We start from the raw sequence: 57255 nt of genomic DNA, 5'->3' as shown, positions 1-57255 counted from the left end.
TTCTGATCGACGAAAACCAGGGCCTGATGCCACTCGGTGAACCGTTGCAGGGATATGACACGGCTCTGTGGCTTCTGACCCGCCCGGATTGCCGGGCCTTGCGTTCGGTGGTGACCTTGTTCGATGAGTTGGGGCGCAATCTGCGGTGGCGCTGACTTTTAACGCGCGGGCTGTGCATGACTCAATGGATGACAATCCCCCAACGGTTATAGTGCCTTGAGCACCAGCCCTGGCAGAGAACATCACGATGACGAAGTCTTCCCAAACCACTCCCTCCGCACCCGTTGACCACTTGCGTTTTCATCGTCCTCACGCTCATCTGGCGCCGACTTTTGGCAATGACCGCTTTGCGCTGAGGGCGGAGGCGTTCGCGCGTTTTTTCGGGACGCCGATGTTCCTCGGTGCGCAGACTTTGATCGTGCTGCTATGGGTCAGCCTGAACCTGATGGGGGTCTTTCACTTCGATGCTTACCCGTTCATCTTGCTGAATCTGGCGTTCAGCCTGCAGTCGGCCTATGCCGCCCCGCTGATTTTGCTGGCGCAAACCCGGCAGGCCGCTCGGGACAAGGCCCAGGCGGAAGCCGATGCGCAACATCGCGAAGCCTTGGCCGTCGCCAACAGCGAGCGCCAGGCCCAGGCCGCGCAGAACACGGCGCAGTTGCTCCAATTGTTGGAGCAGAACACCCGCCTGACGGAAATGACCAAGGCGTTGACCGAGCGTATCGACAGCTTGACCACCGAAATGCACCAGAAGGTCGTGCACAACCCATCGATGCGGTAGTCCCTCATCCAGCGGGATGCGCCAGCCAATCAGGCCTGGTAACGACTCAGGAACATGTCGAGGGCCGATTCGATCACCCGGGCCTGCTCCTCCTGGGTCAGGCTCGGTTGCCCCATGGAAACCTGCGGCCAGAAGGCGAACGTCTTGAGTAGCCCATGCATTTGCTGGGCGGCAAATGCCGGCTCCACGGGCTTCAACCGAGCATCGGCCTGGGCCTGGCGAATCCAGGCCGTCAGGCCTTCTTCACGCTGGCCCATGCGCGACACCATGTCCTGGGCCCGTTCCGGGGAATGAATCGTTGCGGCGATGGCGATGCGCGCCAGGTCGAGGAAATTCTCGTCCGCCAGCAGGCGCAGTTTGGCTTGCAGCAACGTTTGAAGCTGCTCCCGCAGCGGCGTTTGCGAGCTGTAGGGCATGTCCTGTTCTGCGGTGATGCTGTTCCATAACCGATTCAGAATTTCGGCAAACAGCTCTTCCTTGCTGGGGAAATGGTTGTACACCGTGCGCTTCGATACGCCGGCAGTCGCCGCGATCTTGTCCATGCTGGTGATCTCGAAACCGCTGCTACGGAATTCAGCAATCGCGGCCTGGAGGATGGCTTCGCGTTTTCGCTCGGTAAGGCGCTGCGGTACGGTCATGGGCATTCGTCGGTTGAGAGGAGAGAACTTACACTCGGCAGTTTACTTGCTCCCGGCATTCATGCAATCTAGAAACTACACCGAGTGGTGTAGTTTCTGTGTCAAACGGCTGAGCGTGCATGCAACGGCCATCCAGCGTCCCACAACGGCGAAGCGCAATTGCGACGACGTCCTTGGAGTTATCGCACCATGACCATTCCCTCTTTTCCGACCGATAGCCCGGCTGCCCAACATTTATCCAAGCACGAACAGGGCAAGTATCGCAATCACGCCCTCACTCCGCGGCAAGGGTTCGGCACGACCCTGCGCATCATCTGGAACATGACCTTCCACAAGCCGCGCGCTACTCGGCCGGCGGGCGCCATCGAGGTTCAACCGCTGACGCGCGCCGCGTTGCTGGCCGCGCCCAATCACAGCGTCTTTCGTCTCGGCCATTCCACCGTGTTGCTCAAGCTGCGGGACAAGTTCTGGCTGACCGACCCGGTGTTCTCCGAACGTGCTTCACCCGTGCAATGGGTCGGCCCCAAGCGTTTTCATCAGCCGCCCATCAGCCTGGAAGAGTTGCCGCCGATTGAAGCGGTGATCCTTTCCCACGATCATTACGACCACCTCGATCATCAGGCGATCCTCAAGCTGGCGGCCAAGACTCGCCACTTCCTGGCCCCCCTTGGCGTGGGCGATACCCTGATCAAATGGGGTGTCGATGCCAGCAAGGTGCGTCAGCTGGACTGGTGGCAAGGCACCGAGGTGGACGGCATCGAGTTCATCGCCACGCCCTCCCAGCATTTTTCCGGTCGCGGTCTGTTCGACAGCAACAGCACCTTATGGGCCTCGTGGGTGATGATCGACGGCGCCACGCGAATTTTCTTCAGTGGCGACACCGGCTACTTCGAGGGTTTCAAACGCATCGGCGAACAATACGGCCCCTTCGACCTGACGCTGATGGAAACCGGCGCCTATAACGTCGATTGGCCCCATGTGCACATGCAGCCGGAGCAGACCCTGCAGGCTCATATCGACCTGAAGGGCCGCTGGCTGCTGCCGATCCACAACGGCACGTTCGACTTGGCGATGCATGCCTGGTATGAACCTTTCGATCGCATCCTGGCCCTGGCCTGGGAGCGCAACGTTTGCATCACCACACCGCAAATGGGCGAAGCATTCACCCTGGCGCAGCCGCAACGTGGCCGCGCCTGGTGGCTGGACGTAGAACCCTCGGCGTACCCGGACCGAGCCGGTATCGCCTAGCATGTGCGCAGACGGTGTTATTCGATCATCGCGTAATCGGGCCGCCCCATCGGGTCCGGCGTCGCGCCCTTGATGTTCATGCCGCGCCCCGGTGCGAACCCGGGGAAGAACACCAGCCCCTCGGCCTCCAGGCGAAACGCCAGGGCCAGGCGGGTTACATCGAGCAACTCGCCACCGGCCTCGAAGCGGCGGATGGCCTGGACCGAGACGCCGGATTGCCGGGACAGCTCCTCGACACTCCAGCCCAGCATGGCTCGGGCCTGCGCACTGTGAGCAGGGGTGAATTGATAGACAGCGATGCGTTCCAGGGTGGTTTTGATTGCGAGAGAGGCCATGGGGTGCTCCAAAGCTGTGGGATTCAAAAAATACTGTGTTTTTGTACAGTTGTTTTGAATCCTGATCAATCTCATTTTTTGATCAATGACCGGTGGTCTTCTCCAGCCAGGCGCTCGGAGCGTGACCCAGCACCCGACGGAACATGGTGGAAAACGCAGCGGGGCTGTCGTAGCCCAGATCCAAGGCTATGCACGTCACCGAATCCCCTTCGGCCAAACGGGCCAACGCCGCCATGACACACGCCTGCTGTCGCCACTGGCTGAAACTCAGCGTGGTCTGCCGGCTGAACAGGCGATTGAAGGAGCGCAGGCTGATATGCAATTGCGCCGCCCATTGCACGGGCGAGGCATGGGTGTCGGGGTGTTTCAGGAACGCCCGGCACAGGCCGAGCAGGCGCGGGTCCTGGGGCAGTGGGAGGTGCAGTGGCAGATGGGTGCTGCGCAGCAGTTCGTGGAGCAGCAGATCGATCAGCGCGCCATCGCGTCCAGCCTCGTCGTAGTCCGGCGCAAGCGCCACGGCTTCCATCAGCAACTGGCGCATCAAGGGCGACACGCCGATGACCTGGCACCGCGTGTCCATGGTCGTAACCGCAGCCGGTTCGATGTACAGGCTACGGGTGCTCACGCCCAGCATCAGCACTTCATGGTCGACCCCCGGTGGAATCCAGACCGCCCGTTGCGGCGGCACCACCCAGTTGCCGTCCGCCGTGCCGACCTGCATCACCCCGGTGGCACCGTAGAGCAGTTGGGCCCGGCGATGATGGTGCATCGGCAACAGATGCCCGTGGGGGTAATCGGTGCCAATGGCGACGACGGCCCTGGGTGTCGCATCCAGCAAATCGATCGAAGTGTTGCGCATCGAAGGGTGACTCGCGATTGGCGTAAACGCGAACATTATTGGCCGGTTTGCTACAGCGGGCCAACCTTCGTTTACCTATCGTGGACGCCTCCCCATTCCACGGACTTCCCTAGATGTTCTACGTATTGCTCGCCTGTTTCGGCTGCTTGAGTGGCGTGACCGCCGTGCTGTTTGGGTTCGGCGGTGGTTTTGTCGTGGTGCCGTTGATCTACCGCCTGCTGATGGCTCGCCACGCAGGTGACGTTATCGGTGAGTCGGCGATGCACATCGCCGTGGCCACTTCCACCTGCGTCATGATCGTCAACGCCTTGGTTGCCACTGGAAAACATCACCGCGCCGGTCAGCTGCTTCGTCATTACTTGTGGCCGTTCGGCGCCTTCATCGCTCTGGGCGCGATCCTCGGCGCAACGGCTGCCACCTGGATGAGCGGCGAGATTATCCGCTACGCCTTCATTGCCTACTTGGGCCTGACCATTCTGGATTGCCTGTTGCGCCGAGGTTTTCTGACACGCGCCAGGGATGCCGACCCACGACCTCTGTCGGCGATGGAGACGACGTCGGGTGGTACGGCTGTCGGAATCATTGCCACGTTCCTGGGTGTCGGCGGAAGTGTCATGACCGTGCCGCTGCTGCGCCGATGTGGTTTGAACATGTCCCAGGCGACGTCCATGGCCAATCCGCTGAGCCTGCCTGTCGCTTTGGCCGGCACCGTGACCTACATGGCCTTGGCCGCTTTCACCGGAACAGACTTGGGGCCGTGGTTCGTCGGTTATGTCGACTTGCTGGCCTTCGCTGTACTCACGCTCGGGGGGCTATTGGGCATCCGCCTGGCAACGCCGTGGATCGGGCGGATACCGGATCGGCTGCATGCGCGGGTGTATGTGGGGTTGTTGATGCTGGTCATGGGGGGGATGTTGCTGGGGTAGGGGGCTATTGATCCGCCAACCCCGGCGCCTCCCGAATAATAAAATGGTCCAGGTTCTCGATATTGGCGCTGAACACCCCGAACGTCTGGTCGGGGTTTTTCTTGCTCGGCACCTGCTTGAACTCCGGCGTCACGCCATAAAAGAAGCAATACAACGACTCGTCACTGTCGATGGCGTGCTTGATTTCTTCCAGGAACGCTTTGCGCTTGCGGTAGTTGTCGATCAGCTTCTTGCTCAGGTAAACGTTGACTGAGTAAGGCTTCTTCTTTGCCTCGTCCGCTTGCTTGAACCAGACCTTTGCTTCGAAATCGATGCGAAAGCTCAGCGTGTAATCCTTGATCTCCTTGATCTTGCCCCAGTAGATCAAGCCCTTGTTGTCCTGCAAGTAGTCGATCTTCTTGAAGAACGATCCATAGGGCGCCGTGTGCTCGCCAATCTTCAGCGGCATGCGCTTGAGCAGATCCTTGTTATCGAAATTCGAGACGAAACATTCCACCGGGTGGGCGAAGACACTGGTCTTGTCCGGTGTCGAGTCCTGGGCGGAATGAGTGTCATCACCGTGGGACGATGCAGAGAGGGGGGGAGGGCGAGTCGCTTCGACATCCTTCGGCAGATCGGACGGTTTACGCACGTACTGACGCCGAGTCAGCAACAGCTCCGACGGAAAATGCTCTTCGCGGTCGTCATCCGTTTCCGCCTCGCCACTCTGCGCACCCAACCCCGGTGTTTTCGGGCTGACATAAGGACAGCCCTCGATATGCTGGGTCGTTGGTTGGTTCTTGAAATGTGGCGTGCGAATGTAATTGACGCTCTTGGCATTGAGCGTCGTCAGCCGATTCTCCTCATCAAACGCCGTCCGACAGGCATCGTTGGGGCACTGGAACTGTTCTTTCGCGGAATCGAACGCCACCGTCTCGTCGAAATTCAGATCGCGCACGTCATAGATCGACAGCTTGTCGTCGAGGCTGCGGCAATAGGCGAGGTCGAATTTCATGAAGGGCTCGGGTCCTTGAGGGGGAAAGGATATTAATTGCGGGAGGCGGGGTGGGTTGCACTGATTGTTTTCAGCTCAATGTAAAATCTGCAGCAATGCCCCAGCCATGGACAGCGCCCGAGACTTTATTGATATTCCCAGCTCGACACCAACCCTGTGGCGAGGGAGCTTGCTCCCGCTGGGCTGCGCAGCAGCCCCCAATTAAGGCAGTGAGCGGGTCGTTCCAGGGTCAAAGCACGCAGTCATAGGTGCGGATGTTCTGTCTCAGCGCCGCCAGAAACGAGAAGGCGTTTTCCACCCGCTCGCCCTGGAACCCGTGGTAATAGCTTTCCGGCGTCAGCACGGTGCCGGCGCCGCGTTTGTTGTCGGGGTGCAGGCAGTAGGGGATCGACAGAAAACCACTGTCAAAGGCACCGAGCAGGGCTTCGGACAAGTTGCTGTCGTGGGCCAGCGTGCCTTCGATCAGGCGTTTCGCGCTGCGCAGGACGCGTTCGTGTTCCTGGGAATCGAACGGAATCTGCGGTAAAACGCCGTCGGTGTTCAGGCAATAGTCGCAGTACTCCAGCGCCGCGATATTTTCCTCTACCCGGGGAATGCGCCTTGATTCCACCGGTGTCTTGATGATCACGCGCTGCACACCCGTGGCGCGGATCATCGCCAGCGCATCGCCAGTGATTCGGCAAAAACCGCCAAGCGAGCGCGGGAAGAACCCCATGAACACATAACCGACAAAGTGATAGCTGCCCGGCGCAAAATATTCGGCCGCGAGTTGTTGGAGGGCTGTCACCGCCGCACGATCCTGCACCGGCGAGGTGCCTTGAGCGTAGGAGAACGACAGCGTCTTGATGCCATGGGAGCGCAAGAACAACCCTTCAAGAATATTCAGCGCCACCAGAATCACCGGGTCGCACATCTGTCCCATCATGCAACCGGCGAAGCTTTCGATGTGACTGTTGTCGACGCCGCTGGACAGCACCTGACAGGCTTTCTCCCAGTGCCCGAACGCCTCGCGCAACGGCGTGCGACTGTACGGCAGGCAATAGGAAATCGGCCCGCCCTCGGTGGTGGGCAGACCGACTTCGACCATGCGCTCGAAAATGTGCAACGGGTCGGGTGAACCATGACGAACCTGCACTGGCAGGCGGTAGCGCGCATCGATCTGGTCGATCATGGCACGGGTTTGCGCTGGCGGATGGTTGACGATCGGATAACCGTTGAGCATCGATTCGCTGTCGATGGCCCGTTGCGCTGCTTCAAGATTGTTTACCCGGGTGAACGCATCAAGGGTGATGGTGCACACAGTGTTCGCCCGGCTCGCTGCCGTGGCTTCCAGGCCGGCTTGCATCCGGGCGGGGTCACTGAAGCCCATTCGCGGCTGGAGCACCGGGCCATGGGCGTTGAAGCGTTCAAGAACATGGGTGTTGAAATCGATCATCCTGATCTGCCTTTTTCTGCGAATCGGTAAGGGTGCAACGGGTCAGCGAGCGATCCGTTTCTCCAGGTAATGCTCTGGATACAACTGGGCAGACACCAATTCCTGAAAGGCATCGAAGCTGTTGGCCACGCTGTCGTCGAACACCTCATCGAAACCGGCGGCGCGCAGTGTGTCGCTATGGCGGGCAATGGTCCGAGGATCGTTTTCGGTGCAGATCTTGCCGCCGATATACACCCCGTCGGTGTGTTTGGTTTCGCTACGAATACGCCGCGCGAGTTCAGCGCCTTCGATGTAGCCATGGCCATTGACCGTGCTGACGACAACCATGGCGCTGGCGTGGCGGTTGAGCCGCGCGATCACTTCATCCATGGGCGTGTTCGGTCCCAGATTCTCGACGTTGTAGCCCATGTCCGTGAGCAGGAACTCCATGAACACCAGATTCCAGCTATGGGAATCCGAAGGCACGGTGGTGAGCAGAGCGGTTTTGCTGAAAGTCATCGTCAAAGTCCTTTTTAAGTTGCTGTCCTGGTTGCGTAGTACGGGAGCGCCCGCTGAAAGTTGCGAAAGTTGGTGGTCACCGAGTTGATGTAGCCCCAGGTCTCGGCGTAGTTCGTGGGAAAGGGTTTGGAACCTTCGATCCTGTCGCGTTCGCGGGCAGTGATGTAGTTCGGCCACTCTTTGGATCGTGGGCGCCGGTGATGAAAGTCGTGACACGGTGTATCGCCGACCATCACAAACACCCGGACAAACAAGTGGAACGCCAGCATCTTGATCAGCCAAACGCTGATATGGGCGAAGCGTCGAACAGTTCCCGCACCTTGGGGTATGCGCAGTTCTTCGCCGATGAATACGCCGGTGGTGCTTTCGCAAATGAAGTCGATGCCGCGCCGTTCCAGTACGTCCACGCTGGGCCAGGTGTGCTCGGCCGCCAGGCGAAATGTGGTGCTGATGTGGTAGCCGGCGAAGATCGGAATCACCCACGCCACGATGAACAGATCGAAATGGCCCAAGGCTGCCGACAGCAGTGCAAGGCCCGCCCAGAAGACCAAGGTCAGTACTGCGACGCGGCGGTTTTCAGCCGTGGCGGTGCCTTTCAATCGGCCCCAGCACGAACGCAGCACGGCCAGTGGCGACAGCGCGGTCGAGACCAGTTTGGTCCACATGCTGGCGATGCTGTCGGACGGTTTCAAACCCACCACACTTTGCAGGTAGGAGAGGGTGTCATCATCGTCGGTCAGCAGCGTTTTCGAACTGTGATGCAGCGCGTGTTCGCTCTTGTAGGTATCGAAGGGTTTGAGCATCAGGACGCCGGAAATGATCCGGCCGACGGTCATATTGGTCTCGCGCGATTCGAAGACCATGTCATGGGCGCAGTTGTGGCAGATCATCACTTGCATCTGCTTGATGCCACCGGTGGCCAGGACAAAGCCCAACAGCCACAGCGCAATGCTGGCCTGCGAATAACCGATGCCGGCCAACAGCGCGCCGCCGGCTATTAATCCCGCCGACACAACGATATGGTGGAACGGCTTCAGAGGTCGGACTTTATCGAGGTCTTCGGGCAGAGGCTTGGCTGTCAGCCAACTCAGAAACGGCTGCATGAACCCTGGAAGGGCGCGCATTGAGTTACGTATCATCCATGTTTCCTCTAGGGTTTTGCTCCATGCAAAAACTGTAACGTGGCCTCTGGATATTTCGAATAGAAATAGGTGGGGATCGATTTTCCATTTTTGGGTATGTCATCGACATGGATTGGGATGATCTGAAGGTTTTTATCTTCGTGGCTAAATCGAACAACGTGACCGAGGCCGGAATCTCGCTCAAGGTTTCGGCCTCGACGGTGTCGCGCAAGATCGCGGCGCTCGAGGAATCGCTCGGTACGGTATTGTTTTCGAAGAAGACCAACGGTTACTTCCTGACTGAAGCGGGAAGAGCGTTGCTGCCATTGGCACTGGAAACGGAGGAGCGTTTCAAACTGATCGAGCGGCAAATGTCGCAACCGGGTGATCGGATGGCGGGACAGGTGCGCATCGATTGTCCGGAACTGATGGGCACGCACTTGATCATTCCGCAACTCGCGGTATTTCATGCTCAGCACCCGGAGATCAGTTTCGACTTCATTAACTCGGCGGTCTCGTCGAAACTCACGCAGAGCCACAGCGACATCATTATCCGCTTGCGCAGACCGGAGAACGGTAACTTCACCATGCGCCGGGTCGGGACCCTGATGCAGGGGCTTTTCTGCTCCCGGGCTTATGCCGATGCCAACGGTCTGCCGACCGAACCCGCCGACCTCAAGCACCACAGCCTGATCGGCTGGACCGAAGAAATGTCGTATATGCCGCTCGCCCAATGGTTGAGCGAAATGGCCGGAGACCAGAAGCTGTGGATGCGCGTTTCAAACCTGAATGCGCAGCTCAAGGCCGTCGAAGCCGATCTGGGGATTGCCGCGCTACCCGTCTATGTCGGACATCAGTCCGGTCTGTGCCAGGTGTTGGCCAATCACCCTGCTCGCCGCTCGGAAATCTGGTTGCTGCGCAATCAGGCGACCCAGGGTGTGAGCCGCGTTGATCGAGTGGTGGAGTATCTGACGGAGCTGTTTCACGGCAAAGCGGTCGGCATGCACTGACGACCGTCTTACCGCGAGGTCATGGCACCAGAATCAATGAACCCTGGGTTTGACGGTATTGCATGACGCAGTGGGCCTGGGCAGCCAGCGCGAGGGGGAAGTGCGCTATTGCCGGCAAACGAATCGCGCCGCTGGCCACTGCTTGCAGCACCCGTTCGGCCGCGTGGGTCAATTCAGCGTCGCCGCCGATGTAGTGCTTCAACGACGGCCGCGTCACATGCAGCGAGCCCATTTGCCCGAGCCGGGACAGGTTGAAATCCGTCACGTCGCCCGAAGCATTGCCAAACAGCACGAGGTGGCCGCGCGGACGCAAACTCGCCAATGACAGCTCTACGGTATCTTTACCGATCGAGTCGAATACGACATGGGCGCCTTTGCCATCGGTCAATTCACGGATCGACCCCAGTGTGTCTGGCGCTTCGGCATTGAGGGCCGCTATGCACCCCACATCCAGAACCTGACGGCGTTTGGCTTCGGTCGAAGCGAGACCTATCACGTGTACACCGCGAGCGACCAGCCAGCTTGTGGCAATGCTGCCCACGCCGCCCGCCGCCGCGTGCCATACCACAAAGTCACCAGGCGCCAGCGGCACGCAGCGATGCGTCAGGTATTCGGCCGTCAGCCCTTTGAACATGAGGCCTGCCGCGACTTCGCTCGGCACACCATCGGGCAAGCGTATCGCCCGCGAAGCGCGAACGACCGCGTGACCGGCATAGCTGCCGGTCGAGCTGTCGACGAAGGCCACTCGATCGCCAATGGCCAGGTTTTTCACCTGCGATCCACATTCGACGACACGCCCAGCACCTTCCATGCCCAAGCCCCGGGGGAAGGCTGAACCATCGTCCAGCGCGCCGGAGCGCCGGTGCAGGTCGATGAAGTTCACGCCGGCGGCTTCGATGGCCACAGTGATTTCTTCAGGGCCGGTGGTACGCAGCGGATATTTGCGCAATTCCATGACGTTGGGTGCCCCGGGGGCGGCGAAGACAATTCCGTGGGTCTGGGTCATGGGAGCCTCCTTAAAGCGGGCCGATGCGCAGGAAAATCCATACCGCAACCGCTATCAGCATCAGGCCGAACGCAGCGTTCTGAAACATCAGCAATTTGGGGCGGGACTGGATCAGTTTCTGTACGGTCGAACCCATCGACACCCAGATGACATGGGAGAAGAAGTTCAGCGAAATCAGCGCCGCACTGAGGATCAACACGACAGTGCTGCTGGTCTCGCCGGAAGGCATGAATGTGGAAAACATCACCAGCAACATCACGATCCCTTGCACGTTGCCCAGTTGTATAACAATGCCGTCCCGAAATTGCAGGTGCATGGCCTTGTCGGTGGGCGCTTTCAGTGGACGACGCAGCATGCGCACACCCAGCCACAAGATGTAGAAACTGCCCACCACTTGCAGCGCCCATACCAGCGTCGGATTGTTCATCAGCGTGTGATAAAGGCCTAAGCCGACCAGCACGGCGATCAGGAAGTAAGTAATGTCGAGCCCAACGATAAACCGCACCGAACGACGCACACCGCTTTGCGCACCCGACGTCGCCACCATCAAGTTGCCGGGGCCCGCACTCAGGGTCAGCGGAACCATGGTCGATAGCCAAAGCAACCAATTGATGCTGAAAATTTCTTGCATGTTGTCTTCCTTAATCACAACGCGGACTTAACTCCGGCAAGTCTAATTCGCAGTTGCTTCTAAGGTTATAGCGAAGAGCGCAAGGCGGTTTCCCATAAATGGGGGAAGCGTGGTGAGGGGGAGGGCGGTCGCCGTTGCCTTTAGGTGAGCCGAGGTTTCGGGAGGGCCAAGCTGCTCGGGCGTGAGGCGTCCGGTGGCTATCGGAAATCTCCGGGGTGGGCTAGCTTAGCGAACCCTAGGGAGGTGATTATGAGTGAACGGGTGCAAGTAGATATACGCCAGGCCAAGTCCCAACTTTCCCAACTGGCTGAACGTGTATGGCGTGGCGACAAGGTGCTGATCACCAGAGCCGGCCAGCCATATCTGGAGCTGCGGCCTCATCTCGATACATCACGGGTGCGCAAGCCTGGGCGGTTGAAGGGTAGGATCCGGATGTCTGCGGAATTCAACCAGACCCTCGACGAATATTAACGATGGATTCGAGGGCGGTCCCCTGGAACCCTCGTGCTCCCTATGAGCAAATGTTGATTGCCCAGGCTCAAGAACACTGATTACTCCAAACCCGCCACCGCCCCTGTGGCGAGGGGATTTAGCGAAACGTCGCACCGCCCCGCTGGGCTGCGAAGCGGCCCCAAGACAACCGGCATCATAATGCCGGTTACGCGGTGAAACCCTTGGCTAACCGGAATTATATTGCTGAAAGCTGAGCGCCCGGTCGAACGAGAAAATCAATGAAAGAATACACCCCCGAAGGTCGCCAGGCACTGCTTGAAGATATCTCGACCCAGCACGCGACGGGAAACGAAACCCTGGGAACCGCCGTTCGCCGGCTACGACTCGAGGTCACCGGTTTGGACCAGGAAACCTTTGCACTGATGTGCAAGATGTCGACCAAAGCCCTGTACCAGATCGAGAAGGACAAGGGTAATCCGACCCTCAGCACCATTGACGCCATCATGAGGAAGTTCGGACTGCGTCTCGGGCTGACCAGAGCGCCACAAACCATTTACACGCCGCCGCTTGGGCAGGAAAAGCCTGCCTCTAATGCGCCCATTCGTGGCACTAAGCCTCGTCGCCAATAGGCGGGTCAACAGGCACTTCAGCAATGCAAGCCTGGTCGAATTCCCCCATGGTCGCCTCGTCGATAGCGCCGATTTTCAGCAGTGCTTCGGCCGAGCTGTGAATCGACTCGAAGGCCTCACTTTTGAATTCGTCAGCCATTGAATATCTCCAGTAGAAGTCGGACTGAAGCCTTGCCCCATCCCCGTGGCGAGGGAGCTTGCTCCCGCTGGGCTGCGCAGCAGCCCCAATTCCATATGACCAACAAAAAACCGCCGCCCGAACACGGACGACGGCTTCTGATTGAATCTCAAAACCCTCGCAAAACTCTCGACGCTTTCCGCCACCAGGGTTCATGCTGGCTAAACGGATCATCCACCAACACCGCCGGCATATCCCGCAAGCGAATCCATGGTTCATCCTGCCAGTGCAGCATGCAGAGCGACATCTTCGGCCAATCCAACACGCTCAACGTAGGCCGCTCCACCTTATGTGAGCAGCGCTCATCCCGCAGCGCAGGCACCACCTGATGCGTGATCCACTCACGCAGCAAGCGGTACTCGGGGCAGTAGTGATAAACCAGCAACGCATAAACACCCGACTCGCTCAGCATCAGACGCTCTTCGGTCAAGCCGTGGACATGCACGAGCATCATCCGACGCTGGTCAGGGTCAAGCTTGCGGGTCATACGCTCATCGAGGTGCTTGCTCATCAAACGCCCCAAATCGGAGGTGCTGAACCAAGCCTGGTTTTCGACCAAGAGGGCGTGAAGATGGAGGTTGTGACGGGTGAAAACCGCCGGAATGTAAGCATCAGGCATGATAGGTCTCCGAGGTATACGGAGAGCAGAGCTGCGTTCTTGTGGGCATAACCACCTCTACGTTCGAAGGTTAGCGGCGCGAGCCCGACGTAGAGGATGTAAGAAAAATCCCAACTAGCTATTTTCTCCACACAGAGTTGCAAATGTCCTTAGACAGTACGCGGTTCTATGCTCAGCGATTAGCTACTACGTTGGGCGTTTCTTAGGCACCTGCGACTAAGATAGGTAACGAGGCAGTACGGCGTCAATGCGGAACGATTCTGAGTTTTTCGTAGGGCAGAGGTAGCGTATCTGTCCTGGAGTTAAACGCGGTTTTGGTTCCGTAGAATACAAAAAACCCCGTTTTCACGGGGTTTTCAGTTAGGCGTGCAACATAGGATTCTTCTTGCGAATCAATCCCAGCTCAAAGCCCCACCCGTCTGATACTCAATCACTCGCGTCTCAAAGAAGTTCTTCTCTTTCTTCAAGTCCATGATCTCGCTCATCCAAGGGAACGGGTTAGTCGTGCCTGGATACTCTTCTTTCAGGCCAATCTGCGACAGGCGACGGTTAGCGATGAACTTCAGATAGTCCTCCATCATCGCCGCGTTCATGCCCAACACGCCGCGAGGCATGGTGTCGCGGGCGTATTCGATCTCCAGCTGCGTACCCTGCAGGATCATCTGGGTCGCTTCTTCCTTCATCTCGGCATCCCACAGGTGCGGGTTTTCGATTTTGATCTGGTTGATCACGTCGATGCCGAAGTTCAGGTGCATGGATTCGTCGCGCAGGATGTATTGGAACTGCTCGGCAACGCCGGTCATTTTGTTGCGGCGGCCCATGGAGAGGATCTGGGTGAAGCCGCAGTAGAAGAAGATGCCTTCCAGGACGCAGTAGTAGGCGATCAGGTTGCGCAGCAGCTCTTTGTCGGTGTCCGGGGTGCCGGTTTCGAACTTCGGATCGGAGATCGAACGGGTGTACTTCAGGCCCCAGGCGGCTTTTTTCGCGACCGATGGGATCTCGTGGTACATGTTGAAGATCTCGCCTTCATCCATGGCCAGCGATTCGATGCAGTACTGGTAGGCGTGGGTGTGGATCGCCTCTTCGAAGGCCTGACGCAGGATGTACTGGCGGCATTCCGGGTTGGTGATCAGGCGGTACACGGCCAGGACCAGGTTGTTGGCAACCAGGGAGTCAGCGGTGGAGAAGAAGCCCAGGTTGCGCATGACGATGCGGCGCTCGTCGTCGGTCAGGCCTTCCGGGTTTTTCCAGAGGGCGATGTCGGCGGTCATGTTAACTTCTTGCGGCATCCAGTGGTTTGCGCAGCCGTCCAGGTACTTCTGCCAGGCCCAGTCGTATTTGAAGGGGACGAGCTGGTTGAGGTCGGCGCGGCAGTTGATCATGCGCTTTTCATCGACGGCGACACGGGCGGAGGCGCCTTCGAGTTCGGCGAGGCCTTCGGCGACGTCGAGTTTGTCGAGGGCGGCCTTGGCGCGAATGATCGCGGCCGAGTCGCTGGCCGTCACGGCCCGGGCTTCGAGGGCGGCGGCACCGCCGGCGCTGTCGAGGCGGTCCATGTTGGCTTCAGAAGCGTGGCCGGCGTTGGCGCCTTTTACAGCGACTTCGCCGTCTTCTTTGTCGAATTCGTCCCAGCTCAGCATGACGTGTCGTCTCCTGCGTGAGGGCCAGATGCCCGATGAAGGCCTACTGGCCGCGGTGGATCTTGAAAAATCGTTTGTTGCAGCAGCTGACGCAGGCAATAAACAGAAAAATGTACGGGTCGTTCCGAAGCGGCGCAGAACGCCGGGAGGCATTTGGCGCTGGCGTGGGCTTCAGGCAGCCTTGATCCCCTGTAAGGGAATATTGCAGGCCCGTTTGAGGCGGCATTATAAGGACTTTTTTGCCTACGTGCTGCGGCGAAATGGCTCACAGACGGCGTCGCGAAGGGTATATCCGCGTGGGAGCGAGTATTTACAAGGCTTTGGCCGCCGAAGATTTTTTTTGCCTGGGTCGAACGGCGGTTGGTTTTGATCAAAAAACGAGCGTTTTTTACGGTTTTGCACTACATGTTGTGTTTTCGGAGGGTTTTCAGCGGTTCCAGACACAACCAGGCCCGATCGAGACCGGGCCATGGAAAATGCCAGTAATGATCAATCGGTACGGGCCGAACCGGTGCGGTCGTTGCCATCGGTTGCGACAGTGGTCGGGTCGGTGTGGTCGTGACCGTCGGTGGCGACCGTGGCAGCATCCGTGGGGTTGTAGCGGTCGATGGCGGCGGCTGAACCGGTGCGATCGAAACCGTCGGCGGCGAAGCTATTGGCGGCCAGTACGGACAGGGCCAAGGCGAAGAACAGTTTGCTTTTCATGGTGGTTGCTCCTGGTTCGTTCAAAGTCGATCAGCCGTTGGAGCAGCCGTTGCCCATGACGCTGTAGCGCAGGATATGGCGCTGGCCCTTGGAGTCGTCGTATTCCATCTTCGCCGGGACCACTTCGCAGACATTGGGGATGTCGCTCATGGAAATGACTTTGGCGATATCCAGGTGGGTGGAGTAGGTGTACTCCTCAATGGCGGGTTTTTGCTGTGCGACATCGGTCGGGACCTCGTCTGCCATCGCGGTGGCGCAAAGGCTGCCGAGGACCAGAACCCATAAAGCTTTCATCTAATTCACCTTTCTTGAGGTCGAGTGGGGTCACGCAACCTTTTTGGGGTTGCGTGTGGAACGTGTATTGGAAGTTGGATTAACGGCCTTCGTGGGGGCTGTGTTGCGTTAATCGTGTTTGCCGGTTGGCGAGATGAATTTTAGGGAGTGGGGCTGGGCGCAAAAAGCCTTGGTTTTGATAAACACTGTTGGTTGATCTGGTAATAATCGCTGCAGGTGGTGGGGTTGTCTGTGGCATCTATGTTGGAGGTGCTGCCGTCATCGCGAGCAAGCTCGGCTCCCACAGGCTCGGCTGCTACACAGGGAAAGCCTGGCGGGAGCAGGGTTGCACGTTAGTACCGACATTTTGTAGGGACTTGTTACTACCATCGTCGAATGGTTCTATAGGCCCGCCCCGGGCTACAACGGGACCATACAAAAACAACTATGTCTCCGAGGTAAGAAAGATGAGTGCGGCTTCTCTGTATCCCGTTCGCCCCGAGGTTGCGGCCAGTACGTTGACTGACGAGGCGACCTACAAGGCGATGTATCAGCAGTCGGTCGTCAACCCGGATGGCTTCTGGCGCGAGCAGGCCAAGCGCCTCGACTGGATCAAACCGTTCACCACGGTGAAGCAGACCTCCTTCGACGATCACCATGTCGATATCAAGTGGTTTGCCGACGGCACCTTGAACGTGTCCTACAACTGCCTCGACCGTCACCTGGCCGAGCGCGGCGATCAAATTGCGATTATCTGGGAGGGCGATGACCCGTCCGAGAGCCGCAACATCACCTATCGCGAACTGCACGAAGAAGTCTGCAAGTTCGCCAACGCCCTGCGTGGCCAGGACGTGCATCGCGGCGACGTGGTGACCATCTACATGCCGATGATCCCTGAGGCTGTGGTCGCGATGCTGGCCTGTACCCGGATCGGTGCGATTCACTCGGTAGTGTTCGGCGGCTTCTCCCCTGAAGCGCTGGCCGGCCGGATCATCGACTGCAAATCCAAAGTGGTGATCACCGCTGACGAAGGCGTTCGCGCTGGCAAGAAGATCCCGCTCAAGGCTAACGTCGATGACGCGCTGACCAACCCGGAAACCAGCAGCATCCAGAAAGTCATCGTGTGCAAGCGCACGGCTGGCAACATCAAGTGGAACCAGCACCGCGACATCTGGTACGAAGACCTGATGAAGGTGGCCGGCACCGTTTGCGCACCGAAGGAGATGGGCGCCGAAGAAGCGCTGTTCATCCTCTACACCTCCGGTTCCACCGGCAAGCCCAAGGGCGTGCAGCACACCACGGCCGGCTACCTGTTGTATGCAGCGCTGACCCATGAGCGCGTGTTCGACTACAAGCCAGGCGAGGTCTACTGGTGCACCGCCGACGTGGGCTGGGTCACCGGCCACAGCTATATCGTCTACGGCCCGCTGGCCAATGGTGCGACCACGCTGCTGTTCGAAGGCGTGCCGAACTACCCGGACATCACCCGGGTAGCCAAGGTCATCGACAAGCACAAGGTCAGCATCCTCTACACCGCGCCAACCGCCATCCGCGCGATGATGGCCTCGGGCACCGCCGCCGTCGAAGGCGCCGATGGCAGCAGCCTGCGCCTGTTGGGTTCGGTGGGTGAGCCGATCAACCCGGAAGCCTGGGACTGGTACTACAAGAACGTCGGCAAGGAACGTTGCCCGATCGTCGACACCTGGTGGCAGACCGAGACCGGTGGCGTGCTGATCAGCCCATTGCCAGGCGCCACGGCGTTGAAGCCGGGTTCGGCTACTCGCCCGTTCTTCGGTGTGGTGCCGGCGCTGGTGGACAACCTCGGCAACCTGATCGAAGGCGCGGCCGAAGGCAACCTGGTGATCCTCGATTCTTGGCCAGGCCAGGCGCGTACGCTGTACGGCGATCATGATCGTTTCGTCGACACCTACTTCAAGACCTTCAGCGGCATGTACTTCACCGGTGACGGCGCCCGTCGCGACGAGGACGGTTACTACTGGATCACCGGTCGAGTGGATGACGTGCTCAACGTGTCCGGCCACCGCATGGGCACGGCCGAGATCGAGAGCGCCATGGTCGCCCACCCGAAAGTCGCCGAAGCGGCGGTGGTGGGTGTGCCGCACGACATCAAGGGGCAGGGCATCTATGTCTACGTCACCCTCAATGCCGGCGAAGAAACCAGCGAGGCCCTGCGCCTGGAACTGAAGAACTGGGTGCGCAAGGAGATCGGTCCGATTGCCTCGCCGGATGTGATCCAGTGGGCACCAGGGCTGCCGAAGACCCGTTCCGGCAAGATCATGCGCCGCATCCTGCGCAAGATTGCCACGGCGGAATACGACGGGTTGGGTGATATCTCCACCCTGGCCGACCCGGGTGTGGTGGCGCACTTGATCGAGACGCACAAGACCATGAACGTTGCCTGACGTTAACCAGTAACACCGAAAAGCCCCGCCCGGTTTTGCCGAGCGGGGCTTTTTTTATGGGGCCTGCCACGTCCTGAATAAGGTTCATACCTACCTCTGGACTGGACACCCTTGTGGCGAGGGAGCTTGCTCCCGCTCGGCTGCACCTTGTAGGAGCTGTCGAGCGTAGCGAGGCTGCGATCTTGCCTCAAGCAATGGAGTCTGAAGTGAACGATCAAAAGATCGCAGCCTTCGGCAGCTCCTACCCCCAGCGGGAGCAAGCTCCCTCGCCACGGGTTCGGCGAATGAATAAATATCGGCGTTTGAAGTGGGAGGTGTCTGAACGTTACCGGTGTTTCGAAATGTGTAACCAAAGGCGCCACAACGGGGCGATGTGAAACGCGAAGCCCCGTTACAGGGCGGCTCCGGGCGTTCCGGAAAATAAGCCGACACGCTGTGCTTGCCGGATTAGAAGGGTTTGCGAATAATGGGCCCGCTATTTGCAGCATAGATCGGTTTCCCTTCTTTTGCTCTTGCATGAATTTGCGGGGCTGTCAATGTGCTCGAACCGCTTTCTCGGTGCTTCTGTAATTTGTTGTCGCATTGAAGAAATATCGGCTTCGGGCCTGTCGTTAGAATGCCGATCACTCGCTCGTCGTGGCTCGCGTTGGATAAACCGTGAGCTTCCCAGGACGCAGCACCCACGTTCGTTCCACCCATTCGCATATTGGGCTGTTGCTCACTCTGCCGTTTTTGCCCTTTACCGATGGAGTCCCAAGATGAAGAAACTTGTGCTGCTTGGCGCCCTGGCACTGTCCGTGCTGTCCCTGCCGACCTTCGCTGATGAGAAACCCCTGAAGATTGGTATCGAAGCGGCTTACCCTCCGTTCGCCTCGAAAGCCCCGGATGGCAGTATCGTTGGCTTCGACTACGACATCGGCAACGCGCTGTGCGAAGAAATGAAGGTCAAGTGCGTATGGGTCGAGCAAGAATTCGACGGCCTGATACCGGCGCTGAAGGTGCGCAAGATCGACGCGATCCTGTCGTCCATGTCCATCACTGAAGATCGCAAGAAGTCCGTTGATTTCACCAACAAGTACTACAACACCCCGGCCCGTCTGGTGATGAAGGCCGGTACCCAGGTCAGCGACAACCTGGCCGAGCTCAAGGGCAAGAACATCGGCGTGCAGCGTGGTTCGATCCACGAGCGTTTCGCCCGTGAAGTCCTGGCTCCGCTGGGTGCCGAGATCAAGCCGTACGGTTCGCAGAACGAAATCTACCTGGACGTCGCCGCCGGCCGCCTCGACGGCACCGTGGCAGACGCTACCCTGTTGGATGACGGCTTCCTCAAGACCGATGCCGGCAAGGGCTTCGCATTCGTAGGTCCAGCCTTCACCGACGAGAAATACTTCGGCGACGGCATCGGTATCGCGGTTCGCAAGGGCGATGCGCTGAAAGACAAGATCAATGGCGCGATCACCGCCCTCCGCGAGAACGGCAAGTACAAGCAAATCCAGGACAAATACTTCGCTTTCGACATCTACGGCAAGTAACGACGTCCCGCCACTCGTGCGAAATGGCGCAAGCAACAGGATCTCTGCGGTTTGCGCCATTTTTTTCATCCCACTTTCGAGGACCTGAATCATGTTGAAAGGCTACGGGGCTGTCATCCTCGATGGCGCATGGTTGACGCTTGAGCTCGCCTTGTCGTCCATGGCCCTGGCCATCGTCCTGGGTTTGATCGGCGTTGCGTTGCGCCTTTCTCCGGTGCGCTGGCTGGCGTGGCTGGGCGACCTGTATTCCACGGTCATTCGCGGCATTCCCGACCTGGTGCTGATCCTGCTGATTTTCTACGGCGGCCAGGACTTGCTCAATCGCGTGGCACCGATGCTCGGCTATGACGACTACATCGACCTGAACCCGCTGGCGGCCGGTATCGGCACCCTGGGCTTCATCTTCGGTGCGTACCTGTCGGAGACCTTTCGCGGTGCATTCATGGCGATTCCCAAGGGCCAGGCCGAGGCGGGCATGGCATATGGCATGAGCGGCTTCCAGGTGTTCTTCCGGGTGCTGGTGCCGCAGATGATTCGCCTGGCGATTCCGGGCTTCACCAACAACTGGCTGGTATTGACCAAGGCCACTGCGCTGATTTCGGTGGTGGGCCTGCAAGACATGATGTTCAAGGCCAAGCAGGCGGCGGATGCCACTCGCGAGCCTTTCACCTTCTTCCTCGCAGTGGCGGCGATGTACCTGGTGATCACCAGTGTCTCGTTGCTGGCGTTGCGTCACCTTGAGAAGCGCTACTCGGTAGGCGTAAGGGCGGCTGATCTATGATCTTCGACTACAACGTCATCTATGAAGCCTTGCCGCTGTATTTCAGTGGCTTGCTGACCACCCTCAAATTGTTGGCCCTGTCGCTGTTCTTCGGCCTGCTGGCGGCGTTGCCCCTGGGGCTGATGCGGGTGTCCAAGCAGCCGATCGTCAACATGACGGCCTGGCTCTACACCTACGTGATCCGCGGCACGCCGATGCTGGTGCAGCTGTTCCTGATCTACTACGGGCTGGCGCAGTTCGCGATCGTGCGCGAAAGCTTCCTCTGGCCATGGCTGTCCAGCGCGACGTTCTGTGCTTGCCTGGCGTTTGCCATCAACACCAGCGCCTACACCGCCGAAATCATCGCCGGCAGCCTGCGGGCCACGCCCAATGGTGAGATCGAAGCGGCCAAGGCCATGGGCATGTCGCGCTACAAGCTGTATCGCCGGATCCTGCTGCCGTCGGCCTTGCGTCGGGCGCTGCCGCAATACAGCAACGAAGTGATCATGATGTTGCAGACCACCAGCCTGGCATCCATCGTGACCCTGATCGACATCACCGGCGCGGCGCGCACGGTGAATGCGCAGTATTACTTGCCGTTCGAGGCCTACATCACGGCCGGCGCTTTCTACCTGTGCCTGACCTTCATTCTGGTGCGCCTGTTCAAACTGGCCGAGCGCCGCTGGCTGGGTTACCTGGCCCCGCGCAAGCACTGATAACGCATCGATCCGATCGACTGCTCAACGACTGACGTTTTGTGAGAACCGACCGCATGTACAAGCTTGAAGTCCAAGACCTGCATAAACGCTATGGCAGTCATGAAGTGCTCAAGGGCGTGTCCCTGAAGGCCGCCGCTGGCGATGTGATCAGCATCATCGGCTCCAGTGGCTCCGGCAAGAGTACTTTCCTGCGTTGCATCAACCTGCTCGAGCAACCCCATGCCGGCAAGATTCTGCTCAACAACGAAGAGCTGAAACTGGTCGCCGGCAAGGATGGCGCCATGAAGGCCGCAGACCCCAAGCAACTGCAGCGCATGCGTTCGCGGCTGTCGATGGTGTTCCAGCATTTCAACCTGTGGTCCCACATGACCGCGCTGGAAAACATCATGGAGGCGCCCGTGCATGTACTGGGCGTGGCCAAGGCTGAAGCGCGGGAGAAGGCCGAGCACTACCTGAACAAGGTCGGCGTGGCCCATCGCAAGGATGCCTACCCGGGCCACATGTCCGGCGGCGAGCAGCAGCGCGTGGCGATTGCCCGTGCGCTGGCGATGGAGCCTGAGGTGATGCTGTTCGACGAGCCGACCTCGGCGCTGGACCCGGAGCTGGTGGGCGACGTGCTCAAGGTGATGCAGGCCCTGGCCGTGGAAGGTCGGACCATGGTGGTGGTGACTCACGAAATGGGCTTTGCCCGCGAGGTGTCGAACCAGCTGGTGTTCCTGCACAAAGGCATCGTCGAAGAAAGCGGCAACCCACGTGAAGTGCTGGTCAATCCGCAATCGGAGCGCCTGCAACAATTTCTTTCGGGCAGCCTCAAGTAATCGCTCCCGTTACGCACCTGATTTGGGTCATGCTGCGCACCGCGCGCCAGATGGTCTAATTTGGTTGCAGCCGCTTTTGGCTTTAACACTGTTTTCGCTTCGGATCGCCCGCCATGACTGCCCATCGAATAGGTTTCCTGATTTGGCCCAGCACTAAAGCCTTGACGCTGGCGCTGGCCGAGGAGGCCTTGCGTGTCGCTCAGCGGGTGCATCCGGATGTGGTCTACGAGCTGTCGTTCCTGCAGGCCGAGCCACCGGCCGCCGGCGCCTGGCAATTGCCGGGCGAACCTTGGGCCGGCAAGCTCGAGGGGTTCCAGAAGCTGTTCCTGCTGGCCGATGAGCCGCCGACCGCACTGGCCTCGCCCCTGAGCAGCGCCCTCAAGCAACTGGTGCGTGCCGGTTGCGTGATCGGTGGTTTGTCGGCGGGTGTCTATCCCTTGGCCCAGCTGGGTTTGCTCGACGGTTACCGTGCCGCCGTGCATTGGCGCTGGCAGGACGACTTCTCCGAACGTTTCCCCAAGGTCATCGCCACCAGCCATCTGTTTGACTGGGATCGCGATCGCCTGAGCGCTTGCGGCGGCATGTCGGTGCTGGATCTGTTGCTGGCGGTCCTGGCCCGGGATCACGGTGCGGAGCTGGCCGGTGCGGTGTCGGAAGAGTTGGTGGTCGAGCGCATTCGTGAAGGCGGCGAGCGCCAGCGCATCCCGTTGCAGAACCGCCTCGGCTCCAGCCATCCAAAGCTCACCCAGGCGGTGCTGCTGATGGAAGCCAATATCGAAGAGCCGCTGACCACCGACGAAATCGCCCAGCATGTGTGTGTATCCCGCCGGCAACTGGAGCGGATCTTCAAGCAATACCTCAACCGCGTGCCCAGCCAGTATTACCTGGAACTGCGCCTGAACAAGGCCCGGCAGATGTTGATGCAGACCAGCAAATCCATCATCCAGATCGGCCTGTCCTGCGGTTTCTCCTCGGGGCCACACTTCTCCAGCGCCTACCGCAACTTCTTCGGCGCCACGCCGCGGGAAGACCGCAACCAGCGACGCAGCAGCAGCCCGTTCGAATTGTCCTCGGTGCCGTCCGAGCGGGGTTAGGCTGGCACAACTTCCCGGCAGCAAGGGAATCTGTGGGAGCAAGGCTTGCCCGCGATGCAGGCGCCACATTTGTGCAGGCTAACCGAGTCATCGTTCATCGCGAGCAAGCTTTGCTCCCACAGGTAAGTCCCTTTGCCGCAAGTGCCTGGCAAGGGAAAGCTTCTGAATCAAATCTCGAGGCGGGCGCCTCAAATCCACTGGCAACGTTTAAACTGCGCCTTTGCGACGCTATTTGTCGCATTGCCGTAAACCCGCGCAAAACGTGGGTTGGCGCTATAAGAAGTTGTCGCTTGGCGGCAAGGCCGGGCTGAAAACTGTCCTTACAATCCTTACCAAGCCCGCCAGTTCCAGGCGGGTGTTCCTCATCAGGAGACTCCGATGTCCGTTGAGCAAGCCGCGGTACAACGCGCCGATTTCGACCAGGTTATGGTTCCCAACTATGCACCTGCTGCCTTCATACCTGTGCGTGGTGCCGGTTCCCGCGTATGGGACCAATCCGGTCGTGAGTTGATCGACTTTGCTGGCGGCATTGCAGTCAACGTACTGGGCCACGCCCACCCGGCGCTGGTCGGCGCACTGACTGAACAGGCCAACAAGCTGTGGCACGTCTCCAACGTCTTCACCAATGAGCCGGCCCTGCGCCTGGCCCACAAGCTGGTCAACGCGACGTTTGCCGAGCGCGCGTTTTTCTGCAACTCCGGCGCCGAAGCCAACGAGGCCGCCTTCAAGCTGGCCCGGCGTGTTGCGTTCGATCGTTTCGGCAGCGAAAAATACGAAATCATCGCCGCGCTCAATAGCTTCCACGGTCGCACCCTGTTCACCGTCAACGTCGGCGGGCAGTCGAAGTACTCCGACGGTTTCGGGCCTAAAATCACTGGCATCACCCACGTTCCTTATAACGACCTGGCCGCGTTGAAAGCCGCTGTCTCGGACAAGACCTGCGCCGTGGTGCTGGAGCCGATCCAGGGCGAGGGCGGCGTGCTGCCGGCCGAGCAGGCCTACCTGCAAGGCGCCCGCGACCTGTGCGATGCCCACGACGCGCTGCTGGTGTTCGACGAAGTGCAGACCGGCATGGGCCGCAGCGGTCATCTGTTTGCCTACATGCATTACGGCGTGGTCCCGGACATCCTCACCAGCGCCAAGAGCCTGGGCGGTGGTTTCCCGATTGCGGCGATGCTCACCACCGAAGCCCTGGCCAAGCACCTGGTGGTCGGCACCCACGGCACCACCTATGGCGGCAACCCGCTGGCCTGCGCGGTGGCCGAAGCGGTGATCGATGTGGTCAATACGCCTGAGGTGCTCGGTGGTGTCAAAACCAAGCACGCCAAGTTCAAGGCGCGCCTGGAGCAGATCGGCGAGAAGTACGGCCTGTTCACCCAAGTGCGTGGCCTGGGCCTGCTGATCGGCTGCGTGCTGAACGATGCCTGGAAAGGCAAGGCCAAGGACATCTTCAACGCCGCCGAACAGGAAGGCCTGATGATCCTGCAAGCCGGCCCGGACGTGATTCGCTTCGCCCCGAGCCTGGTGGTGGAAGACGCCGACATCGACGCCGGCCTGGACCGCTTCGAGCGGGCCGCGGCGAAGCTGACGCAAGCCTGATCCCGAAAAACTGAACCGGCTCCATGGGGAGCCAGTTTCTTGTGGGAGCTGAGCTTGCTCGCGATGGGATCGCCTCGGTTTGACAGGTAGAGCTCATTGCCTGCATCGCGAGCAAGCTTTGCTCCCACAGGGAGTCAGTATTTTTTTCTGTGTGTCGACCTGAGGGTCGAACCCTTTATTTCAAGTTAAGGAGTGACACCATGCTGGTGATGCGCCCCGCGCAAATGGCGGATCTGGGCGAGGTACAGCGTCTGGCTGCGGACAGTCCGATCGGTGTCACTTCCTTGCCGGATGACGTGGAACGCCTGAGCGACAAGATCGCCGCAAGCGAAGCCTCGTTTGCCGCCGAAGTCAGCTTCAACGGCGAAGAGAGCTATTTCTTCGTCCTCGAAGACACCGCGACCGGCAAGCTGGCGGGCTGTTCGGCCATCGTCGCGTCGGCCGGTTATTCCGAACCGTTCTACAGCTTTCGCAACGAGACCTTCGTGCACGCCTCCCGTGAGCTGAAGATCCACAACAAGATCCACGTGCTCTCCCAATGCCACGACCTGACCGGCAACAGCCTGCTGACCAGTTTCTACGTGGTGCCGGAACTGGTGGGCTCGCCATGGTCGGAACTCAATTCACGGGGGCGGCTGTTGTTCGTCGCCAGCCATCCGGAGCGGTTCGCCGATTCGGTGGTGACCGAGATCGTCGGCTACAGCGATGAGAATGGCGACTCGCCGTTCTGGGACGCCATCGGTCGCAACTTCTTCGACCTCAACTACGCCGCCGCCGAGCGCCTGTGCGGACTGAAGAGCCGTACCTTCCTCGCCGAGCTGATGCCCCATTACCCGATCTATGTGCCGCTGTTGCCGGATGCCGCCCAGGAAGCCATGGGCCAGGTACATCCGCGGGCGCAGATCACCTTCGACATCCTGATGCGCGAGGGTTTCGAGACCGATCACTACATCGACATCTTCGACGGTGGCCCGACCCTGCATGCCCGTGTCTCGGGCATCCGCTCGATCGCCCAGAGCCGCGTGGTGCCGGTGAAGATCGGCGAACCGGTCAAGGGCGTCGGCCGGCAATACCTGGTGGCCAATGCCCAGTTGCAGGATTACCGCGCCGTGCTGCTCGAACTCGACTACGCGCCGGGCAAACCGGTGACCCTGGATATGGAAGCGGCCGAAGCCTTGGGCGTTGGCGAAGGCGCCAGCGTGCGCCTGGTGGCGGTTTAATGAGTTTCGCGGGTGGCGCAAGCGGCCCGTTTGAGGAGATAGCATGATCGTTCGTCCCGTACGCAGCAGCGATTTACCCGCTCTGATCGCCCTGGCCCGCAGCACGGGCACCGGCCTGACCACCTTGCCGGCCAATGAGGAGCGCCTGGCCCATCGGGTCGGTTGGGCCGAGAAGACCTTTCGCGGCGAAGCCGGGCGCGGTGATGCGGACTACCTGTTCGTGCTCGAAGACGATGACGGGCGCGTGGTGGGCATTTCCGCCATCGCCGGTGCCGTGGGGCTGCGTGAGCCCTGGTACAACTTTCGGGTCGGCCTGACGGTCAGCGCTTCCCAGGAATTGAACATCTATCGGGAAATCCCGACCCTGTTCCTGGCCAACGACCTGACCGGCAATTCCGAGCTGTGCTCGTTGTTCCTCCACGCCGACTACCGCAGTGGCCTCAATGGCCGGATGCTGGCCAAGGCGCGGCTGTTGTTCATCGCCGAGTTCCCGCAGTTGTTCGGCAACAAGATCATTGCCGAGATGCGCGGCATGTCCGACGACAACGGACGTTCGCCGTTCTGGGAAAGCCTGGGCCGGCATTTCTTCAAAATGGAGTTCAGCCAGGCCGACTACCTCACCGGCGTGGGCAACAAGGCGTTCATCGCTGAACTGATGCCCAAATTCCCGCTGTACACCTGTTTCCTGTCCGAAGATGCCCGGGCCGTGATTGGCCAGGTTCATCCGGACACTGAACCGGCCTTGTCGATGCTCAAGAGCGAAGGTTTCAGCTATCAGGGTTACGTCGACATCTTCGACGCCGGCCCGGCGGTGGAGTGCGAGACCGGCAAGATCCGCGCGATTCGCGACAGCCAGGCGCTGGTGCTGGCCATCGGCACGCCGGGCGATGACGCCACGCCGTTCCTCATCCATAACCGCAAGCGCGAAGACTGCCGCATCACCGCTGCACCGGCGCGCTTCGCCGCAGGCACTCTGGTGGTCGATCCGCTGACCGCCAAGCGTCTTCAACTCAATGCCGGCGATCAGGTGCGTGCCGTTGCGTTGTCCGCTGCCCGGGAGTCGAAATGATGAATTCGTTGTACATCGCAGGTAGCTGGCTGGAAGGCCAGGGCGACCTCTTTGAGTCGTTGAACCCAGTGACCCAGCAAGTGTTGTGGTCGGGCAACGGTGCCACGGCGGCGCAAGTGGAATCGGCGGTGCAGGCCGCGCGCCAGGCGTTCCCGGACTGGGCGCGGCGCTCGCTGGATGAACGCATCCAGGTGTTGGAAGCTTTTGCCGCGGCCCTGAAAAGCCACGCTGACGAACTGGCCCAGTGCATCGGTGAAGAAACCGGCAAGCCGTTGTGGGAAGCGGCGACCGAAGTCACCAGCATGGTCAATAAAGTCGCCATTTCGGTGCAGAGCTACCGTGAGCGGACCGGTGAGAAGAGCGGCCCCCTGGGCGACGCCACCGCCGTGCTGCGCCACAAACCCCACGGCGTGGTGGCGGTCTTCGGTCCCTACAACTTCCCCGGTCACTTGCCCAACGGTCATATCGTGCCCGCGCTGCTGGCCGGCAACAGCGTGTTGTTCAAGCCGAGCGAGCTGACGCCGAAAGTCGCCGAGCTGACGGTCAAGTGCTGGGTTGAGGCCGGTCTGCCGGCGGGTGTGCTGAACCTGCTGCAAGGCGCGCGGGAAACCGGTATCGCCCTGGCAGCGAACCCAGGTATCGACGGGCTGTTCTTCACCGGCTCCAGCCGCACCGGCAATCTGCTGCATCAACAATTTTCCGGGCGTCCGGACAAGATCCTCGCGCTGGAAATGGGCGGTAACAACCCGCTGGTGGTGGATGAGGTGGCGGACGTCGATGCGGCGGTCTACACCATTATCCAGTCGGCCTTCATTTCCGCCGGGCAGCGCTGCACCTGTGCGCGTCGCCTGTTGGTGCCGCAAGGCCCGTGGGGCGATGCCTTGCTGGCGCGCCTGGTGGCGGTCAGCTCGACCCTTGAAGTCGGTGCCTTCGACCAGCAACCGGCACCGTTCATGGGCTCGGTGATTTCCCTGGGGGCGGCGAAGGCGCTGATGGACGCGCAAAACCATTTGCTGGGCAAAGGCGCCGTGCCGCTGTTGGCCATGACCCAGCCGCAGCCCCAGGCGGCATTGCTGACGCCGGGTATCCTGGATGTGACTGCCGTGGCCGAGCGTCCTGATGAAGAGCTGTTCGGGCCGTTGCTGCAAGTGATCCGCTACACGGACTTCGCTGCGGCCATCACCGAGGCCAACAATACGCAGTACGGCCTGGCGGCCGGGTTGCTGTCTGATTCCCAGGCGCGTTACCAGCAATTCTGGCTGCAGAGCCGCGCCGGTATCGTCAACTGGAACAAACAGCTGACCGGCGCCGCCAGCAGTGCCCCGTTCGGCGGTGTCGGTGCCTCGGGCAACCATCGCGCCAGTGCTTATTACGCGGCCGATTATTGCGCGTACCCGGTGGCTTCCCTGGAGACCCCGAGCCTTGTCATGCCGGCTGCCCTGACCCCCGGTGTGCGCATGTCTTGAGACCGCCATCGCGGGCAAGCCTTGTCCCCACAGGGGTTATGCAAAACCTGTGAGAGCAAGCCTTGTCCCCACAGGGGTTATGCAAAACCTGTGGGAACAAGGCTTGTCCCCACAGGGGTTATGCAAAACCTGTGGGAGCAAGTCTTGTCCCCACAGGGCCTATGCAAAACCTGTGGGAGCAAGGCTTGCCCGCGATAGCCGCGACGCAGTTGTAATTGATGCCTATAAAAAACAGATTCTCGTGGAGCCTCGCTGATGAAATCCTATGAAGTCAACTTTGACGGTCTAGTGGGGCCGACCCATAACTACGGCGGGCTCTCGTACGGCAACGTCGCGTCCCAGAGCAACAGCCAGCAATCCTCCAACCCCAAGGAAGCGGCGTTGCAGGGCCTGGCGAAAATGAAAGCGCTGATGGACATGGGGTTCCAGCAAGGCGTGCTGGCGCCACAGGAGCGCCCGGACGTGGCGGCCCTGCGCCGGTTGGGCTTTGCCGGCAGCGATGCCCAGGTGATCCAGCAGGCCGCGAAGGAAGCGATGCCGCTGTTGGTCGCCAGCTGCTCGGCCTCCAGCATGTGGGTGGCCAACGCCGCCACGGTCAGCCCGAGCGCCGACACCGCCGATGGTCGCGTGCATTTCACCGCCGCCAATCTGAACTGCAAGTACCACCGTAGCATCGAGCATCCGACCACCAGTCGCGTGTTGGGGGCGATGTTTGCCGACCAGCAGCACTTCGCCCACCACGCCGCGTTGCCGGCGGTGGCGCAGTTCGGCGATGAAGGCGCGGCCAACCACACCCGTTTCTGCCGCGCCTACGGCGAAGCCGGCGTGGAGTTCTTCGTCTTCGGTCGCAGCGCCTTCGACACCCGTTATCCCGCACCGCAGAAGTACCCGGCGCGCCAGACCCTGGAAGCCTCCCAGGCCGTTGCCCGCCTGCATGGGCTGCGGGAGGAGGGCGTGGTGTACGCCCAACAGAATCCGTCGGTGATCGACCAGGGTGTGTTCCACAACGACGTGATCGCGGTGGGTAATGGCGAAGTGCTGTTCTATCACGAGGACGCGTTTCTCGAGACCGACAGGATGTTGGCCGAGTTGAGCAGCAAACTCGCCAAGGTCGGTGGGAAATTTCAGTCGGTGTGCGTGCCGCGTTCGGCGGTGACTGTCGATGACGCGGTACGTTCCTACCTGTTCAATAGCCAGCTGCTGTCGCGTCCCGACGGCTCCATGCTCTTGATCGTGCCGGAAGAATGCCGCGGCAACGAACGCGTCTGGCAATACCTGCAAGGCCTGACGGGCGCTGGCGGGGTGATTCGCGAAGTGAAGGTCTTCGACCTCAAGCAAAGCATGCAGAACGGTGGCGGCCCGGCTTGCCTGAGGTTGCGCGTGGCCCTCAATGAAACCGAGCTGGCGGCCGTCAACCCAGGGGTTATCATGACCGCGCCGCTGTACGATTCGCTGACCCAATGGGTCGAGCGGCACTACCGCGACCGCATGACCGAAAATGACCTGGCAGACCCGCAGTTGCTGCTCGAATGCCGTGCGGCATTGGATGAACTGACACAAATCCTTAAACTTGGCGCGGTTTATCCTTTCCAGATCAATTGAAAGCGCACGCGACCTGACTACAGTCAAAGCAGGGCGCGTTGCCTTATCCCCAGACGAGAACCTAAAGACATGAGCGATACCCTGCAGCTGATCCTTGAAGACACCGACGGCACCCAACTGGAAACCTCCTGCACCCGTGTCGCGGTGATGTGGCAAGGCAAGGAGTTGTGGATCCAGCAGGATGGCCGCGGTCAGTTGCTGATCGGCGTCGATGTCGAGGAAGGGGACGAGGAATACGCCAACCTGTTGTTGCGTCCATTGGCGACCAACCTGGTCAGCCTGCAACTGGAAATGGAACCGGCGGACGTCGGCGACGATGACCATGTCCATGGCCCGGATTGCGGCCACGACCACTAAGGAAACCGCGCTATGCTCGCCCTCGGCAAACTGCTTGAACTGACCCTCGCCGGCCGTGAACCGGCGGAGAAGACTCAACTGACTGTCGAAGGCGTACGGATGCGCTGGCTGAGCGAGGGCGCGCTGGAGGTTAAGCCGCCCGAAGCCCGGGATAACGGCCTGGACCTGCTGCTGTCGGCCGGTATCCACGGCAATGAAACCGCGCCGATCGAATTGCTCGACCGCCTGCTGCACGACATTGCCCGTGGCGACCTGAAACCGCGGGCACGCATTCTGTTCCTGTTCGGCAACCCCGAGGCCATCCGGCGCGGTGAGCGTTTCGTCGAGCAGGACGTCAACCGGCTGTTCAACGGTCGCCATGAGCTCAGTGGCGGTCCTGAAGCGCTGCGAGCCTGCGAGCTGGAGCGGCTGGCCGCCAGTTTCTTCAGTCGGCCGGAACGCAGCCGCTTGCATTACGACCTGCACACCGCTATCCGCGGCTCGAAGATCGAGCAGTTTGCCCTATACCCATGGAAGGAAGGCCGCGCGCATTCACGCCATGAGCTGGCACGCTTGCGTGCCGCGGGCATGGAGGCGGTGTTGCTGCAGAACAAGCCGTCCATCGTCTTCAGTGCCTACACCTACGATCAGCTCGGCGCCGAGTCCTTCACCCTGGAGCTGGGCAAGGCCCGGCCATTCGGGCAGAACGACGGCGTCAACGTCAGCCTGCTGGAAACCCGCCTGCAACAAATCATCGAAGGCAACGAGCCGGCGCTGGATGAAGGCCTCGACGGCCTCCAGCTGTTCAGCGTGGCACGGGAAATCATCAAGCACAGCGACAGTTTCCGCCTGAACCTGCCGGCGGACATCGAGAACTTCTCCGAGCTTGAAAAAGGTTATGTGCTGGCCGAGGACATCGCCCAGACCCGCTGGGTGATCGAAGAGGAGGGCGCCCGGATCATTTTCCCGAACCCCAAGGTCAAGAATGGCTTGCGGGCCGGGATCCTGATCGTGCCTGCTACGGACGAAAACCTGCTCTAAAACCCACGCCGAACCATTGTGGGAGCGAGCTTGCTCGCGATAGCGGTGTTCCAGTCAAATGTTGAAGGTGACTGACACTCCGTTATCGCGAGCAAGCTCGCTCCCACAGGTTTATTAGTGGCTTTTAGCTCGCTACCGCCCGCTGCTCACTGCGACGCAACGCCCGGGTCTTGTGCAAGGTATCGGCGCAAGTCTTCGCCGCTTCCTGGCCCTTGTGCACGAAATGCTCGAAGAAAAACTTCTGATGTTCTTCCCCTGCATGGAAATGATGCGGCGTGAGCACCACCGAGAACACCGGCACTTCGGTTTCCAGCTGCACCTGCATCAGGCCGCTGATGACCGATTGGGCGACGAACTCGTGACGGTAGATGCCCCCGTCCACCACCAGGCCGGCGGCGACGATGCCGGCGTAGCGGCCTGACTTGGCCAGCAGCTTGGCGTGCAGCGGGATTTCGAAGGCGCCGCCGACTTCAAAGAAGTCGATGTCGCTTTCCTGGTAACCCTGGGTGATCATTTCGGCGACGAAGCCTTTACGGCTCTGGTCGACGATTTCCTTGTGCCAGCAGGCCTGGATGAACGCGACGCGCTCGCCCGGATGACTTTTGCTTTTGCTGTCGATTGCAGTGGGTTGCATGTTCTGGTTCCTGTTTGTGTGAAAAACAGGGCGTCATGAATCGAAGGGGATTCGAGGGTACGCCGCGCACGGACAGTCGCAGTCGGCCCTTGGGTGCCAATCCCGTTCTCTCTTCATCCGGACTATGACCGTCGGCCCCGGGATCACACCGGGTCTGCTGACCTTGCCGCTACACCCCAAAAAGCGGTGTACCACCAAGCGCTCGCGGGCTATGCACGTTGCGTGCAATTACCGCCGGTGGGGAATTACACCCCGCCCTGAGAACGTTTTTGCCGCCATGGTTTTTGGCAGCGGAGGATTTTTAACACATAACCTACTGTGGGAGCGAGCTTGCTCGCGATGGCGCCATTGCAGCCAGCATCAAGGCAAGCTGAACCACCGCTATCGCGAGCAAGCTCGCTCCCACAGGCGTTCTGGATAATCTTCAGGCTTTCCGTCGATCAGGCTTGATTATTCTTCACCATGCCCGCAGTAATTGCCCTTCGAAAGGGAATTCCCCCACCAGCACCCGAGGCCAGATTCATGAGTGTTATCGATCTTCGCAGCGACACGGTCACCCAACCTACCGCCGGCATGCTGGATGCCATGGCCAGTGCGCCGATCGGCGATGATGTGTATGGCGAAGACCCGACCGTCAATCGCCTCGAAGCCGAACTGGCTGCGCGCCTGGGCTTTGCTGCGGCGATGTTCGTGCCCACGGGCACGATGAGCAATCTGTTGGGGTTGATGGCCCACTGCGAGCGCGGCGATGAGTACATCGTCGGTCAGCAGGCCCACACCTACAAATACGAGGGCGGCGGTGCGGCGGTGCTCGGTTCGATCCAGCCCCAGCCTCTCGAGGTGCAGGCGGACGGTTCCCTGGACCTGGCGCACGTCGCCGCGGCGATCAAGCCCGATGACTTTCACTTTGCCCGCACCCGCCTGTTGGCCCTGGAAAACACCATGCAGGGCAAGGTGCTGCCCTTGGAATACCTGGCCCGGGCCCGGCGTTTCACCCAGGAGCATGGCCTGGCCCTGCACCTGGATGGAGCGCGGCTGTACAACGCCGCGGTCAAGCTGAATGTCGATGCCCGGCAAATCACGCAACATTTCGATTCGGTGTCGGTGTGCCTGTCCAAGGGCCTGGGCGCTCCGGTGGGCTCGGTCCTGTGCGGCAGCGTTGAACTGATCGGCAAGGCCCGCCGGCTGCGCAAGATGGTCGGTGGCGGCATGCGCCAGGCCGGGATCCTCGCGGCGGCCGGGCTGTATGCCCTGGAGCATCAGGTCCAGCGCCTGGCCGATGACCACGCCAATGCCCAGCGGCTTGCCGAGGGCTTGCGTGGGGCGGGTTACGAGGTCGAGCCGGTGCAGACCAACATGGTCTACGTAGAAATGGGCGAGCGGGCCGAGGCGATCAAGGCGTTTGCCGATGAACGGGGCGTCAAGCTCAGCGCGGCGCCACGCCTGCGAATGGTGACGCACATGGACGTGAGCGCGGCGCAAATCGACCGGGTGGTCGCCACTTTCGTCGAATTTTCTCGCCAATGACCCGCTAACCGGGGCAATTGACAGTTTCTATCGTATAAACACGCTGTACCCCACGCGCAGGGCCGATATAATGCGGCCCTTTGCCGTTGCTTCGTCTGTTGACGTTTTGCACAGGCCTTTGGCCGCAGCCTCCGTGGAAGAACCTAATGAAAAGCGCAGAAATCCGTGAAGCCTTCCTTCGCTTCTTCGAAGAGCAAGGCCACACCCGAGTAGCCTCCAGCTCTTTGATTCCGGGCAACGACCCGACCCTGCTGTTCACCAACGCGGGGATGAACCAGTTCAAGGACTGCTTCCTGGGCCAGGAAAAACGTGCCTACACCCGTGCGGTAAGCAGCCAGAAGTGCGTGCGTGCCGGCGGCAAGCACAACGACCTGGAAAACGTCGGCTATACCGCACGTCACCACACGTTTTTCGAAATGCTGGGTAACTTCAGCTTCGGTGACTATTTCAAGCGTGACGCCATCACCTTCGCCTGGACCTTCCTGACGTCCGACAAGTGGCTGAACCTGCCCAAGGAAAAGCTTTGGGTAACGGTCTACGCCACCGACGACGAAGCCTATGACATCTGGACCAAAGAGGTCGGCGTCCCGGCAGAGCGCATGGTGCGCATTGGCGACAACAAAGGCGCGCCTTACGCCTCCGATAACTTCTGGACCATGGGCGACACCGGCCCATGCGGTCCTTGCACCGAGATCTTCTACGATCACGGCGCCGACATCTGGGGCGGCCCACCCGGCTCGCCGGAAGAAGACGGCGACCGCTACATCGAGATCTGGAACAACGTATTCATGCAGTTCAACCGCACCGCCGATGGCGTGTTGCATCCGCTGCCAGCGCCGTCGGTGGACACCGGCATGGGCCTGGAACGGATCAGTGCGGTGCTGCAGCACGTTCATTCCAACTACGAAATCGACCTGTTCCAGAGCCTGCTGAGCGCTTCGGCCAAGGCCATCGGTTGCACCAACGACAACCAGGCCTCGCTGAAAGTGGTCGCCGACCACATCCGTTCCTGCGGCTTCCTGATTGCCGACGGCGTGCTGCCTTCCAACGAAGGTCGTGGTTATGTACTGCGCCGGATCATCCGTCGCGCCTGCCGTCACGGTAACAAGCTGGGCGCCAAGGGCAGCTTCTTCTATCAGATCGTCGCGGCATTGGCGGCCGAGATGGGCGACGCCTTCCCGGAACTCAAGTCCCAGCAGGCGCATATCGAACGCGTACTCAAGGCTGAAGAAGAGCAATTCGCCAAGACCCTGGAGCAAGGCCTGAAGATCCTCGAGCAGGACCTGGCCGAACTCAAGGGCAATGTGGTCCCGGGCGACGTGGTGTTCAAGCTGTACGACACCTATGGCTTCCCGATGGACCTGACCGGCGACATCGCCCGCGAACGCAACCTGACCCTCGACGAGGAAGGGTTCGAGCGCGAGATGGAAGCCCAGCGGGTGCGTGCGCGTTCCGCCAGCTCCTTCGGCATGGACTACAACAGCCTGGTCAAGGTAGACGTGGCCACCGAGTTCACCGGTTATGCCGGCACCACCGGCTCGGCCAAGATCGTTGCCATCTATAAGGACGGGCAATCGGTCGACATCCTGAGCGAAGGCCAGGAAGGCGTGATCGTGCTGGACAAGACCCCGTTCTACGCCGAGTCCGGCGGCCAGATCGGCGACAGCGGTTACCTGCAGGCGGGCAGCTCGCGTTTCGACGTGCGTGACACCACCAAGACCGGCGGCGCGTTCCTGCACCACGGCGTGCTGGCGTCGGGCAGCCTGATGATCGCCGCCCCGGTGGCCGCCCATGTCGACGCCGAAGTGCGCCATGCCACGTCGCTGAACCACTCCGCCACGCACTTGCTGCACGCGGCGTTGCGCCAGGTGCTGGGCGAGCACGTCCAGCAGAAGGGCTCGTTGGTGGACAGTCAGCGCCTGCGCTTTGACTTCAGCCATTTCGAAGCCATCAAGCCTGAGCAACTCAAGGCGCTGGAAGAGATCGTCAACGCCGAGATTCGCAAGAACTCCCCGGTGGAAACCGAAGAGACCGACATCGAGACCGCCAAGCGCAAGGGCGCGATGGCGTTGTTCGGCGAGAAGTACGGCGACAGCGTGCGCGTGCTGAGCATGGGCGACTTCTCCGTTGAACTGTGCGGTGGCATCCACGCCAACCGGACCGGTGACATCGGCCTGATGAAAATCATCAGCGAAGGTGGCGTGGCATCCGGTGTGCGCCGGATCGAAGCGGTCACCGGCGCCGCGGCCCTGGCGTACCTCAACGCGGCCGAAGAACAACTCAAGGAAGCGGCTACCCTGATCAAGGGCAGTCGCGACAACCTGATCGACAAGCTGTCGGCTGTGCTGGAGCGCAACCGCCTGCTGGAAAAGCAACTCGAGCAGTTGCAGGCCAAGGCCGCCAGCGCCGCGGGCGACGATCTGTCGGCCCAGGCGGTGGACGTCAAGGGCGTGAAGGTGCTGGCCGTGCGTCTGGACGGCCAGGATGGCAAGGCGCTGCTGGCGCTGGTCGATCAACTGAAAAACAAACTCGGCCGCGCAGTGATCCTGCTCGGCAGTGTCCATGAGGAAAAGGTCGTTCTCGTCGCAGGCGTGACCAAAGACCTGACTGGCCAACTCAAGGCCGGTGATTTGATGAAGCAGGCCGCTGCGGCAGTGGGCGGCAAGGGCGGTGGTCGTCCGGACATGGCGCAAGGCGGTGGTACCGACGTCGGCGCTCTGGACGCGGCACTGGCCCAGACCGTTGCATTCGTAGAGCAGGGTATTTAAGGCAGCGTCGCCGGGCTCGTGGTCTAGTGACGAGCCTGGCCGCTGTTTGAGTGATTTATTGGGCGCCCTTCATGGGCAGAGGCGGCTTTGAAATGGCTTTGATCGTACAGAAATTTGGAGGCACCTCGGTCGGCACTGTCGAGAGAATCGAACAAGTCGCCGACAAGGTTAAGAAATTCCGTGAAGCGGGCGATGACCTGGTGGTTGTGCTGTCGGCAATGAGCGGCGAGACCAACCGTCTGATCGATCTGGCCAAGCAAATCAGCGGCGACCAGCAACCGGTTCCCCGTGAGCTGGACGTGATCGTTTCCACTGGTGAGCAGGTGACCATCGCCTTGCTGGCCATGGCGCTGATCAAGCGTGGCGTGCCGGCGGTGTCCTACACCGGCAACCAGGTGCGTATCCTGACGGACAGCGCGCACAACAAAGCGCGTATCCTGCAGATCGACGACCAGAAGATTCGCGGCGACCTGAAGGCTGGCCGTGTCGTGGTTGTCGCCGGTTTCCAGGGCGTGGACGAGCAGGGCAATATCACCACCCTCGGCCGTGGCGGTTCCGACACCACGGGCGTAGCACTGGCGGCGGCTCTCAAGGCTGACGAATGCCAGATCTACACCGATGTGGACGGTGTCTACACCACCGACCCACGGGTGGTGCCTGTGGCCCAGCGCCTGGACAAGATCACGTTCGAAGAAATGCTGGAAATGGCCAGTCTCGGCTCGAAGGTGTTGCAGATCCGGGCGGTCGAATTCGCCGGCAAGTACAACGTTCCGCTGCGCGTTCTGCACAGCTTCAAAGAGGGTCCGGGCACCCTCATTACTATTGATGAAGAGGAATCCATGGAACAGCCGATCATTTCCGGCATCGCTTTCAACCGCGATGAGGCCAAGCTGACCATCCGTGGCGTGCCAGACACCCCCGGCGTGGCGTTCAAGATTCTCGGCCCGATCAGTGCCGCGAACATCGAAGTCGACATGATCGTGCAGAACGTCTCGCACGATAACACCACTGACTTCACCTTCACCGTGCACCGCAACGACTACCAGTCTGCCGAAGCGATCCTGAAAAAGACCGCTGGCGAGATCGGTGCCCGGGAAGTGGTGGGCGATACCAAGATCGCCAAGGTCTCGATCGTGGGTGTCGGCATGCGTTCCCACGCAGGCGTGGCCAGCCGCATGTTCGAATCCCTGGCCAAGGAAAGCATCAACATCCAGATGATCTCTACTTCGGAAATCAAGGTTTCCGTGGTGATCGAAGAGAAATATCTGGAACTGGCCGTGCGCGCCCTGCACACGGCTTTCGAGCTCGACGCTGCCGCCCAGCAGGGCGAGTAAAGCGTTATCCAGAGGGCGCGGCTGGACCGCGCCCTTTGTTTTTCTGAATGGCGCGTCCCAAAACTGTTCTTTTGCCCGCGCTGGTCAATACTAGGCCTGTAGGCTTCGACCGTTTCGGTTGTAGGTCCAATGCCTTTTTTTTGCAGACTGTTGTCCCTTAAGTGAATTGCGTGAGGAGAAAGGTATGCTGATTCTGACCCGTCGGTGTGCAGAAAGCCTGATTATTGGCGATGGCGAAATCACCGTGACCGTGCTCGGCGTCAAAGGAAACCAAGTGCGTATCGGCGTCAACGCCCCGAAAGAGGTTGCTGTACACCGGGAGGAAATCTACCTGCGTATCAAGAAAGAGAAGGACGACGAACCAAGCCATTAATTTTTATCGATTTTTATGTTTGCAAACGGGGATGAAGGTGGTTAATATACGCCCCGTGTTGCGGAGAGCTGGCCGAGTGGCCGAAGGCGCTCCCCTGCTAAGGGAGTACACCTCAAAAGGGTGTCGGGGGTTCGAATCCCCCGTTCTCCGCCATTATTCGTTTAGTGCGTCAGAACCTGGCTTGATCAGTAAGTGATTGAAATTACTGAAAAAAGCGCTTTACAAAAGGAATTGACGACCTATAATGCGCGGCAACAAATGCACTCGTAGCTCAGCTGGATAGAGTACTCGGCTACGAACCGAGCGGTCACAGGTTCGAATCCTGTCGAGTGCACCATTTAAGAGTTGTTTGCAGCAATGCAAATAACTTGGCTTCAACCAGTTGTGATCTGGTATAAAACCACAACTTGCACTCGTAGCTCAGCTGGATAGAGTACTCGGCTACGAACCGAGCGGTCACAGGTTCGAATCCTGTCGAGTGCACCAAACACCAAAAAGCCCGCGTTTAACGCGGGCTTTTTGCTGTCTACGATTTGCCTTTCACGCACCCCCTTTCATCGAACACGACCTCTGCGCTGCGACCTTTCTTCGCTTTGTAGGTATACCGTGTGCTCGAATTTCGAATCTTGATTGAGTCTGGCTTGCCCAGGGCGCTCTCGACGTCCTGTTGGCTCATGCCGATGACGATTCTTCGTTCCAGGATGGCGTCGCGGCGTTGCCTGGCATCGATGAGGTTCCCGCAACGGTCCTGGAACTGGCCAACCACGGTCGGCTCCTTGCGTGTGGTTGTGTTGCCGGATGTTTGCCGATGCTCCGCTTCGGGCAGCATCGCCTCGGTCGTCGGCTCGATCGAACCTGGGCTGTAGGGATGGATCTGCTGGAGTGACAGGGCTTCACCCGGGCCACAACTCAAGGTGGTGAATGTCACGTGCCCCGCGCTGCTTTCGCAGCGATGCACGGTTTGCCCGGCGGCCCACAAAGGCAGGCAGGGCAGGCTGGCGAGCAGGAGCAAGTAGTGGCTGATAGGCATCCGGTCGTCCTCCTTGACGGTGCAGGAGAACAGGGTAGTCGCCGCATTGCTGTCGAGGCGTGTGTTTTCTTTTCCGGATAAGTCGTCGTAAAGCGGAAGGTTCAGCTTGCGTTCAGGTTTGTCTCGCAAGCGCTTGTTCTTGTCATGATTTTTTAGCGTTTTAAAGCGTCAAGCGGTGTATGATTGCGCCCGTCAGCCCCGCCGGGGCTTTGGAATATCTCCATGGACTTACCCAGTAGTTACTCAATATTTAGTTTTGCCAATCATGAATTAACTGATTGATCCTTCCGGCGTGCTCCACTGCTGGGAGTGGAGTTCGCCTATGACCCAAGTAGAAGTAAAAAAAACGCAGGAAAGCCTTCAGGATCGTCTCGCTCAAGTCGTTGAGCTGCTGCAGCGCCAGCGGGTCGTCGAAGACCTGACGCATCGCCAGGAAGGCCCGAATCATGACCGGGTCGAGAACCTGGTCCACCGGCAGAATCTCGTCGAGTTGCAACGCAAGCTCGATGACCTGCACTCCGCCGACGTCGCCTACATTCTTGAAGCCTTGCCCCTGGAAGAGCGTCTGACGGTCTGGCAGTTGGTCAAGGCTGATCGAGACGGTGACATCCTGCTCGAAGTGTCGGACTCGGTTCGCGAAACCCTGATCGCCGACATGGATGATCATGAGTTGCTGGCGGCGGCCAAGGAAATGGACGCCGACGAACTTGCCGACCTTGCGCCCGAACTGCCACGGGACGTTGTCCACGAACTGATGGAGGCCCTCGACGGCCAGCAGCGTGAGCGTGTGCGCTCGGCGTTGTCCTATGACGAGGAGCAGGTCGGTGCGTTGATGGACTTCGAGATGGTGACGATCCGCGAGGATGTCAGCCTTGAAGTGGTCTTGCGCTACCTGCGTCGTCTCAAGGAACTGCCCGGCCATACCGACAAGCTTTTCGTGGTCGACTACGACGGCGTGCTCAAGGGCGTGCTGCCCATCAAGCGTTTGCTCGTCAACGACCCGGAAAAGCAGGTGGCCGAGGTCATGGCCAGCGATCCGGTGAGCTTCCACCCGGACGAAGACGCCTACGATGCGGCCCAGGCATTCGAACGTTATGACTTGATTTCCGCACCGGTGGTCGACAAGAACGGCAAGTTGATCGGCCGTCTGACCATCGATGAAATGGTCGACTTGATTCGAGAGGAAAGCGAAAGCGAAGTCCTCAACATGGCCGGTCTGCGCGAAGAAGAAGACATCTTCGCCTCGGTCTGGAAGTCCCTGCGTAACCGCTGGGCCTGGCTGGCGATCAACCTGATCACGGCATTTGTCGCTTCCCGGGTCATCGGCCTGTTCGAAGGCTCCATCGAGAAGCTGGTGGCGCTCGCGGCGCTGATGCCTATCGTCGCCGGTATCGGTGGCAACTCCGGTAACCAGACCATCACCATGATCGTCCGTGCCATGGCGCTGGACCAGGTCAGCACCGGCAATACATCGCGATTGATGCGCAAGGAACTGGCGGTCTCCTTGATCAACGGCGTGATTTGGGGGGGGGTGATTGGTGTGGTGGCTTACCTGCTTTATGGCAGCTGGTCGCTGGGAGTGGTCATGACGGCCGCAATGACGCTCAACCTGCTGCTGGCGGCATTGATGGGGGTCTTGATCCCCATGACCCTGGCCCGCATGGGGCGCGATCCTGCCATGGGTGCCAGTGTCATGATTACTGCTGTGACCGACAGCGGCGGGTTCTTCATTTTCCTGGGGTTGGCGACGATTTTCCTGCTCTGAGTCGCTCATCAAGAAACCCGCCTGTTTGGCGTGAAACTGTTCACTTGGAAAAAACGGCGCTTCTTTCAGAAATGGGAAGCGCCGTTTTTTTGCGCTTCTTTCGATTGGTGGGCGTCGAGATCAAGCGTTCAAAGCAAGAGCAGCTGGCAGGTCCAGCCGCTATGCAACGGCGCCAGCGCTATCGCGAGCAAGCTCGCTCCCACATGGGGTTGCGGGTGATTGACCAATTGCTTCTATCGGGCCTGGGCAAACGCCAGGCACAAAAAAGCCAGCACGAGGCTGGCTTGAGTGTTTTGGCTGTGATCAGGTCGCTTCTGCGGCCATCTCTACGTCATGGGCAATCAGCGAAACAAGGGCGTTCTGCTGACGGTGGGAGAGTTGTCGGAAGCGTTGAAGCAGCTCGCGCTCATGCAAAGACAGCTCCGGGCTGTCCAGGCGCATGCTCAGCTCTTCACCCAAGGCGCCTTCCTGAATCAGACTTTGCTCCAGGCGCGCAATGATTTCAGAGTTCATGCTGCGATGATGATTACGAGCCACCTCGGCAATGCGTTCCCGCATTCCGTCTGGCAGACGTACGACGAACTTGTCAGCCGTACGGCTGGAATAAATTGCCTTTGTCATTGGGCGCATATTTATTTAACCGGTTAGTTCAGGGGAGCGGTTCTCGGGATTGGCCGCAGGATGTCGATAGGACAAGCTCCACTGCCAAATGTTCAACCTGAATTGTTAAGAGGCCCGCATCATGCCTCAAAATTGCCAGATCATTGGCGCCAATTCTGTGACAAATTCTGATCCGGGTAAAGGCGTTATGCCAGCACCTTTCATCAAAAAATGCGGACTGGTTGGAAAAAAACAACAGGTTCGCATTTGTGACCATCGGATCGTGTCGTTGTGCCATACCGTCTGGCGGATAACGGAAATGGACCAAAACGCTTGTCGTCCCTGTCTTGTATAGGATAGTGGCAAATGGCCGATTTACTAGGATAAACACGCCAGGGGCAGATGAATGGCGGCCGGGGCCAACCGCTTGGCCTTGTCAGCCTTCCGCGCGGTACCATTTGCCTACACTTAAAAAACAGCGACGACATGACAAACGCAGGGCAGGTCGTTACCATGCACGCCGTCCCGCGCACCGCGTTTCTTGTGGTCGACTCGTGTCTCAGTAGCTCAATTGGATAGAGCATCCCCCTCCTAAGGGGAAGGTTGGCAGTTCGAACCTGCCCTGGGACACCATTATAAACAGTGGGTTAGCGCACATGCCGCTGACTTCTCCTGGTTGCATTGCCCCCTCTCCAGATGAACGACCCCGGCTTGAGCGCGTCGTTCCTGCCTCGCACAGCTCCTCATTCCCCCAAGCTGTGACCAACTGCCCATTTTTACCCATTTGTATCGAGCATATTTCGATAACACGAAACTTTCTCCCCACTCTGCTATCAGACCGTCTCGGTACGTTGTAGGACTTTTCCTTCGTTTCCGATGGATTACGTACCTCGTTATTTATCTGTGTCAGTGTCAATGCCGCTTCCGGCGGGCCTGACTCACCGTGTCTTCGATTCAGGCCACAAGGATGTGACATGCAGCCAGCCGCACCCTGCCGAACGCGTAAACCGAACAGCCCTCGCCGTTGTGCTGGTGGAACCCGTTCATCCGCACAGAACGCCAAGCGTCTCGCCCTGCTGCTGATAGCGGCGTGGATGACGGGCGCGTGGAGCGCTGCGCAGGCGGCCGGACCTGAAGAAGAACTGCTGCGCCAGCAAGAGCGCGAACGGGTTTTGCGCGATCAGTTGGAGTCCCGGCCCGACGTGCGTCTGCAGGCAGCACCCGTGGGTGAAGGTGCCGAGCGCTTGCCCGCCAAGGAAAGTCCCTGCTTTGCCATCAATGACATCCGCCTGATCGGCGAGGCGTCGGAAAAATTCCAGTGGGCGTTGCGCGCCGCCAATCCCAAGGATGATCCCGCCATCGGTCGTTGCCTCGGTGGCGGCGGGATCAACCTGACGATGAAGCGCATGCAGAATGCGATCATCGAGGCCGGCTACGTCACCACTCGCGTACTCGCCGAAGCCCAGGACTTGAACAGTGGGGTGCTGGTGTTGACCCTGGTGCCAGGGCGCATTCGCGAGATTCGTTTCGAGGAGGGCACCAGCGCCCGCGCCAATGCCTGGAACGCAATGCCGGCCAGTCCTGGCGACCTGCTCAACTTGCGCGACATCGAGCAGGCGCTGGAGAACTTCAAGCGCGTGCCGACCGCTGAGGCCGACATCAAGATCGCGCCAGCCCGTGCCGCCGACGCCAGGCCCGGTGAGAGCGACGTGGTGATCGCCTGGAGCCAGCGGTTCCCCGCCCGGGTGAGCCTGTCGGTGGACAATTCCGGCAGCAAGAGCACGGGCAAATACCAGGGCAACGTATCGCTGTCCTTGGACAACCTGCTGTCACTCAACGATTTGTTCTACGCCAGCGTCAACCATGACTTGGGCGGCGGCGAGTCCGGGCACCGCGGTTCCGATGGCAGCACGCTGCATTATTCGCTGCCGTTCGGTTACTGGCAGTTGGGGTTCACCAGCAGTGAATACAACTACGAACAGTCCGTTGCCGGCGCTAACCAGTCCTATCAGTACCGAGGCGAGAGTCGTAACAACGAGGTGCGCCTGTCGCGCCTGCTGTACCGCGACGCCGTTCGCAAGACCACCGCCTGGGGCAGCCTGTGGACGCGCTCGTCGGAGAACTTCATCGACGACACCGAGGTCGGCAACCAGAAGCGCCGCATGGCTGGCTGGCAGTTGGGGTTGGACCATCGGGAGTTCATTGGCGCTTCGATTCTTGACCTGGGCGTCGCCTATCGTCGCGGCACCGGTGCCCACGACGCGCTCAGGGCACCTGAGGAAGATTTCGACGCCGGTACGTCGCGCTCGCAGATCATCACCGCCGATGCCCAATTGCAGGTGCCGTTCCAGGTCGGCGATCAGCGCCTGCGCTACATCGGTGGCTGGCGCGCGCAATGGAACCGTACGCCGTTGGTGCCCCAGGATCGCTTCTCCATCGGCGGGCGCTACAGCGTGCGCGGCTTCGATGGTGAAAACATTCTTTCCGCTGACCGTGGCTGGACCCTGCGCAACGAAATCGGCCTGTCCCTGGGCCAGACCGGCCAGGAGCTCTACACCGGCATCGACTATGGCGAAGTCAGCGGCCAGTCCAGTGAGTTCCTGATCGGCCAGCGCCTGGCGGGGGCCGTGGTGGGTATACGCGGCGGTTACAAGGGCCTGTCCTATGACTGGTCGGTAGGTACGCCGTTGAAGAAACCCGATGGTTTCGAGACGGCCAACGTGACCAGCGCGTTCACCGTCATCTGGTCATTCTGAGGTGATCCCATGCAGTTCGAGACGCTAGACATTATCGCTCCTGGCCTGATCGACGAACCCTGGAACGAAGCCGCGGTGTTCGGCTCCGCCACCTGGTTGTGGATGCATTCCAAGGCCCATCGCGATGCGCCGTTGCACACCTTGCCGACGTTGCTGTTGCCGGCGCTCAAGCATCGCCAGTTCGTGCTCGGCTCCGAACACGGCAAGCCGGTGTTCTACCTGTCCTGGCTCAACCTCGACGAGGCGGCAGAGCAACGTTACCTGCGCCAGTCGCCGCTGGCGCTGAGCCAAGAGGACTGGAACAGCGGCGAACGTCTCTGGCTCAACGACTGGGTCTCCCCCTTTGGCCACACGGCGGTATTGAGCCGCCTGTTGCAACGTCACCTTTTCATCGATCGCTGCGCCCGAGCCCTCTATCACCGAGGCGACGAGCGTGGCCTGCGGGTCAAGACATTCCAAGGGATCGGGGTCATCCCCGAACAGGCCCAGGCCTGGTTTGCCGCTCACCCGCTGGCAGTCGAAGCGTAACTCCAACCACTGGTCGTGCGGGCAGGCTCCGCAAATGGAATTGCTATGAACAAGCATCTGTACCGAATCGTTTTCAACAAGGCCCGCGGGCTGTTGATGGTCGTGGCCGAGAACGTCACCAGCCAGGTCAAGGCGCCGGGGACCCGCTCCGGGCCGACGACGGGCGCAGCGGCTTGCACGGCGACACTGGGGGCGTTGCGCTTTGCCGTGATGACAGCGATTGGCCTGGTGTCCTTGAGCGTGGCACCGACCTGGGCCGGCACCATCGTCGCCGACCCAGGTGCTCCGGCGGGCCAACGGCCGACGGTGATACAAAGCGCCAACGGTACGCCGCAGGTGAATATCCGCACGCCCAGCGCCGGCGGTGTCTCGCGCAACACCTACAACCAGTTCGACGTCGATAGCCGGGGGGTGATCCTCAACAACGGCACGGGCAACAGCCAGACGAAACTGGGCGGTTGGATCGAAGGCAACCCGATGTTGGGCAATGGCAGCGCGCGGGTCATCCTCAACGAAGTCAACTCCAGCAACCCCAGCCAATTGCGCGGTTACGTCGAAGTCGCCGGCCAGCGTGCCGAAGTGGTCATCGCCAACCCATCCGGTATCACTTGCAACGGTTGCGGCTTCATCAACGCCGACCGGGCCACCCTCAGCACCGGCCGGGCGCAGTTGGAGAACGGTCGCATCACGGGCTACACCGTGCAGGGCGGCGCGATCAACATCGAAGGCAAAGGCCTGGATGCCCGCGAGGCCGACTACACGGATCTGATTGCCCGCTCGGTGCAGGTCAACGCCGGGGTGTGGGCCAACGACTTGAAGGTCACCGCCGGACGTAATCAGGTCAATGCCGACAACACCCAGGCCACGCCGCTGCCAGGCGCCGAAGGAGAAAAACCCACCGTTGCCATCGACGTTGCCAAGCTCGGCGGCATGTATGCCGGGAAGATCATGCTGGTGGGCACGGAGTCCGGCGTGGGGGTGCGCAACGCCGGGCAGATCGGCGCCATGGCTGGTGAGGTGGTGATCAGCGCCGACGGCAAATTGCAAAACCAGGGCGCGATCAGCAGCACAACGGCAACGCAAATCACTGCCGCCAGCGTTGAAAACAGCGGCACGCTCTACGCCAAGGGCGACCTGCGGCTCGACAGCGTCGGTGATATCGACAACAGCGGCACCGTTGCCAGCCAGAACCACACCACACTCACTGCCAAGACCATTCGCAGCACCACGGCCTCGAGCCTGGCGGCGGGCGTTGGTGCGGACGGCAAGCTGGGCAAAAGTGGCAACCTTGCGCTGCGGGCCACCACGATCAAGGCGCAGGGCCAGAACCTTGCCGGTGGTGATCTCGGCGTCGGGGCCGCTGACCTGGACCTGAGCGGCAGCCAGACCCTGGGCCGCAACGTCACTCTGACGGCCAGTTCCGGCGATGCCAACCTCAGTGCTAGCCAAGTCGATGCGACCCAGGTGCTGACCGCCAAGGCGGCCAAGACCCTGCGCACCGATGGGGCTAAAGTCAGCGCTGGCAACCTGCAATTGAGCGCGCGGGATGCGTCCAATGCCGGCGGTGAACTGGTGCAGACCGGCACCGCCGATACTTCGATCACCGCCGCCGCTACGCTCGACAACAGCAGTGGGCGGATTGCCTCCAACGCCGGCAACCTGAAGCTTGGCGCCAATCGCCTCGACAACAGCGAAGGCAAGGTCGAGCACGCTGGCAAAGGTACCCTGGACATCCAGGCCAACCAGTTGACCGGCAGCAAAGGCACCCTGGCGAGCAATGGCAAGTTGAGCGTCAAGGCCAGTGAAGTGGTGGTCGATGACGGCCTGACCCAAGGCCAACAGATCACGCTCGACACCACGACCCTGTCCAACCAGCGTGGACGCATTCTCCAGACCGGCGCGCAACCGTTGCAGGTCACCGCCCGTGAACGCTTCGACAACCAGGCCGGGCAAGTCAGCGGTCCCGCAGCGGTGGTCTTGAAGGTCGGCACGTTGAACAACCAGGGCGGTAAAGTCCTCGCCACCGATAACGGTGCGTTGACCGTCACGGCCGACAAAGAGATCAATAACGGCGGCGGGACGCTGGCCGCCAGCGGTACGACTAAGGTCAGCGGCGAGGCGCTGGATAACACCCAAGGTACGGTGAGTGCCGGCGGTGAGCTGGACGCAACGTTCGACCGCTTGAACAACATCGGTGGCACGCTGGCCGCAACCCAGCGCATGCAGATCATCGCCGGGCAGTTGAATAACACCAACGGCGTGCTGGGCTCGGTGAAGTCCGGGTTGCTGGTCAGCGTCTCGGCAGATGCGCTGAACAACAGCGGCGGGCGCCTTGAAGCGCTGGGCGATATCACGCTGTCGGCCCAAGGTTTGAATAACCAGGGCGGGGTGATCAGCGGCCAGGCCTTGGACCTGAACAGCCACGGCTTGCTGATGGACAACAGCCAGGGCACGCTGAATGCCGGCGCGACCCTCGATCTGCGCAGCGGTGAGTTGCGCAACGCGGCGGGCCTGATCCAGGCCAAGGGCAAGCTGTTCATCGACACCGGCAGCCAGGCGTTGAACAACCTTCAGTCCGGCACCACCCAAGGCATCAGCGGCCAGGACGCGGTGGAAATCCACAGTGCCCATTTCAACAACAGCGCCGGTTTCCTCGGGGCCAAGGGCGCGCTGGTGCTCAAGGCCACCGACCTGACCAACGGCAGCGGCGGCCAGATCATTGGCCAGAAGAGCGTTCAGGTCGAAGGCGCCCGAGTGGATAACCGCGGCGGTCAGTTGCAGGGCCTCGGCGATGTCCAGTTGGTGCTGGGTGAGACGCTCAACAACCAGGGCGGACTGGTGCGCAGCGCGGGCACCCTGGGCGTGACTGCCGACGTGCTCGACAACAGCGCCACCCAAGGTGCCAACCAGGGGCTCGAAGGCCGCACCATGAGCCTGGCGCTCAACACTTTCGGTAACCAGGCCGGTGCCGTGCGCGCCGACCAAGGGTTGTCCATCGGTGTCAGCCAAGCGTTGGATAACCAGGGCGGCCTGATTTCCTCGGGGGCCGGCCTGACCATCACCGATCGCGATCCGACGCAACGTCGCCAGTCCGTGCACAACCTCGACGGAACCTTGCTCGCCGGCAGCCTGTTGTCCCTCAACGCCGCCTATTACGCGGGCACCGGTCGGGCCCTGAGCCTGGGCGACCTGACGTTCAGCCTGCAAAGTGGCCTGGACCTGAGTGGACAGATCCAGGCCAATAACAAGGTTGACCTGAGCACCGATGGGGCTTTCAACAACAGCGGAAAACTGCTGGCGGGCAATCTCCTGCTGGTGCACTCGCAGACGCTGGACAACGCCGCCAACGGCGAGATCAGCGCCGGTCAGGTTCGCCTGAACATCAACGACAGCCTGACCAACCGTGGCCTGATCGACGGCCAGCAAGTGCGTGTGCAAGCGCTGTCGCTGAATAACCTGGGCACCGGGCGCCTGTACGGTGATCGATTGGCGATCGCCACCTCGGCACTGAGCAACCGCGATGAAAACGGTGTCGCCGCGACCATCGCCGCCCGCGAGTCGCTGGACATTGGCACCGGCACCTTGGACAACCGCGAACAGGCGCTGATCTTCAGTGCCGGGGACCTCGCCATCGGCGGTGCGCTGAGCGCCACTGACAAGGCCCAGGACCGGGCCCAACTGCTGACCAACGCCAGCGCGACCATCGAGGCCCTCGGCAACCTGTCGCTCGATGTGCAAAGCGTGCGCAACACCAATGAACACTTCAGCACTCAACAGGTGGAAATCAGCCGCACGGCCTTGCAGGAGTTCCAGCTCAGCGGTTCGCCGAACCGCTACCAGGGCGACCAGATTGCCCTGAGTCACGATGAGGTCTATTACCTCAACACGCCTGAGGGGCGCAAAGACAACTGGAACCGCTACGACTACACCCGCGTGGTCCAGGAAACCCAGATCGCCACCTCGGCGCCGGCGCAGATCCTCTCTGGCGGGACGATGCAGATCAACGCAGGCGATGTGCTCAACGACAAGAGCCGCATCATCGCCGGTGGGTTGTTGCAGGCCAACATTGCCAGCCTGACCAACACCGAACTGACCGGCCAGCGCACCACCACCGACAGTGGCACCGCTACGAATTTCTATCGCATCCAGCGCAAGGGCCGGGACCGCCAAGGAACAGCCGTCACGGCCTACACGCCTGCCCCCTTGATTCAGGACATCACCCTGCAACCGACCGTGTTCGCCCAGAACGCCGCTGGCAACGGTACCGGCACCCAGATCAGTGCCCGCGCCACACAGGGCGTCAGCGAGCAGATAGCCGCCACAGGCACGGTCAGCGCCCCGGTCGACAGGACCTATCAAGTGGCGCCCATCGTTCAGGTCGCGGCCCAGACCACCCTGAACAGCAAGGGCGTGGCCGAGCAGATCCGCAGCGGCGGGCCATCCCTTGCATTGCCGAACAACAGCCTGTTCAGCACCAACCCCCAGAGCACCAGTAGCTACCTGATCGAAACCGATCCGCGTTTTGCCAGCTATCGCACTTGGCTGTCGTCGGACTACATGTTGCAGCGCCTGCAAGTCGACCCGGCACTGACGCAACAACGTCTGGGCGACGGTTTCTATGAGCAGAAGCTGATTCGCGAGCAAGTGGCGCAACTCACCGGCCGGCGTTTCCTCGACGGCTACGCCAATGACGAAGCGCAATACCGTGCCCTGATCGACAACGCCGTGACCGTCGCCAGCCAATGGCAACTGGTGCCCGGCGTGGCCCTGACCTCCGCGCAGATGGCCCAGTTGACCAGCGACATTGTCTGGCTGGTGCAGAAGCAGGTGACCCTGGCCAACGGCGACACCCGCAACGTGCTGGTGCCGCAAGTGTACGTACGGGTCCAGGAGGGCGACCTCAACGGCTCCGGCGCCCTGATTGCCGGGCAGCAGTTGAACCTGAACATCGCCGGCGACCTGGTCAACAGTGGCAGCCTCGCCGGGCGCAGCGTCATGGCGATCACCGCGCAAAACATCGAGAACCTCGGTGGGCGCATCCAGGCCGACAAGGCATCGCTCACCGCGCGGGAAAACCTCAACAACCTCGGCGGTCTGATCGGTGCCGTGGACAGCCTGTCGGTCAAGGCCGGGCAGGACATCAACGTCATCTCCAGCAGCCGGGACAGCAGCAGTGCCCAAGGCACCCGCACCAACCTGTCGCGGGTCGCCGGGCTGTTCGTCAGCGGCGCCCAGGGCACGATGGGCGTGAGCGCCGGCAACGACCTCAACCTCACCGGGGCCCAGGTGGTCAATGCCGGCAAGGGCGGCAGCACGTTGCTGGAGGCGGGCAAGAACATCAACCTGGCCACCGTCGGCGAAGCGCACGAGCAAGCGCTGACCTGGAACAGCAGCAACTGGCGCAAGGACGCCAGCCAGACCGAAGTCGGCTCCCTGGTTCAAGGGCAGGGCGACGTGCGCTTGAGCGCAGGCCAGGACCTCAACGCCCGCGCCGCCCGTGTCACCAGCGAGCAAGGCGCGGTATTTGCCGAGGCCAAGCGCGACGTCAACCTGACCGCCGGCCAGAACTACCAGTTCGCCGATGAAGCGCACAAGGTCAAAGGCAGCAACGGGATGTTCTCCAGCAAGACCACCACCACCCGTGACACGATCAGCCAGACCTCGGTCGAAGGCTCCACCCTGAGTGGCGAGCAGACCTATGTGCAGGCCGGTCGCGACATCAACCTCAAGGGCAGTAACGTGGTGTCCACGACCCAGACGGTTCTGGTGGCGGACAACAACGTCAACATCGAAGCCGACACTGCCAGCAGCAGCGAGCGCCACGACAAGTCCGTGAAGAAAAGCGGCCTGTTCAGCGGCGGTGGCATCGCCGTCACCCTGGGGACCCAGCAACAGAGCGTCAAGGACCTCACCACCGAACACACGGCTGCGGCCAGCACCGTCGGCTCGACCGCCGGCGATGTGTTGATCGAAGCGGGCAAGGGCTATCGCCAGGTGGGCAGCCAGGTGTCGGCGCCACAAGGCAACATCGACGTCACGGCGCAGACCATCGACGTCGTCGAGGCGCGCAACACCCGCGAACGCGAGCGTGAAACCCTGTTCAAGCAGACCGGGTTCACCCTCACCGTGACCAACCCGGTGATCAGCGCGATCCAGACGTCCCAGCAAATGAAACAGGCCTCGGAGAAAACCGACGATGGGCGTATGAAGGCTCTGGCCGCCGCCACCGCCGTGCTGGCCGCCAACAACGCGGCGACCGCCGTGGCGATGGACCCGGGTTCGGCGGGCGGGATCAACATCAGCCTGTCGCTGGGCACCAAGAAGAACGAAAGCACGACCACCTACACCAGCGACAGCGCGGCCGGCTCGACCATGACCGCCGGCAATGACATCCGCCTGCGCGCCACGGGCGCCGGGGCTGCCAGCGACATCACTGTGCAAGGCAGCGATATCAAGGCCGGACGCAACGCCAGCCTGCTGGCGGACGGTGACATCAACCTGCTCGCCGCCCGCAATACCGACAAGCAGGAAACCGACAGCAAAGGCACCAGCGCGAGCATCGGCATCGGCTTTTCCCTGGGCGGCACCCGCAACGGTTTCACCCTGGACCTGGGGGCATCCGGCAGTCGCGGCCAGGCGGATGGCGATGGACTCACCCACACCAATACCCATGTCCAGGCCGGCAACCAGTTGCTGCTGGCCTCCGGCGGCGACACCAACCTCAAAGGCGCGGTGGCCAGCGGCAAACAGGTCCTGGCCGACATCGGCGGCGACCTGAACATCGAAAGCCTGCAAGACACCAACACCTACGTGGTCGATGAGAAGAGCCTGGGCTTTGGCATCAGCCTGTGCATTCCGCCGTTCTGCTACGGCATGAGTTCGGTCAGCGGTGCCAGTGGCAGCTTCGGTGCCACGGATATCGATTCCAACTACGCCAGCGTGACCGAGCAATCGGGCATCAAGGCCGGGGACGACGGCTTCGACATTCGCGTGGGTGGCAACACCGACCTGGTTGGCGGCATCATTGCCAGCAGCGACAAAGCGGTGCAGGACGGCAAGAACCGCTTGGTCACCGCCAGCCTCACCAGCCGCGACATCAAGAACAAGGCCGAGTACGACGCCAGCACCGTCAGCGTCGGTGGCGGCTATCGCGAAGTCGGCAAGGACCAGCAGGGCAACGCCACCAGCGGCGGCACGAAAACCCCTGGCACCGACCTGCCGAAGAACGATAACGACCTCAGCGCCACCATGCCGATTGCCATCAGTGCCAGCGACGACGCCAGCAGCGTCACCCGCAGCGGCATCAGCGGCGGCACCATCGTCATCAGCAACGACGCCGAGCAACAGAAGCGCACCGGCAAGAATGGCGAGCAAACCGTCGCCAGCCTCAACCGCGATGTCTCCAGCGACCGCGACACCACCAACACGCTCAAGCCGATCTTCGACGAAGACGAAATCCGTGCCGGTTTCGAGATCGTCGGAGCGTTCGCCAACGAGGCCAGCACCTTGCTCGCCAACAAGGCCAAGGAAGTCGACCTCAAGCGCAAACAGGCCGAGGCGGCTCAGGCAGCGGCCCTGGATCCCAACGCCCAACTCACCGACACCGAACGCCTGGCGCTGCTCGGCAACGCTCAGCGCCTCAATGCCGAAGCCAGCGGCATCGCCGACAAGTGGGGCGCGGGCGGTACCTACCGGCAGATCACCACCGCCCTGGTAGGCGCGGCCAGCGGCAATATCAGTGGCGGCAACAGTGCGTTCGTCCAAGGGTTGGTGGTCAATTACGTGCAACAGCAGGGCGCCGGCTACATCGGCGACCTGGTGGCGGACGGCAAGCTCACCGAAGGCTCGCCGCTGCACGCCGCCCTGCACGGCATCGTCGCCTGCGCGGGTGCCGCCGCCAGCAGCCAGAGCTGTGGCAGCGGCGCCGCGGGCGCGGCGGCATCGAGCCTGCTCACCGGCCTGTTCTCCGAAGCCAGCCCCGATGAAAGCGAATCCCAGCGCGAAGCCAAGCGCAACCTGATTGTCAGCATCGTCACTGGGCTGGCGGCCACCAGCTCCTCGCTGGACCCGGCCACCGCCACCAGCGCGGCCGGCGCCGCCGTGGACAACAACTGGCTGGCGACCCAGCAATTGGTCCAGGCCGAGAAGGAGTACAGCGAGGCCGATGGGCTGCTGGCGAAGGCGCAAGTGATCGCCAAATGGGGGTACATCAACCAGAAGCAAGACGTACTGACCCGCTTCGGCGTGGGCAAAGGCCTGGTGCAAGCGGGCTGGAGCGACGTCGAGGGCCTGGCGCAATTCCTCCTCCATCCGGTTGACGGAATCAACGGCCTCAAAGCCCTGATCAACGACCCCGAGGCCCGCAAGCAGTTCGGCGATGGCGTGGTCAACGAACTCAACGCCAAACTCGACCGCGTGAAAGACGCTCTTGAAAACGGCGGCGACGACCGCGCCGTGCAACTGGGCCAGGATATTGGCGAGCTCGTCTGGCAGGTTGGCAGTATTGCTACGGGGGTTGGCGGGGCGGCGAAAGGTGGCGTGGCGCTGGCGAAAGCCGGAATCAAGGTGGGGGCGGAAGGGCTTGAGGCGATGGCCGGCCTGGCCAAGTTCGATAAGCTGGTGGCCCGTGGCGGGCAGTTCAACCCTAACGGTACCCCTCTGATGGATTTCCGGGCTCTTACCAACGCACAAAAGAGCATCGTGGGCGATGTCATGGGCGGCGAGCGGATCAAGTCACTGGTGCCGGGCGCCGAGAAAATTGGTCGGGCGCCGGATATTGGTCAAACCGGTATTGATGATTTGTACAAGGTCGACAAGCCGGGTGTTGATTACCTTGTCGTGGAATACAAGTTTGGCTCGTCTACGTTGAAACCGACCAAGGATGGTTTGCAGATGAGCGATAGCTGGTTACAGGGGACTGCCACAAATTATGATCGTATTTTGGAGTCGGTCAGTGGCAACCGGAAAATGGCTGACAGCATTAGGGATGCATTACAGACCGGCCGGGTTGAAAAGTGGCTGGTTCATACGGACCCCTTCGGAAACGTTACTGTAGGTGTTCTGGATAAAGGTGGGAAGTTCACGGCCGATCCGGTTGCTGCATCCAAACTGTTGGGAGGGATTAAATGATTCGAGCGCCACTGGGAGATTCCCGCTATTGGTCGGAATGGGTTGCGTATGGTGACGAACGTATTGCCAAAACGTTGGAGACCGCGCGTTCCCCTGGGGGCGATCCTGACTATGCGCCACAGTACGTCTACACCATCGCCCAGGACCACTGGCACCAGATGCTAAGTCGCTACTCTGCCGGATGTCCTGTCGCCGACCTGCCGCGTTATTTTCCTGGGCTACTGGATGCCTGGGAAGAGGCAGAACGCCTGGGCGCGCCGGTCTGGACCCCGGAGCAGCAATTCACCCGTCACAGCTGGCGCGTCAACTACGATCATTACATCGTCTGCTTCTGGCTGGTCGGCTTGGGGTTGGCTCTGGGGATACCAGATGATCAATGGCGAAGGCTGCTCACCCTTATCGGCAACGAAGGCGAGGACGTGCTGCTCGACCGGATCATCGCGAGTCGCAGTCCCGAGCGTAAAGTGGGGGCCGTTCTCCTTTACCCCAAACCCTATGGCCGATTGCTGGCGGCAGTGGATGCGCCGGTGGATACGCAAGCTTCAAAGCTGGAGGCTTTTGTCAGTCACTGGTATCAGGAAATACGCACCGGGGCGAAGTCCGGTTCCGATCCCCAGGCGGTCAGTTACAAGCATCCCTACTGGTACACCTACGGTGACGTGAACTTCGAAGGCGGCGCGTATTTCGGTCGCTGGTGCGTGGAAGCCGTGGCGGCGGTGAAGGCTTTTGGGTTGGATGATTCACAGTGCCTGGGGCTTGAACATTATCCCGGGGATTTATTGAGGCCCGACGGCCCGAGTACGTATCCGCTCAGGCAGGACGTTGAAGCGTCTACTGCGGTGGTTGTTGAGAATAAGGTTGGTTTTTGGTCGAAGTTGTTGGGGCGTCGTTAGCGTTTTTGAAAAGGGGACGGATTTATTTGATTGCTCTGTCTGTCCCCTTTCTTTTCAGAGCTACTCAAAGGAGCGTCGGCAAGTTGAGGGATGAAGATTTCCAGTATTTCATCAGCGTGATGGGAGAGGCCACATCTCATCGACAGGTGTCTGATTCCCAAATTGCGAAGTACCGTAAAGTGCTCCCTGACGCGCTGCTTGACTATTGGCAGGAGGAGGGTTGGTGTGGATATGCCAATGGTCTTTTTTGGACAGTGAACCCGGATGATTATAAACATCTGCTCGATATGTGGCTCTCGGGTACTGAGTTTCCACAGATAGATAATTACCACGTTATTGCAAGGAGCGCGTTTGGGACCCTTTATGCTTGGGGGGAGAAACACAATCAGAAAATTGTTGTTTCGTGTCCGACGGGGTCTATCGTCGCGTTGATGAGTAAGGTGAAAACACCTAATAAAGATCTGGATCTCGCCCTTCAGACATTTTTCGCTATGTCTGATAAGGAACGTTATGATCTGGAGGATCATCAAGGTGAGTTTCTATTTGAACGGGCGCTCGAGAAGTTGGGTGCACTTGATGAGAGTGAGCTTTATGGTTTTGAGCCGGCATTGTTTGTTGGGGGAGCTGCTTCGCTAGATTACTTGGTTAAAAGTAATTTAGAGGTTCATTTAACGATCCTGCGACAGATGCGGTCCTGAGTGAACATGGCAAGCGGAAGGACGTCCTACTGGTGTAGAAGGAGTATATCGAAATGGATGAAATCAACGTCCGGCTTGCTCAGCACCGTCGTTGGCTTTCCCAGTCGGAAGGCCTGATGGCTCAAGAGTTTGGCTATATTGATGAGGATCTTGCCAGCGACTCATTAAGCGGATTGAACAATGTGGCTGACTCGTTGGGGATGCTGGCGACATATTACGGCATTCGGGGCGAAGTCGCGGTCAGTGATGGAGAGGCTTCTGGTTGGGAAGACGTTTCAAGCTCGATAATGTACCGTTATTGGGCGCTGATGCTCAAAGCCAAGACTTTCTCAAAAACGAGTTTTCTTCAAGGCATCAAAACCGTCCCCAATTTGACTAACCAATTGAGCATTGCTGGATGCTTGCTAGCAGGATTGATAGTGGTTGATCGTCGAGATCTGGCCGCGTCCGTGGCCGATGTGCTGGCTGGAATGCTGACTATCAATGGCGCCGTGGATTCCAGCTATCTTGAACAGCGTCGATTCGAACCTTTCATGCTCTGGCTTTATTCAGTCTATTCGCAAGGAGAGACGCTTCCAGAGATCAAGTCGATGGATCTGGGGATTTATCAAAACGTGATAGACGAATGGACAGATGAGCAAGGGCTTGCTCATGCACTGCAAGAGCTATGTCAATATCACTTAACCCACGCTGAAGACGCCGGCGGGACCTGGGACCCTGAATTCAAATATGCGCCTTTCGATTTGTTGCCTGTGGAGGTCCACGCGATTTTCCAGGTCCGACAGCAGCTAGGTTTAACTGTTCCGGCGGTGTCGAGCCCTTTATTGTCCGCAGAGACGGCTGCGCTAGAACACCTGGTCATCATTTCTGATCAGCTTGCTGTCCAGGTGGAGACGGCCTACGAGCGTTTCTTCGGGCTTTAGACGCAGGCGCGACCCTTTTTTCAGTTAAGCAACGACACGCGGTGAGCTGAAATGAAGTATTACTTGTTGCGGGAAGATGTGCGGTTTCCTGAACGCTGGTATTTGGGAGATATAAAGCACTGCAACAACTGGCTCTTCATCGACCCCCCTTCTGAGTACATGGAGCCATGTACTTACGCCCTTGAGGTTCGTGAGGAAGGTGTGAGTCTGGATTTTTCCTTGGCTGGCTATGCCTCTGTGCCGGTCTTGAGTGAAAAAGCCAGGGATGCATTGTTGGGCGTTCCCGACGTTGATGAACCGTATATGAATGTCGTGCTCGAGCCTGTGGCGGTTGCAGGCGAGCAAGCTCATGATCGTTACTATGTGATGATTGTCGAGACCCAATTGGATTGCGTAGACGAATCACGCTCCGCTTACAAAAAATATGAGGTCAATGATCCCGTACGACCTGATCGAGCTGGCGAATACAGCGTTTTTCTGAATCTCGTCATTGATCCTGCCAAGGTCCAGGGAAAACATATTTTTCGCATCAAGAAACACTTGGGGGCATTGATCGTTAGCGAGGATGTGAAGCTTCGGCTGGAGCGCGCGGGTCTCAGAGGGATGCTATTGGAGGGGGTGAATGGTGAGGGTGAAGTT

The 57255-nt window shown here is 60.2% G+C and carries 50 protein-coding genes, 4 tRNA genes and 1 riboswitch (1 of these 55 only partly in view); of the genes, 37 read left to right on the top strand and 17 right to left on the bottom strand.

Annotated elements, in window-relative coordinates:
- A protein-coding gene (locus tag J4E53_RS07050; protein WP_060743146.1) for a LysR family transcriptional regulator crosses the window boundary here: on the top strand, nt 1–155 show its end. The gene continues 793 nt to the left of window position 1, outside the view; the window shows 155 of its 948 coding nt (coding positions 794–948); the start codon falls outside the window, past its left edge; the stop codon is at nt 153–155.
- Between the two features lie 92 nt (nt 156–247).
- Nucleotides 248–781 (top strand): DUF1003 domain-containing protein, encoded by a 534-nt coding sequence (locus J4E53_RS07045; protein ID WP_060740985.1) that lies wholly within the window; start codon nt 248–250, stop codon nt 779–781.
- A gap of 29 nt (nt 782–810) precedes the next feature.
- Here the strand turns inward: J4E53_RS07045 and J4E53_RS07040 are convergent, their stop codons facing one another.
- Complete coding sequence (locus J4E53_RS07040) at nt 811–1419, bottom strand: TetR/AcrR family transcriptional regulator (protein ID WP_060740986.1); 609 nt, start codon at nt 1417–1419, stop codon at nt 811–813.
- A 189-nt stretch (nt 1420–1608) separates the two neighbouring features.
- Here J4E53_RS07040 and J4E53_RS07035 point away from each other — a divergent pair, with 189 nt between their 5' ends.
- Nucleotides 1609–2667, top strand: a complete 1059-nt coding sequence (locus tag J4E53_RS07035; RefSeq protein WP_103310875.1) for an MBL fold metallo-hydrolase — start codon at nt 1609–1611, stop codon at nt 2665–2667.
- 17 nt (nt 2668–2684) lie between these two features.
- Here J4E53_RS07035 and J4E53_RS07030 read toward each other — a convergent pair whose 3' ends face one another.
- The gene (locus J4E53_RS07030) at nt 2685–3002 is read right to left on the bottom strand and encodes a helix-turn-helix transcriptional regulator (protein WP_060740988.1); all 318 of its coding nucleotides are present in this window, start codon (nt 3000–3002) and stop codon (nt 2685–2687) included.
- Between the two features lie 82 nt (nt 3003–3084).
- Nucleotides 3085–3861 (bottom strand): helix-turn-helix domain-containing protein, encoded by a 777-nt coding sequence (locus J4E53_RS07025; RefSeq protein WP_060740989.1) that lies wholly within the window; start codon nt 3859–3861, stop codon nt 3085–3087.
- 113 nt (nt 3862–3974) lie between these two features.
- Between J4E53_RS07025 and J4E53_RS07020 the strand changes: the two genes are divergently transcribed.
- Complete coding sequence (locus J4E53_RS07020; protein ID WP_103310877.1) at nt 3975–4787, top strand: sulfite exporter TauE/SafE family protein; 813 nt, start codon at nt 3975–3977, stop codon at nt 4785–4787.
- A 4-nt stretch (nt 4788–4791) separates the two neighbouring features.
- Here J4E53_RS07020 and J4E53_RS07015 read toward each other — a convergent pair whose 3' ends face one another.
- The 4 genes from J4E53_RS07015 to J4E53_RS07000 all read right to left on the bottom strand — a co-directional run bounded on the left by J4E53_RS07015 (nt 4792) and on the right by J4E53_RS07000 (nt 8853).
- Nucleotides 4792–5781: a hypothetical protein gene (locus J4E53_RS07015; RefSeq protein ID WP_060740991.1), complete on the bottom strand. Its 990-nt coding sequence runs from the start codon at nt 5779–5781 to the stop codon at nt 4792–4794.
- A gap of 229 nt (nt 5782–6010) precedes the next feature.
- Nucleotides 6011–7216, bottom strand: coding sequence for a methylaspartate mutase (locus J4E53_RS07010; protein ID WP_060740992.1), 1206 nt, complete (start codon nt 7214–7216; stop codon nt 6011–6013).
- A 42-nt stretch (nt 7217–7258) separates the two neighbouring features.
- Entirely contained in the window at nt 7259–7714 is a 456-nt protein-coding gene (locus J4E53_RS07005) for a cobalamin B12-binding domain-containing protein (protein WP_060740993.1), read from the bottom strand.
- A 14-nt stretch (nt 7715–7728) separates the two neighbouring features.
- Nucleotides 7729–8853 carry a fatty acid desaturase gene (locus J4E53_RS07000; RefSeq protein WP_177431698.1) on the bottom strand — a complete coding sequence of 375 codons (1125 nt, stop codon included), beginning with the start codon at nt 8851–8853 and terminating at the stop codon, nt 7729–7731.
- Nucleotides 8854–8963: 110 nt separating this feature from the next.
- Here J4E53_RS07000 and J4E53_RS06995 point away from each other — a divergent pair, with 110 nt between their 5' ends.
- A complete protein-coding gene (locus J4E53_RS06995; protein WP_060740994.1) occupies nt 8964–9845 on the top strand; it encodes a LysR family transcriptional regulator in 882 nt (293 codons plus the stop codon).
- A 19-nt stretch (nt 9846–9864) separates the two neighbouring features.
- Here J4E53_RS06995 and J4E53_RS06990 read toward each other — a convergent pair whose 3' ends face one another.
- Complete coding sequence (locus J4E53_RS06990) at nt 9865–10851, bottom strand: quinone oxidoreductase (protein ID WP_256587160.1); 987 nt, start codon at nt 10849–10851, stop codon at nt 9865–9867.
- Between the two features lie 10 nt (nt 10852–10861).
- Nucleotides 10862–11482 (bottom strand): LysE family translocator, encoded by a 621-nt coding sequence (locus tag J4E53_RS06985; RefSeq protein WP_092201650.1) that lies wholly within the window; start codon nt 11480–11482, stop codon nt 10862–10864.
- Nucleotides 11483–11731: 249 nt separating this feature from the next.
- On the opposite strand from J4E53_RS06985, the gene J4E53_RS06980 reads away from it, so the two are divergent.
- Together J4E53_RS06980 and J4E53_RS06975 are read left to right on the top strand one after the other, a co-directional pair.
- Nucleotides 11732–11953, top strand: coding sequence for a type II toxin-antitoxin system Phd/YefM family antitoxin (locus tag J4E53_RS06980; RefSeq protein WP_103308574.1), 222 nt, complete (start codon nt 11732–11734; stop codon nt 11951–11953).
- A gap of 260 nt (nt 11954–12213) precedes the next feature.
- A complete protein-coding gene (locus tag J4E53_RS06975) occupies nt 12214–12564 on the top strand; it encodes a helix-turn-helix domain-containing protein (protein ID WP_092333538.1) in 351 nt (116 codons plus the stop codon).
- Here the strand turns inward: J4E53_RS06975 and J4E53_RS06970 are convergent.
- The 3 genes from J4E53_RS06970 to J4E53_RS06960 all read right to left on the bottom strand — a co-directional run bounded on the left by J4E53_RS06970 (nt 12545) and on the right by J4E53_RS06960 (nt 15001).
- Nucleotides 12545–12703, bottom strand: a complete 159-nt coding sequence (locus tag J4E53_RS06970; protein ID WP_103308573.1) for a DNA-binding protein — start codon at nt 12701–12703, stop codon at nt 12545–12547. The two genes, J4E53_RS06975 and J4E53_RS06970, sit on opposite strands and share 20 nt — an antisense overlap.
- Nucleotides 12704–12851: 148 nt before the next feature.
- A complete protein-coding gene (locus J4E53_RS06965) occupies nt 12852–13361 on the bottom strand; it encodes a Bro-N domain-containing protein (RefSeq protein WP_103308572.1) in 510 nt (169 codons plus the stop codon).
- A gap of 392 nt (nt 13362–13753) precedes the next feature.
- Nucleotides 13754–15001: a ribonucleotide-diphosphate reductase subunit beta gene (locus tag J4E53_RS06960; RefSeq protein ID WP_003204812.1), complete on the bottom strand. Its 1248-nt coding sequence runs from the start codon at nt 14999–15001 to the stop codon at nt 13754–13756.
- A gap of 28 nt (nt 15002–15029) precedes the next feature.
- On the opposite strand from J4E53_RS06960, the gene J4E53_RS06955 reads away from it, so the two are divergent.
- Entirely contained in the window at nt 15030–15371 is a 342-nt protein-coding gene (locus tag J4E53_RS06955) for a hypothetical protein (RefSeq protein ID WP_146042615.1), read from the top strand.
- 119 nt (nt 15372–15490) lie between these two features.
- Here J4E53_RS06955 and J4E53_RS06950 read toward each other — a convergent pair whose 3' ends face one another.
- Together J4E53_RS06950 and J4E53_RS06945 are read right to left on the bottom strand one after the other, a co-directional pair.
- Nucleotides 15491–15706, bottom strand: a complete 216-nt coding sequence (locus J4E53_RS06950; protein ID WP_060741000.1) for a hypothetical protein — start codon at nt 15704–15706, stop codon at nt 15491–15493.
- A gap of 30 nt (nt 15707–15736) precedes the next feature.
- Nucleotides 15737–16000 (bottom strand): DUF2790 domain-containing protein, encoded by a 264-nt coding sequence (locus tag J4E53_RS06945; RefSeq protein ID WP_025215112.1) that lies wholly within the window; start codon nt 15998–16000, stop codon nt 15737–15739.
- 446 nt (nt 16001–16446) lie between these two features.
- On the opposite strand from J4E53_RS06945, the gene acs reads away from it, so the two are divergent.
- The 13 genes from acs to astE all read left to right on the top strand — a co-directional run bounded on the left by acs (nt 16447) and on the right by astE (nt 31658).
- Nucleotides 16447–18402: an acetate--CoA ligase gene (acs, locus tag J4E53_RS06940; RefSeq protein ID WP_060741002.1), complete on the top strand. Its 1956-nt coding sequence runs from the start codon at nt 16447–16449 to the stop codon at nt 18400–18402.
- 758 nt (nt 18403–19160) lie between these two features.
- Nucleotides 19161–19934: an ABC transporter substrate-binding protein gene (locus J4E53_RS06935; RefSeq protein WP_060741003.1), complete on the top strand. Its 774-nt coding sequence runs from the start codon at nt 19161–19163 to the stop codon at nt 19932–19934.
- Nucleotides 19935–20025: 91 nt separating this feature from the next.
- Entirely contained in the window at nt 20026–20715 is a 690-nt protein-coding gene (locus J4E53_RS06930) for an ABC transporter permease (RefSeq protein ID WP_060741004.1), read from the top strand.
- A complete protein-coding gene (locus J4E53_RS06925; protein ID WP_060741005.1) occupies nt 20712–21410 on the top strand; it encodes an ABC transporter permease in 699 nt (232 codons plus the stop codon). Before J4E53_RS06930 ends, J4E53_RS06925 begins: the two co-directional genes overlap by 4 nt.
- A 56-nt stretch (nt 21411–21466) precedes the next feature.
- Nucleotides 21467–22231 carry an ABC transporter ATP-binding protein gene (locus J4E53_RS06920; RefSeq protein WP_060741006.1) on the top strand — a complete coding sequence of 255 codons (765 nt, stop codon included), beginning with the start codon at nt 21467–21469 and terminating at the stop codon, nt 22229–22231.
- Between the two features lie 113 nt (nt 22232–22344).
- Nucleotides 22345–23325, top strand: coding sequence for a GlxA family transcriptional regulator (locus tag J4E53_RS06915; RefSeq protein ID WP_060741007.1), 981 nt, complete (start codon nt 22345–22347; stop codon nt 23323–23325).
- Between the two features lie 378 nt (nt 23326–23703).
- A complete protein-coding gene (locus J4E53_RS06910; RefSeq protein WP_060741008.1) occupies nt 23704–24924 on the top strand; it encodes an aspartate aminotransferase family protein in 1221 nt (406 codons plus the stop codon).
- Nucleotides 24925–25124: 200 nt separating this feature from the next.
- Nucleotides 25125–26144, top strand: a complete 1020-nt coding sequence (aruF, locus tag J4E53_RS06905) for an arginine/ornithine succinyltransferase subunit alpha (protein WP_092201660.1) — start codon at nt 25125–25127, stop codon at nt 26142–26144.
- 43 nt (nt 26145–26187) lie between these two features.
- A complete protein-coding gene (gene astA, locus J4E53_RS06900) occupies nt 26188–27213 on the top strand; it encodes an arginine N-succinyltransferase (RefSeq protein WP_039591862.1) in 1026 nt (341 codons plus the stop codon).
- Nucleotides 27210–28679: a succinylglutamate-semialdehyde dehydrogenase gene (gene astD, locus J4E53_RS06895; RefSeq protein ID WP_177431697.1), complete on the top strand. Its 1470-nt coding sequence runs from the start codon at nt 27210–27212 to the stop codon at nt 28677–28679. The genes astA and astD overlap by 4 nt, the downstream gene beginning before the upstream one ends.
- Nucleotides 28680–28934: 255 nt before the next feature.
- A complete protein-coding gene (gene astB / locus J4E53_RS06890) occupies nt 28935–30281 on the top strand; it encodes an N-succinylarginine dihydrolase (RefSeq protein ID WP_060741011.1) in 1347 nt (448 codons plus the stop codon).
- 69 nt (nt 30282–30350) lie between these two features.
- Complete coding sequence (locus tag J4E53_RS06885; protein WP_003178862.1) at nt 30351–30638, top strand: hypothetical protein; 288 nt, start codon at nt 30351–30353, stop codon at nt 30636–30638.
- A 12-nt stretch (nt 30639–30650) separates the two neighbouring features.
- Nucleotides 30651–31658 (top strand): succinylglutamate desuccinylase, encoded by a 1008-nt coding sequence (gene astE / locus J4E53_RS06880; RefSeq protein WP_103308570.1) that lies wholly within the window; start codon nt 30651–30653, stop codon nt 31656–31658.
- Between the two features lie 124 nt (nt 31659–31782).
- Here astE and J4E53_RS06875 read toward each other — a convergent pair whose 3' ends face one another.
- Nucleotides 31783–32292 carry a 6,7-dimethyl-8-ribityllumazine synthase gene (locus J4E53_RS06875; protein WP_060741013.1) on the bottom strand — a complete coding sequence of 170 codons (510 nt, stop codon included), beginning with the start codon at nt 32290–32292 and terminating at the stop codon, nt 31783–31785.
- 100 nt (nt 32293–32392) lie between these two features.
- A riboswitch (FMN riboswitch) is annotated at nt 32393–32561 on the bottom strand.
- Between the two features lie 253 nt (nt 32562–32814).
- On the opposite strand from J4E53_RS06875, the gene ltaE reads away from it, so the two are divergent.
- The 7 genes from ltaE to J4E53_RS06840 all read left to right on the top strand — a co-directional run bounded on the left by ltaE (nt 32815) and on the right by J4E53_RS06840 (nt 38780).
- The gene (ltaE, locus tag J4E53_RS06870) at nt 32815–33819 is read left to right on the top strand and encodes a low-specificity L-threonine aldolase (RefSeq protein WP_103308569.1); all 1005 of its coding nucleotides are present in this window, start codon (nt 32815–32817) and stop codon (nt 33817–33819) included.
- Between the two features lie 146 nt (nt 33820–33965).
- The gene (alaS, locus tag J4E53_RS06865; protein ID WP_060741015.1) at nt 33966–36587 is read left to right on the top strand and encodes an alanine--tRNA ligase; all 2622 of its coding nucleotides are present in this window, start codon (nt 33966–33968) and stop codon (nt 36585–36587) included.
- 92 nt (nt 36588–36679) lie between these two features.
- Entirely contained in the window at nt 36680–37921 is a 1242-nt protein-coding gene (locus J4E53_RS06860; RefSeq protein WP_060741016.1) for an aspartate kinase, read from the top strand.
- 184 nt (nt 37922–38105) lie between these two features.
- Nucleotides 38106–38294: a carbon storage regulator CsrA gene (gene csrA, locus J4E53_RS06855; RefSeq protein ID WP_003178872.1), complete on the top strand. Its 189-nt coding sequence runs from the start codon at nt 38106–38108 to the stop codon at nt 38292–38294.
- 62 nt (nt 38295–38356) lie between these two features.
- Nucleotides 38357–38447 (top strand) — tRNA-Ser (locus J4E53_RS06850).
- Between the two features lie 107 nt (nt 38448–38554).
- Nucleotides 38555–38631, top strand: a tRNA-Arg gene (locus tag J4E53_RS06845).
- A gap of 72 nt (nt 38632–38703) precedes the next feature.
- A tRNA-Arg gene (locus J4E53_RS06840) sits at nt 38704–38780 on the top strand.
- A 40-nt stretch (nt 38781–38820) separates the two neighbouring features.
- On the opposite strand, the gene J4E53_RS06835 is transcribed toward J4E53_RS06840, so the two are convergent.
- Nucleotides 38821–39324, bottom strand: a complete 504-nt coding sequence (locus J4E53_RS06835) for a cell envelope protein SmpA (RefSeq protein ID WP_103308575.1) — start codon at nt 39322–39324, stop codon at nt 38821–38823.
- 322 nt (nt 39325–39646) lie between these two features.
- Between J4E53_RS06835 and mgtE the strand changes: the two genes are divergently transcribed.
- Nucleotides 39647–41089 (top strand): magnesium transporter, encoded by a 1443-nt coding sequence (gene mgtE / locus J4E53_RS06830; protein ID WP_060741018.1) that lies wholly within the window; start codon nt 39647–39649, stop codon nt 41087–41089.
- Between the two features lie 303 nt (nt 41090–41392).
- Here the strand turns inward: mgtE and J4E53_RS06825 are convergent, their stop codons facing one another.
- Nucleotides 41393–41719 (bottom strand): Arc family DNA-binding protein, encoded by a 327-nt coding sequence (locus tag J4E53_RS06825; RefSeq protein WP_060741019.1) that lies wholly within the window; start codon nt 41717–41719, stop codon nt 41393–41395.
- 526 nt (nt 41720–42245) lie between these two features.
- Here J4E53_RS06825 and J4E53_RS06820 point away from each other — a divergent pair.
- From J4E53_RS06820 to J4E53_RS06785, 8 genes are all read left to right on the top strand, one after another.
- Nucleotides 42246–42322 (top strand) — tRNA-Arg (locus tag J4E53_RS06820).
- 461 nt (nt 42323–42783) lie between these two features.
- Nucleotides 42784–44445: a ShlB/FhaC/HecB family hemolysin secretion/activation protein gene (locus J4E53_RS06815; protein WP_103308568.1), complete on the top strand. Its 1662-nt coding sequence runs from the start codon at nt 42784–42786 to the stop codon at nt 44443–44445.
- Nucleotides 44446–44454: 9 nt separating this feature from the next.
- The gene (locus J4E53_RS06810) at nt 44455–44973 is read left to right on the top strand and encodes a toxin-activating lysine-acyltransferase (RefSeq protein ID WP_103308567.1); all 519 of its coding nucleotides are present in this window, start codon (nt 44455–44457) and stop codon (nt 44971–44973) included.
- A gap of 45 nt (nt 44974–45018) precedes the next feature.
- Nucleotides 45019–54102, top strand: a complete 9084-nt coding sequence (locus tag J4E53_RS06805; protein ID WP_103308566.1) for a hemagglutinin repeat-containing protein — start codon at nt 45019–45021, stop codon at nt 54100–54102.
- Entirely contained in the window at nt 54099–54995 is an 897-nt protein-coding gene (locus J4E53_RS06800) for a PoNi-like cognate immunity protein (RefSeq protein ID WP_103308565.1), read from the top strand. Before J4E53_RS06805 ends, J4E53_RS06800 begins: the two co-directional genes overlap by 4 nt.
- 83 nt (nt 54996–55078) lie before the next feature.
- Nucleotides 55079–55693 carry a GAD-like domain-containing protein gene (locus tag J4E53_RS06795; RefSeq protein ID WP_103308564.1) on the top strand — a complete coding sequence of 205 codons (615 nt, stop codon included), beginning with the start codon at nt 55079–55081 and terminating at the stop codon, nt 55691–55693.
- A gap of 53 nt (nt 55694–55746) precedes the next feature.
- Entirely contained in the window at nt 55747–56616 is an 870-nt protein-coding gene (locus J4E53_RS06790; RefSeq protein ID WP_103308563.1) for a hypothetical protein, read from the top strand.
- A 51-nt stretch (nt 56617–56667) separates the two neighbouring features.
- Nucleotides 56668–57255: imm11 family protein (locus tag J4E53_RS06785; protein ID WP_207268120.1), on the top strand; the 588-nt coding region annotated here is incomplete at its 3' end.

It is taken from the genome of Pseudomonas sp. FW305-28, from assembly GCF_017351395.1.
GTDB lineage: Bacteria > Pseudomonadota > Gammaproteobacteria > Pseudomonadales > Pseudomonadaceae > Aquipseudomonas > Aquipseudomonas fluorescens_AA.
Note: the sequence above shows the minus strand (reverse complement) of the source record. Positions and strands in the feature narration are given on the sequence as shown.

Bases quoted from the DNA above. Each gene is read 5' to 3' on its own strand.
- J4E53_RS07045 (WP_060740985.1), top strand. From the start codon at position 248: ATGACGAAGTCTTCCCAAACCACTCCCTCCGCACCCGTTGACCACTTG.
- J4E53_RS07040 (WP_060740986.1), bottom strand. From the start codon at position 1,419: ATGACCGTACCGCAGCGCCTTACCGAGCGAAAACGCGAAGCCATCCTC.
- J4E53_RS07035 (WP_103310875.1), top strand. From the start codon at position 1,609: ATGACCATTCCCTCTTTTCCGACCGATAGCCCGGCTGCCCAACATTTA.
- J4E53_RS07030 (WP_060740988.1), bottom strand. From the start codon at position 3,002: ATGGCCTCTCTCGCAATCAAAACCACCCTGGAACGCATCGCTGTCTAT.
- J4E53_RS07025 (WP_060740989.1), bottom strand. From the start codon at position 3,861: ATGCGCAACACTTCGATCGATTTGCTGGATGCGACACCCAGGGCCGTC.
- J4E53_RS07020 (WP_103310877.1), top strand. From the start codon at position 3,975: ATGTTCTACGTATTGCTCGCCTGTTTCGGCTGCTTGAGTGGCGTGACC.
- J4E53_RS07015 (WP_060740991.1), bottom strand. From the start codon at position 5,781: ATGAAATTCGACCTCGCCTATTGCCGCAGCCTCGACGACAAGCTGTCG.
- J4E53_RS07010 (WP_060740992.1), bottom strand. From the start codon at position 7,216: ATGATCGATTTCAACACCCATGTTCTTGAACGCTTCAACGCCCATGGC.
- J4E53_RS07005 (WP_060740993.1), bottom strand. From the start codon at position 7,714: ATGACTTTCAGCAAAACCGCTCTGCTCACCACCGTGCCTTCGGATTCC.
- J4E53_RS07000 (WP_177431698.1), bottom strand. From the start codon at position 8,853: ATGATACGTAACTCAATGCGCGCCCTTCCAGGGTTCATGCAGCCGTTT.
- J4E53_RS06995 (WP_060740994.1), top strand. From the start codon at position 8,964: ATGGATTGGGATGATCTGAAGGTTTTTATCTTCGTGGCTAAATCGAAC.
- J4E53_RS06990 (WP_256587160.1), bottom strand. From the start codon at position 10,851: ATGACCCAGACCCACGGAATTGTCTTCGCCGCCCCCGGGGCACCCAAC.
- J4E53_RS06985 (WP_092201650.1), bottom strand. From the start codon at position 11,482: ATGCAAGAAATTTTCAGCATCAATTGGTTGCTTTGGCTATCGACCATG.
- J4E53_RS06980 (WP_103308574.1), top strand. From the start codon at position 11,732: ATGAGTGAACGGGTGCAAGTAGATATACGCCAGGCCAAGTCCCAACTT.
- J4E53_RS06975 (WP_092333538.1), top strand. From the start codon at position 12,214: ATGAAAGAATACACCCCCGAAGGTCGCCAGGCACTGCTTGAAGATATC.
- J4E53_RS06970 (WP_103308573.1), bottom strand. From the start codon at position 12,703: ATGGCTGACGAATTCAAAAGTGAGGCCTTCGAGTCGATTCACAGCTCG.
- J4E53_RS06965 (WP_103308572.1), bottom strand. From the start codon at position 13,361: ATGCCTGATGCTTACATTCCGGCGGTTTTCACCCGTCACAACCTCCAT.
- J4E53_RS06960 (WP_003204812.1), bottom strand. From the start codon at position 15,001: ATGCTGAGCTGGGACGAATTCGACAAAGAAGACGGCGAAGTCGCTGTA.
- J4E53_RS06955 (WP_146042615.1), top strand. From the start codon at position 15,030: ATGCCCGATGAAGGCCTACTGGCCGCGGTGGATCTTGAAAAATCGTTT.
- J4E53_RS06950 (WP_060741000.1), bottom strand. From the start codon at position 15,706: ATGAAAAGCAAACTGTTCTTCGCCTTGGCCCTGTCCGTACTGGCCGCC.
- J4E53_RS06945 (WP_025215112.1), bottom strand. From the start codon at position 16,000: ATGAAAGCTTTATGGGTTCTGGTCCTCGGCAGCCTTTGCGCCACCGCG.
- acs (WP_060741002.1), top strand. From the start codon at position 16,447: ATGAGTGCGGCTTCTCTGTATCCCGTTCGCCCCGAGGTTGCGGCCAGT.
- J4E53_RS06935 (WP_060741003.1), top strand. From the start codon at position 19,161: ATGAAGAAACTTGTGCTGCTTGGCGCCCTGGCACTGTCCGTGCTGTCC.
- J4E53_RS06930 (WP_060741004.1), top strand. From the start codon at position 20,026: ATGTTGAAAGGCTACGGGGCTGTCATCCTCGATGGCGCATGGTTGACG.
- J4E53_RS06925 (WP_060741005.1), top strand. From the start codon at position 20,712: ATGATCTTCGACTACAACGTCATCTATGAAGCCTTGCCGCTGTATTTC.
- J4E53_RS06920 (WP_060741006.1), top strand. From the start codon at position 21,467: ATGTACAAGCTTGAAGTCCAAGACCTGCATAAACGCTATGGCAGTCAT.
- J4E53_RS06915 (WP_060741007.1), top strand. From the start codon at position 22,345: ATGACTGCCCATCGAATAGGTTTCCTGATTTGGCCCAGCACTAAAGCC.
- J4E53_RS06910 (WP_060741008.1), top strand. From the start codon at position 23,704: ATGTCCGTTGAGCAAGCCGCGGTACAACGCGCCGATTTCGACCAGGTT.
- aruF (WP_092201660.1), top strand. From the start codon at position 25,125: ATGCTGGTGATGCGCCCCGCGCAAATGGCGGATCTGGGCGAGGTACAG.
- astA (WP_039591862.1), top strand. From the start codon at position 26,188: ATGATCGTTCGTCCCGTACGCAGCAGCGATTTACCCGCTCTGATCGCC.
- astD (WP_177431697.1), top strand. From the start codon at position 27,210: ATGATGAATTCGTTGTACATCGCAGGTAGCTGGCTGGAAGGCCAGGGC.
- astB (WP_060741011.1), top strand. From the start codon at position 28,935: ATGAAATCCTATGAAGTCAACTTTGACGGTCTAGTGGGGCCGACCCAT.
- J4E53_RS06885 (WP_003178862.1), top strand. From the start codon at position 30,351: ATGAGCGATACCCTGCAGCTGATCCTTGAAGACACCGACGGCACCCAA.
- astE (WP_103308570.1), top strand. From the start codon at position 30,651: ATGCTCGCCCTCGGCAAACTGCTTGAACTGACCCTCGCCGGCCGTGAA.
- J4E53_RS06875 (WP_060741013.1), bottom strand. From the start codon at position 32,292: ATGCAACCCACTGCAATCGACAGCAAAAGCAAAAGTCATCCGGGCGAG.
- ltaE (WP_103308569.1), top strand. From the start codon at position 32,815: ATGAGTGTTATCGATCTTCGCAGCGACACGGTCACCCAACCTACCGCC.
- alaS (WP_060741015.1), top strand. From the start codon at position 33,966: ATGAAAAGCGCAGAAATCCGTGAAGCCTTCCTTCGCTTCTTCGAAGAG.
- J4E53_RS06860 (WP_060741016.1), top strand. From the start codon at position 36,680: ATGGCTTTGATCGTACAGAAATTTGGAGGCACCTCGGTCGGCACTGTC.
- csrA (WP_003178872.1), top strand. From the start codon at position 38,106: ATGCTGATTCTGACCCGTCGGTGTGCAGAAAGCCTGATTATTGGCGAT.
- J4E53_RS06835 (WP_103308575.1), bottom strand. From the start codon at position 39,324: ATGCCTATCAGCCACTACTTGCTCCTGCTCGCCAGCCTGCCCTGCCTG.
- mgtE (WP_060741018.1), top strand. From the start codon at position 39,647: ATGACCCAAGTAGAAGTAAAAAAAACGCAGGAAAGCCTTCAGGATCGT.
- J4E53_RS06825 (WP_060741019.1), bottom strand. From the start codon at position 41,719: ATGCGCCCAATGACAAAGGCAATTTATTCCAGCCGTACGGCTGACAAG.
- J4E53_RS06815 (WP_103308568.1), top strand. From the start codon at position 42,784: ATGACGGGCGCGTGGAGCGCTGCGCAGGCGGCCGGACCTGAAGAAGAA.
- J4E53_RS06810 (WP_103308567.1), top strand. From the start codon at position 44,455: ATGCAGTTCGAGACGCTAGACATTATCGCTCCTGGCCTGATCGACGAA.
- J4E53_RS06805 (WP_103308566.1), top strand. From the start codon at position 45,019: ATGAACAAGCATCTGTACCGAATCGTTTTCAACAAGGCCCGCGGGCTG.
- J4E53_RS06800 (WP_103308565.1), top strand. From the start codon at position 54,099: ATGATTCGAGCGCCACTGGGAGATTCCCGCTATTGGTCGGAATGGGTT.
- J4E53_RS06790 (WP_103308563.1), top strand. From the start codon at position 55,747: ATGGATGAAATCAACGTCCGGCTTGCTCAGCACCGTCGTTGGCTTTCC.